Raw genomic sequence first — 53,782 nt, forward strand, 5'->3', positions numbered from 1 at the left:
ATATGACAATGTCGACGTGATGCCGTTTGTGGTTGACCATTCCCATATAAGGGTTTTGGTATGTGCCAGGGTTTGTCCGGAACTGGACGACCCACCCCGAGTTTCCCCGCCCGCTCGCCGCTATTTATTACGATATCGCTTATCGCCGGTTAGATGACTTGGCCGATTGGTATTTCTTGGGCAGCAACCCTTATCCAGATCGCCATGTTTGGGAGCCTATTCGCCCCTAAAGCGCATTAGGTTTGTCAACCATATAATCGCCCCCATAAAACAGGTTCGAACCGTGAACAAAATCTGGCATGGTGCCGCCATGCCAATCATCTCGCCGATTCTGCAAAATCCGCTTGTCGACGGCCGCCAGTCCGAGCGCGCCATGCTGGTGCGGCGCGGCGTGCAGCGGCTTTTGATGGAGATGGGCGCGCATGTGCTGCCGGAACTGTCGCTGGCCACCGGCCGCCGTGCCGACCTCGTCGCGCTGACGCGGCAGGGCGACATCTGGATCATCGAGATCAAATCCTCGATCGAGGATTTCAGGGTCGACCGAAAATGGCCCGACTACCGGCTGCATTCCGATCGCTTCTTCTTCGCCACCCATCCCGGTGTGCCGTCGGAGATCTTTCCCGAGGAGTGCGGCTTCATCCTCTCCGACGGCTATGGCGCCGAAATCCTGCGCGATGCGCCGGAGCACCGCATGGCGGCGGCAACGCGCAAGGCGCTGATGCTGCGGATCGCGCGAGCCGGCGCCTCGCGGCTGCTGGCGGCTGAGCTTGCCGGTGTGTCGGTGCCGGCGCTGGAGGGGGAGAGCGAGTAGTTCGCAGAACCCAAGAACTGCGGGACCAGCCCTACTCTTCGCTCTCGTCCACCCCACCCGCCGCCGGCGCCATCAACAACACGGCGGCGCCGAGGAGGGCGGCGATGAAGGAGCCGGCGAGGATGCCGACCTTGACCGCGTCCTGGAGTGCCGCGTCGCTGGCGAAGGCAAGCAGGCCGATGAACAGGCTCATGGTGAAGCCGATGCCGCACAGCAGCGAGATGCCGATCAAGTGCCACCAGCCGGCGTGGGCCGGCAAGTCGGCAAGGCCGAAGCGGATGGCAAGTGCAGAGGAGCCGAAGACGCCGACCAGCTTGCCGACGACGAGGCCGGCGGCGACACCGAGCGTCAACGGCTCGATCAGCGCACTGATGCTCAGGGCGGTGAGCGGAACGCCGGCATTGGCAAAGCCGAAGATCGGGATGACGACGAAGGGCACTATTTTGTGCAAGCCGTGCTCGAGCCGGTGCAGCGGCGAATGGTCGAGATCGTGGCCGATCCCGGCGGTGCGTTCGAGTGGAATGGTCAAGGCCAGCGCCACGCCGGCAAGTGTGGCATGGACGCCCGATTTCAGCACCAGCACCCACAGGATGGCGCCGAGCACGAGATAGGGCAGCAGCGTCATCACCCGCATGCGGTTGAGCACGACGAGCACGGCAATGACGGCGAAGGCGGCACCAAGATAAGCTGATGACAGGCCGCTGGTGTAGAAGATGGCGATGATGATGACGGCGCCGAGGTCATCGATGATGGCTAGTGCCGTGAGGAACACCTTCAGCGAGGCCGGCACCCGACTGCCGAGCAGCGACAGCACGCCAAGCGCGAAGGCGATGTCGGTGGCGGTCGGGATCGCCCAGCCGGACAGTGCGGCCGCGTTGTTGCGGTTGACCACGACGTAGACGAGCGCAGGAACCACCATGCCGCCGGCTGCAGCGATGCCGGGGAGCGCGCGCCTGGGCCAGGTGGAAAGCTGGCCGTCCAGCATCTCGCGCTTGATCTCAAGCCCGACGAGCAGGAAGAACACCGCCATCAGCCCGTCATTGACCCAGTGCGAGACGCTGAGCGGGCCGAGATAGGCGTGGAGAGCGGAGAAGTACGTTTCAGCCAGCGGCGAGTTGGCGACGATCAGGGCGAGTGCGGCCGCCGCCATCAGGACGATGCCGCCGGCCGCCTCGCTGTCGAGAAATTCGCGGAAGACGGAAACCGGCCGCTGCTTCAAGTCCTGCATGTCGCCTCCGTCATGCCGCCTGTTGGCCGGCGTCATTCGCGATGATGCTCAAACTGCAGCTGCCGGGCAAGCATCGAACTATGTCTCAGCGTCTCAGAGACTGTTTCGAAATTCGTTCTGGTGAGTCATTTGATGGTGGTTTCGAGAACCGTAGCGCAGCGGACATTGGTCCGTGAGCAACGGAAGCGCAGAAAACGCCATCAGATGTCCGCCAGAGCGGATTTCCAAACGGTCTCTCAGCGCGGCGCGCGCTTGGCCAGAATCCGCTGCAAGGTGCGGCGATGCATGTTGAGTCGGCGCGCGGTCTCGGAGACGTTGCGCTCGCACATTTCATAGACACGCTGGATATGTTCCCAGCGGACACGGTCGGCCGACATTGGGTTTTCCGGAGGTGCCGCCCGCTCGCCCGCCGTGCGGGTAAGCGCGGCAAAGATGTCGTCGGCATCGGCCGGCTTGGAGAGGTAATCGATAGCGCCGAGCTTCACCGCCGTCACCGCCGTGGCGATGTTGCCGTACCCGGTCAGGATGATGGTGCGGGAATCGTCGCGCTTCTCGCGGATAGCGGCAACCACGTCGAGGCCGTTGCCGTCGCCGAGCCGCATGTCGACCACGGCATAGGCGGGCGGGTTGGCGCGCGCCTTGCCGACCGCCTCCTCGACGCTCTCGGCCGTCTCGACCACGAAGCCCCTGGTTTCCATGGCGCGAGCCAGGCGCGTGAGGAACGGCTTGTCGTCATCGACGATGAGCAGCGAGGTGTCCTCGCCTTCAACCATTGCGCCAATGTTTTCGTCGCCTGTCATGGTCTCAAAATTCCTGCTGCCTTAATTCCACGCAGATATAGTTCCTGAGCCTCATTGTCCAATTTTTCGAGCCCTTGCAAGGCTCTCAGGCGGTGTCGAACATGCTGGCCGAGGTGATTTCCGGATTGAGGAACACACCGCGCGGCCACGATATCTGTACCACGGCGCCCTCGCCCAGGCCGCTCGAATTGCGGAAATCGAGCGTCGCGCCGGAACGTTCGAGCAGCGTCTTGGCGATGAACAGGCCCAACCCCAGGCCGCCGCCGGCTTCCGTGCCCTGGCGCGTCGACATATAGGGCTCGCCGATACGGTCGATGATCTCGGCCGGAAAGCCCGGCCCGTCATCGATGATCGAGAAGGCCACAGTGGTGTCGTCCCAGCTCCAGCTCACCGTGACGCTCTTGCGGGCGAAATCGACGGCGTTCTCGACCAGGTTGCCAAGGCCGTAGATGACGCCCGGATTGCGGCGCCCGACCGGTTCGGGCCCGATGCGCTCGCCAGGGCGAAGCTTGATCGAGATACCGAAGTCGCGGTGCGGGGCGGTGACCTCCTCGACCAGCGAGGTCAAAGGCAACCGGGAAAGGTGCGCCTCGCCCTCGGACGACAGGCTGGTCAGGCGCTTGAGGATCTCGCGGCAGCGCTCGCTCTGCGAGCGCAGCAGCCTGACGTCTTCGCCGTATTTCGGATCGTTGCCGAGCACCTTTTCCATCTCCTTGGAGACAAGCGCGATGGTGGCGAGCGGCGTGCCGAGCTCGTGCGCGGCCGCCGCCGCCAACCCGTCGAGCGCCGAAAGGTGCTGCTCGCGCTGCAGCACCAGTTCGGTGGCGGCAAGTGCGTTGGCCAGAAGCCGCGCTTCGGCGGCCACCCGGAAGGCGTAGATGGCGGTGAAGGCGATCGAGGACAGCACCGCCATCCATATGCCGGCGACGTAGATGAACGGCATCGCCAGCGGCGCGCCTTCATGCCAGGGCAGCGGCAGATGGACAAAGACCAGCAAGGTCGCCGCCGTCATCACCAGTCCGCCGAGAATCGCGGTCAGGCGCAAGGGCAGCGAGGTCGCCGAAATGACGACGGGCACGGTCATCAGCAGCGAGAACGGGTTGGTGAGGCCGCCGGTCATGTAAAGCAGGCCGGCAAGCTGCAAGCTGTCGAAGATGAGGATGCCGAAGGCCGCGAGCGGGGTGAGTCGATGCGCCGCCGGAAAGCGGAAGGCGAGAAACAGGTTCATCCAGGCCGAACAGGCGATCAGCGCGAAGCAGAGGCTGACCGGCAACGGGAATTTCAGGCCATAGGCAACGACGAGCACCGCCAGGCTCTGCCCGACGATGGCAAGCCAGCGCAGCCTGATCAGCGTGTTGAGGCGCAGTCTCTGGCTCTGCTGGAAATCGGGCGAACGCAAAACATTGATCATGGCCATGGATTACAGCCGCGGGACAGGAAGCGCTAGTAGCGCTGCATCAGGGCATTCGCGGGTTGGAGGCCTGTTGAACGCCGAGATTTCATGGTTCGTTTTCAGCGGACCGTCATAAGCATTCGGGATTGGCCGAAGCTTCTCAACTTCGTCATCCACGGGCGGAACGGGAGCGAAGCGGACGCGGAGACCCGAGGATCCATGCCGGGATCTTGGCCGGAGGGCACAGCGGAGCAGAATCTGCACCGCGGCAGCGCTCGAACGTCGCGGCATGGATCCTCGGGTCTGCGCTGCGTCGCTACGCTCCTTGCTCTGCCCGTGGATGACGAAGCGATGGGCGTTTTCACCAATCTCCAATATACGCCGCCCGCCGGCGAAGGCGGCCCATCAAAACTGCGCCAAGGCTAGGTCCCGCGCGGCTTGGCGCGGGCGGTGGCGGCCGCGAGCAGCGGATTTTCCGGCCAGACATGCTTGGGATAGCGGCCGCGCATGTCGGCGCGCACATCGGCCCAGGAGCCGCGCCAGAAGCCGGGCAGGTCGCGCGTCGTCTGGATCGGCCGGTGCGCCGGCGACAAGAGCTCGAGCGTTAGCGGCACCGTGCCATTGGCGATGGCAGGATGGCGGTCGAGGCCGAACAGCTCCTGCACGCGCACCGCCAGCACCGGCCATTCGCCGTCATAGCGGATCGGTACATGGCTGCCGGACGGGGCGTCGAAATGGGTTGGAGCCAGCGCTTCGATCCTGCGCTGCAAGTCATGCGGCACGAGAGTGGCCAGCCCGGCCGCGACGACGCCCGGATCGATGGCGGCAAAGGAGGCCGCGCCGGACAGAAACGGCAGCAGCCAGTCGTCGAGGCGCTCGATGAGGGGGGCATCCGACATATCAGGCCACGGCGCTCCGAGGCCGCGATGCAGCCAGGAGAGCCGCTGGCGCAGCGTCTGCGCTTCCTTGCCCCAGGTCAGCAGCGACAGCCCATGCTCGCGCAATGCGTCGAGGATGGCGCGATCGGCAGCAGCGCCGGTTGGCGGCGGCAGCATACGCTCGGAAAGGGTGATGGCGCCAAGGCGCACGGTCTCGCGCACACGCACGGCGCGCTTGTCGCGGTCGAAGCTGGTTTGCCTGCGCGTTTCGATCCTGTCGGCAAGGGCTGCGCGGACATCGTCCTCGCCAATTGCCGCCGCCGCCGTGATGCGCGCATTCTGCGCCTTGCCCTGCAGGTCGGCGACGACCAGAAACGGCTCGCCGGCCAGCGGGTCGGCGGCGTCGAGCATGGCGCCGGAACCGTTGGCCAGCACGAAACGGCCGCGCTCGCCGCGCGCCTTGGCGACGCGATCGGGCCAGGCGTGGATCAGAAGCGCGCCGGCGGAAACAGTCCCGCCGTTCTTCACGCCGCCGGCCTGTCTCGCCAGCCGCTCGGCAAGCTGGCGCGCGGCGGTGGCGCGCGGCGATCGCTCGGAGCGAAAGCGCATCAGCCGCCGCTCCAGATCGGCGCCGTCGCCGCCAAGTCCCCGTTCCGTCAGCAGCACGGCAAGCATGGCCGCCTCGTCGGCATGGCCGCTCCTGGCGGCCTCGGCGACCATATGCGCCAACCGCACCGGCAGAGCGAGCTTGCGCATCGCCGTGCCCGCCTCCGTCAGGCGGCCGGCCTCGTCGACGGCATCCAGCGCGCGCAGCAGCATCCTTGCCTCGTTGAGCGCCGGAGCGGGCGGCGGATCGAGGAAGGCGAGGCTCATGGGATCGGCGACGCCGAAGGCGGCACAGTCGAGCAACAGGCCGGACAGGTCGGCCTCGAGGATTTCCGGTGGCGTGAAGGTGGGGAGCGCCGCGGTCTGCTCGGCCCGCCACAGCCGCATGGCGACGCCCGGCTGCGTGCGCCCGGCACGGCCGGCGCGCTGGTCGGCGGACGCCTTGCTGACACGCACGGTCTCCAGCCGGGTGAGGCCGCTGGGCGGCTCGTAGCGTGGCAGCCGCGACAGGCCGGAATCGATGACGACGCGCACGCCGTCGATGGTGATGGAGGTTTCGGCGATAGAGGTGGCCAGCACCACCTTGCGGCGGCCGGCAGGCGCCGGCTTGATCGCAGCGTCCTGCGCCTTGCCGTCGAGCATGCCGTAGAGCGGCACGATATCGGTGTCGGCGCCAACCTTGCCGGCCAGCCGCTCGGCGGTGCGCTCGATCTCGCGTTGGCCGGGCAGGAAGGCGAGCACGCTGCCGCTCTCGTCGGCAAGCGCGGAGCGGATCGCCCTGGCCATGGCGTCTTCGATGGTGGTGCCGGCCGGACGCTCGTCGTAGCGGATGTCGACGGGGAAGGCGCGGCCCTCGCTCTCGATCACCGATGCGTCGGACAGCAATTTCGCAACACGGGCGCCGTCGAGTGTCGCCGACATCACCAGAACCCGCAGATCCGGCCGCAGCGCGCCTTGCACATCGAGCGCTAGCGCGAGGCCGAAATCGCCATCGAGCGAGCGCTCGTGGAATTCGTCGAAGATCACCGCCGAGACGCCGGGCAGTTCGGGATCGTCGAGGATCATACGCGCCAGCACGCCTTCGGTGACGACCAGTATCCTGGTCTTGGCCGAGGTTCGGTTCTCCATGCGCATGGCGTAGCCGACGGTGGCGCCGGGCTCCTCGCCGACGAGTTCGGCCATGCGGCGGGCGGCGGCGCGGGCCGCGAGCCGGCGCGGTTCGAGCAGAACGATCTTGCCGGCACCCAGCCACGGCGCATCGAGCAGCGCCAGCGGCACCAGCGTCGTCTTGCCGGCGCCGGGCGGCGCCACCAGCACGGCGCTGTTGCGTTCGGCCAGCGCTTCACTCAGCGCCGGCAGCACGGCGGATACGGGAAGCTCCGGCAAGGGTTTTGTCGTCATCGCGTCCGCATATCAGCGGTCGCGGTCGCCGTGCAACCGGGACAGGTCAAAGCCGGGTGCGGGAAAACGGGTTCCAGCGCACGGTGCCGAGCCGCGCTTCCTCGCGCACCATGGTCAGCAGGCCGGAGCCGCCGACGACCGCGAGGCCGACAAGCGACAGCCAGTCGGGGTATTCCTGGAAGAACAGCGCACCGAGGATCACCGCCCAGACGATCTGCGAATAATGCGTCGGCGCGATCCGGTTGGCGGGCGCATATTTGACAGCCAGCAGCTGCAGCAACTGCCCGCAAGCGGTGAGGGCGCCCGCCATCACCAGCCACACCAGTTGCTTGCCGTCCGGTACGGTGAATGAGGTGGTGGCGGCCCCAACGCCGTTGAACAACAGGCCGTAGCCGACCAGCACACCCAGCATGGTCGTGCGCTTTTCCTGCTGTGCCAGCGAGCGCATCAGGATGACGCTGGCGACGGCGAGGAAGGCAACGCCGAACGCGGCAAGATGGCCGAGATTGAGCTCGCGAAACCCCGGCCGCACCACCAGAATGACACCGGCAAAACCGGCGACCACCGCCAGCCAGCGCCACGGGCCGACCTTCTCCTTGAGGATGACGGTGGAGAGGATGGTGACGCAGAGCGGCGCCAGAAAGACCAGCGCATAGACCTCCGCCAGCGGAATGGTGGTGAAAGCGTAGACGCTGAGCACGCCGGAAGCGATGCCCGCCCAGGCACGCGCCTGCACCGCCAAAGGCCTTTTGGTGCGCCAGAAATCACGCCAGCGTTCCTCCGCCGGCCGTGTGAAGAAGAGAAAACAGCCGGCAAACAGCGTTATGAAAAATCCGATCTCGAAGACCGTGAACTGTCCGCCGAGGCTTTTGACAACCGCATCGCTGCCCGAATAGCTTGCATAGGCGATCAGGGCGAGCAGGATTCCGTTCGTCACGTTTTTTGATTTCCGGGGAGAGAGTAGCTTGAAAATACTGGCGCTCGGTGCGCATCCGGACGACATCGAGATCTTCATGTTCGGTACGATGGCCGCCTATGCCGCGCAAGGCGCAGAACTCATTTTTGCCATAGCCACCGATGGGGCCAAGGGCGGCAAGGGCGATCCCGGCGCGCTTGCCCGGGCGCGGCGCAAGGAGGCGAGCCAAGCGGCAGGCCTGCTTGGGGTCACGCCACGTTTTCTCGACTTCCCGGACGGCGCGCTGGTGGCCGATGCCGCACTGATCGCGGCGCTGAAAGCGCTGATCGGCGAGGTCGGACCGGACCTGGCTATCACCCATGCGCCGAACGACTATCACGGCGACCACCGTGCGCTGTCGGACGGCGTGCGCATCGCGGCTTCGTTCGCGGTGCCGGTGCTGCACGCCGACACGCTCGGCGGCACCGGTTTTTCGCCGACGCACTATGTCGATATTTCCGTGCACGCCGACATCAAGGCCAAGGCGATCCGCATGCATCAGTCGCAGGATCCGGAGCGCTTCGTCGACGGCGCGAGAACGCAAAACCTTTTTCGTTCAGGCCAGTGCAACGGCGCGCAGGGTTCATTGGCCGAGGCCTTCCGCTTCGAGCCTGTGTTTCCCTTCGCCGACATCCGCGCGCTGCTGCCGCCGGCGCCGGCGATCCGGCCGGTCACGGTGAGCACCAAACGGGTCGACTGAGAGCCGGGACGACCTTTAGGTCTGGTTGGACTCGGCCTGCACGGCTTCGACATCCGAGTCGCGATCCACGCTTTTCCCAACGTTTTCAAACACCGCCGTGAGCATGCTGCGGCGCAGCAACGAATTCGCTTGCCTTGTTTAGTAAAAATTGCATCACTAAACAAATTACTAAACATCTGCCGCGCTGCCGCGCCGCCATGTTTGGGCCCCTGAGGAGAGGGGTTGAGGGCTCTTGAAACCGTCATCCGGGCGCGTTTCGCAAATGGGAGGAAGGCATGAAATCGAGCTTTAAACTGGCGTTGGGACTGGCCTCGGCGATTACAGCGTCGACAGCCGTCTCGAGCGTCGCGCACGCTGAAGACCTGACGCTGTGCTGGGCCGCCTGGGACCCGGCCAACGCGCTTGTCGAACTGTCCAAGGATTTTACCAAGGAAACCGGCATCGGCATGAAATTCGAGTTCGTGCCATGGACCAACTATGCCGACCGTTTTCTCAACGAGCTGAACTCGCACGGCAAGCTGTGCGACCTGATCATCGGCGACAGCCAGTGGATCGGCGGCGCCGCCGAGAACGGCCACTACGTCAAGCTGAACGACTTCTTCGACAAGGAGAAGATCAGCATGGACGACTTCGTGCCGGCAACCGTCGTCGGCTATTCGGAATGGCCGAAGAACACGCCGAACTACTGGGCGCTGCCGGCCATGGGCGACGTCGTCGGCTGGACCTACCGCAAGGACTGGTTCTCCAAGCCGGAGCTGCAGAAGGAATTCAAGGAGAAATACGGCTGGGATCTCGGCCCGCCGGCGACGTTCGACCAGCTGAAGCAGATCGCCGAATTCTTCCAGAAGCGGCAGATCGACGGCAAGACCGTCTATGGCGCCTCGATCTACACCGAGCGTGGCTCGGAAGGCATCACCATGGGCGCCATGGATGTGCTCTACAGCTACGGTTTCCAGTACGAGAACCCGAAGAAGCCCTACGAAATGGAAGGCTTCGTCAATTCCGACAAGTCGGTGAAGGGTCTGGAGTTCTACAAGGCGCTCTATGATTGCTGCACCCCTCCGGGCGCCTCGAACAGCTACATGGGCGAAGGCGTCGATGCCTTCAAATCGGGCCAGGTGGCGATGCACATGAACTTCGCTTTCACATGGCCGGGCCTGCAGAAGGACGAGAATGTCGGTGGCGACAAGATCGGTTACTTCGTCAACCCCAAGGGGCCTGACGGCGACCAGTTCGCCCAGCTCGGCGGCCAGGGTATCTCGGTGGTGTCCTATTCCGACAAGCAGGAATCGGCGCTGAAATACATCAAGTGGTTCGCCAACAAGGATGTGCAGGCCAAGTGGTGGTCGCTCGGCGGCTACTCCTGCCTGAACGCCGTGGTGAAGGACCCGAAATTCCCGGCCAGCCAGCCCTATGCGCAGACCTTCCTCGACTCGATGGCCATCGTGAAGGACTTCTGGGCCGAGCCGAGCTACGCGCCGCTGCTGCAGGCGTCGCAGAAGCGCTTCCATGACTATGTCGTAGCCGGCCAGGGTTCGGCCAAGGATGCCCTCGACGGCCTGGTCAAGGACTGGACGCAGGTCTTCCAGGACGACGGCAAGATGTAACCGGCTCCTCCCGAGCCAGGCCCAAGCGTCCCGTGCCGCCCTTGGCACGGGACGCAGTTCAGATAAATTCCATGGCAGAGACGACCAAAGTGACCGAAGCAGGACTGACCATGCTCAATCGGACCGCGGAGAACGTTGCCCGGGCGACCCCGGAACCGTTGGCCCGCCAAGTCCGGGGCATCAGCGACAAGGGCCTCGCCTGGCTGTTCATTTCGCCGACGATCCTGTTGCTGCTCGCCATCAACATCTTCCCGCTGTTCTGGGCGATCTATCTGTCGTTCACCAACTACCGCGCCAACCGGCCGAACGAGGTGGTGAAGAACCTCGGCTTTGCCAACTACCGGCGCATCCTCGGCGACCAGGACATCTGGATCGCCATGCAGACGACGGCGCATTTCGTGTTCTGGACCATCCTGCTGCAGACGCTGATCGGCTTCACGCTGGCCTGGCTGATCGACAGGAAGTTCCGTGGCCACGCGTTCTGGACGACGCTCATCCTGGTTCCGATGATGCTGTCGCCGGCGGTGGTCGGTAATTTCTGGCGCTTCCTCTACGAGCCGCAGATCGGCCTGTTCGCCTATGCCATTTCCTTCGTCACCGGCATCCCGCCAACAAACATCCAGATGCTCTCCAACGTGTCGCTGGCGCCATGGTCGATCATCATCGTCGACACCTGGATGTGGACGCCTTACGTGATGCTGATCTGCCTCGCCGGGCTGCGCTCGATCCCAGAATACATCTATGAGGCGGCCGAGGTCGACCGCGCCTCCAACTGGCGGCAGTTCTGGTCGATCACGTTGCCGATGGCGCTGCCCTTCATCATGCTGGCGGTGCTGTTTCGCGGCATCGAGAACTTCAAGATGTTCGACATGGTCAATCTGCTCACCGGCGGCGGGCCGGGCTCGACCACCGAGGTCGCCTCGATCACGCTCAAGCGTCAGGCCTTCGAGAGCTGGCGCACAGGCTATTCCTCGGCCTTCGCCATCATCCTGTTCGTCGCGGTGTTCGGGCTTGCCAACATCTACGTCAAGGCGCTCAACAAGGTGAAGCAGAGATGAGCCTGACCACTGCCCACTCGGTCGTCGCACCTTCGGCAAATTCGAAGCGCATCGCCGGCGCGATCATCATCGCCTACGCGCTGATCTCGATCGTGCCGCTGCTGTGGATCTTCGCCACCAGCTTCAAGACGCCGCCGGACTCGATTGCCTATCCGCCGAAACTGCTGTTCCAGCCGAGCCTCGAGGGCTACTGCAACCTGTTCACGACGCGGACCCGGCAGACGCCGGAATACATCAACTCGCTGGGACCGGCGACCGGCTTTTGCGACGAGACCACGCGCAAGCGCAACATGGTGATCGCCGGTCCGTCCAACTTCCTGCCGCGCTTCGTCAATTCGCTGATTATCGCCTTTGGCTCGACCTTCTGCGCCGTCTTCCTTGGCACGCTGTCGGCCTATGGTTTCTCACGCTTCAAGGTGCCGCTCGCCGACGACCTCCTGTTCTTCATCCTGTCGACGCGCATGATGCCGCCGATCGCCGTCGCGATTCCCATCTACCTGATGTACCGCGAACTTGGCCTGTCCGACACCGCGCTCGGCATGATCCTGCTCTATACAGCGGTCAATGTTTCACTGGCCGTGTGGCTCTTGAAAGGCTTCATCGACGAGATCCCGCGCGAATATGAGGAAGCCGCGATGATCGACGGCTATACACGGCTGCAGGCCTTCTGGCGCACCGTGCTGCCGCAGGCGACGACCGGCATTGCCGCCACCGCCATCTTCTGCCTGATCTTCGCCTGGAACGAATATGCCTTCGCTGCCCTTTTGACCTCGGGCACGGCGCAGACCGCGCCGCCCTTCATCCCGACCATCATCGGCGAAGGCGGCCAGGACTGGCCGGCGGTCGCTGCCGGCACGACGATCTTCCTGGTGCCGATCCTGGTCTTCACCATCCTGCTTCGCAAGCAATTGCTGCGCGGCATCACCTTCGGCGCGGTGCGCAAATGAGCCTGACCAGCCCTCGGAAACGCAAATCGCGCTGGCCGGTCTGGGCCAGGCGCGGGCTGATGGAAAACATCGCCACGGTGCTGATCGCCCTCGGCTTCCTGATGCTGTTCCAGCCCTTCGCGCTGTCGCTCTACACCTATTCCTTCATCACCATGCTCGCCGGCACCGTGATGTTCATCATCGTCTCGAAGTTCCCGGAATAGCCATGGCCGAAATTCGCGTTCAGCACCTGAGAAAGGCCTTCGGCGATTTCGTCGCCGTGCAGGACTCCAACTTCATTGTCGAGGATGGCGAGTTCTTCGTCATGCTCGGACCGTCGGGTTGCGGCAAGACGACGACGCTGCGCATGATCGCCGGGCTCGAACTGCCGACCGGCGGCCAGATCCTGCTTGGCGGAGACGACGTCACCATGCTGCGGGCGCGCGAGCGCGACATCGCCTTCGTCTTCCAGCTGTTCGCGCTCTATCCGCACATGAACGTGCGCAAGAACATCGGCTTCCCGCTGCTGGCGCAAGGCATGCCGTCAGCCGAGATTCGCCAGCGCGTCGAAGAGACGGCCAAGCTTCTGCGCATCGACCATCTGCTCAACAAATCCGTCTCAGGCCTTGCCGGTGGCGACCGCCAGCGAGTGGCGCTCGGCCGCGCCATCGTGCGGCGGCCAAAGTGCTTCCTGATGGACGAGCCGCTGGGGACCCTTGATACCGAGTTTCGCGATTTGATGGTCCACGAGTTGCGCGAACTGCACAACCGCATCCACGCCACCACCGTCTATGTCACGCACGACCAGATGGAAGCGATGTCGATGGCCGACAAGATCGCGGTGATGAACCATGGCGTCATCGAACAATTCGGAACGCCACGTGAGATCTACGACCGGCCGGCGACCATGTTCGTCGCCGATTTCATCGGTTCGCCGCCGATGAATTTTTTGGGCTTCGGCGGCGGACTGGCAAAGGGCGCCAAGGAAATCACCGTCCAGGGTGCGAAGGTCGCGGTGCCGGAAGTGCGCGAGGATATCGCGCCGGCCGACATGGCGCTCGGCATCCGTCCGGAACACATCCGCTTCGACGACAACTCCAAGCTGCGTGGCGCAATCTACGGCACCGAATATCTCGGCACCACGCAGATCGTCGCGGTGGAGACGGCGGACGGCATCATCAAGGCCCGGGTGCCGGCCGAAATCCGGCTCTCGACCGGCGACCATGTCGGCCTGACGCTGAGCAGCGCGCGGCTGTCACTGTTCGAGAAAGGATCGGGCCGCGCGGTGAGAACCGCGATCCACGATGCCGCCTCGGAGCGGAGGGCACAGCATGGCTGACGTGCACATCAAGAATGTAAGCAAGAGTTTTGGCGACCATGTCGCTGTCAACGGTCTCGATCTCTCCATCGCCGATGGTGAGTTCGTCGTGCTGCTCGGGCCGACCGGCGCCGGCAAGACGACGACGCTGCGGCTGATCGCCGGGCTGGAGCGGCCGGATGCCGGCACGATCGAAATCGGCGGCCACAATGCCACGACGCTGTCGCCGGCCGAGCGCGACACCGCCTTCGTGTTCCAGCAATACTCGCTCTATCCGCATTTGTCGGTGTTCGACAACCTTGCCTTCCCGCTGCGCTCGCCGGCACGAAGGATGCCGGAAGAGCAGATTCGCCGCCGGGTCGAGGAAGTGGCGAAGATGGTGCGCATCCACCACAAGCTCGCCAACCGCTCGACCAAGCTGTCGGGCGGCGAAATGCAGCGCGTCGCCATCGGCCGAGCGCTGGTGCGCAAGCCTTCCATCTATCTGATGGACGAGCCGCTGTCGTCGCTCGATGCCAAGTTGCGGGCGGATCTCAGGCTCGAACTGAAACGCATCCAGGCCGAGCTCGGCGCCACCATGCTCTATGTCACGCATGACCAGATCGAGGCTATGACGATGGCCGACCGCATCGGCATCCTTGCCGATGGCGTGCTGGTGCAGATCGGCTCGCCCCGTACGATCTATTCGGAGCCGGCAAACCTGCATGTCGCGGCCAGGCTCGGCCAGCCGGCGATCAATCTTCTGCCAACCGGGCTGCTGCCCGATGGCGGCGCGCCGGCCGGCACCAAGACGATCGGTGCACGCACCGAACATCTGTCGATCGAGAAGGCCGCGAACGGTCACGCCGACGGCGTCGTCGACTGGGTCGAGCATCTTGGCGACCAGAACCACCTGCATGTGACGGTGGGAACCCGGAAACTGGTGACGCTGACCGATCCCGAAACGGATCTGGGGCAAGGCGACAGGGTGGTGATCCGCTACCGGTCGCCGCTCTATTTTGGTGCCGCCGGACAAAGGCTGATGTGAACGGTTTTCGGTGTTTCCCTGCCAAGGGGTCAACACCGGCTTCTGATTGATGACTGCAGACAAGTGACTGGACGAATTCGATGAAGCACTTTTTCAATCGCAGGGAAACGATCGTCACCGAGGCGCTGGACGGCCTCTTGCGGACCATTGGCGCAGGCGACCTCGCGCGGCTCGACGGCTATCCCGAGATCAAGGTCGTCCTGCGCGCCGACTGGGACAAGACCAACGTCAGCGTCGTCTCCGGCGGCGGCGCCGGGCACGAGCCGTCACATGCCGGCTTCGTCGGCAAGGGCATGCTGACGGCGGCGGTTTCGGGCGAGATCTTTGCGTCGCCAAGCGTCGAAGCGGTGCTGGCGGCCATTCGCGCCGTCACCGGCCCGGCCGGCTGCCTGCTGATCGTCAAGAACTATACCGGCGACCGCCTCAATTTCGGTCTGGCGGCCGAGAAGGCGCGCGCCGAAGGCTTTCGCGTCGAGATGGTGATCGTCGCCGACGATATCGCGCTCCCCGACATTGCCCAGCCGCGCGGCGTTGCCGGCACCTTGTTCGTGCACAAGATATCAGGCCATCTGTCGGAAGCCGGCCACGATTTGGCTGATATCGCGGCGGCCGCGCGAGCCGCGGCGAAGGACATCGTGTCGCTCGGCATGTCCCTGTCGTCCTGCTCGATCCCTGGGCTGCCGCACGAAGATAGATTTGGCGAAAACGATGGCGAGCTCGGCCTTGGCATTCATGGTGAGCCGGGCGTCGAGCGGATCGCCGTGCAAAGCGCCGACAGGCTGGTCGCGATCATGGCGGAGCGGCTTGCGGCACGGCTCGATCCTGCGGCCAGCCATGCCCTGCTGATCAACAATCTCGGTTCGGTGCCGCCGCTCGAAATGTCGCTTGTCGCCAATGCGGTGCTTGCTTCGCCGCTGGCCAAAGCCATCAAGCTGACGATCGGCCCAGGACCACTGATGACGGCGCTCAACATGAACGGCTTCTCGCTGTCATTGATCCGGCTCGACGCCGTGCGCCAAAAAGCCCTGCTGGCGCCGGTTGGTCCGCACGCCTGGATGCCGGCAAAGCCTGTTGTATCGCCCTCTGTCGTGCCCATCGCGAAACCAGCTGCTGAAGGCGCGGCGCGCAAACCCAGCCAGGATGCTCGTACCCGACGGCTTGTCGTCACCGTCTGCGAAAGGCTGATCGCGCTCGAAGGCACTTTGAACGGGCTGGACGCCAAGGCGGGAGACGGCGACACCGGTTCGACGGTGGCGACAGGCGCGCGCAGCGTGCTCGATCGGCTTGATACGCTGCCACTTGCCGATCCTGCGGCCACCCTTGGCGCGGTGGGCGACATTCTGAGCGCGTCCATGGGCGGCTCCAGCGGGGTGCTGCTGTCGATCTTCTTCACCGCGGCAGCGCAGGCCCTGGACGGCGGTGCCAGCGTGGCCAAGGCGCTGCTTGCCGGTCTCGAACGGATGACGTTCTATGGCGGCGCGGAGGTCGGCGACCGCACCATGATCGATGCCCTCGAGCCTGCCCTGAACGCGCTGGACGCCGGCGGCCTGGAGGAAGCGGCAACAGCGGCTCGACGCGGTGCCGAGGCCACGTCCGCCATGGACAGGGCGAAAGCCGGGCGGTCCGCCTATGTCGGCAGCAAGCTGCAGGGCGTGGTCGACCCCGGCGCCTATGCGGTGGCCGAGGCCTTTGCGGCCGCAGCCGCGCTGCTTGCAGTGGCCTGACGCATGCTTCAGTTGCCGAATGAAAATTCTTTCGCTACTGCCGACAAGGTGGGAACCAGGAACTTGGCTGACATGGCGGCGTTGAACCTTTCCAGGCTGATCGTGGCGGCCGCGGATACGATTGCCGCTCACGCCGAGGAGTTGACGGCGTTGGACCAGGCGATCGGCGACGGCGACCATGGGCTGAACATGAAGCGCGGCTTCGAGGCCGTACGCAGCGAGGCCGAGGCGTTTGCTGCCAAGCCGCTGCCCGAGGCACTCAAGGCGATTGGCACCAAGCTGGTGATGACGGTCGGCGGCGCTTCGGGTCCGCTGTTCGGCACCTTGTTCATGGCGCTCGGCAAGGAAATTTCCGCCGCGCCCGATCGCGCCAATCTGACCCTGGCTTTCGGCAAGGCCATCGAAGCCGTGGCGGCGCGGGGCAAATCGCAGGTCGGGCAGAAGACGATGCTCGACGTGCTGCAGCCTGTGCATGAGGCGCTGCTTCAGGGAAAGACGGCGGCGGAGATCGCCGATAGCGCCGACGCGGCCGCCGAAGCGACCGTGCCGATGAAGGCCCTGCGTGGCCGCGCCTCGTTCCTTGGCGACCGCTCGATCGGCCATATGGATGCCGGCGCGCGTTCGACCGCGCTTCTGGTGCGGACAGTGGCCGAAACCGTCGGGGAAAGCGCATGAGCAATGTCGGCATCGTCATCGTTTCGCATTCGCCGCTCGTCGCCGAGGGCACGGCCGACATGGTGCGGCAGATGGTGGGCGCCGAAGTGCCGCTTGCATGGTGCGGCGGAAACGGCCATGGCGGGCTCGGCACCAATGTCGAGGCGATCATGAACGCCATCGACAGGGCCTGGTCGGAAGCCGGCGTCGCCATCCTGGTCGATCTCGGCGGCGCCGAGACCAACAGCGAAATGGCGGTGGAGATGATCGGCGAGCCGCGTGCGCAGAAGATCATCGTCTGCAACGCGCCGATCGTCGAAGGCGCGGTGATGGCGGCGACCGAGGCGTCCGGCGGCGCCTCGCTGCGGGAAGTGGTGGCGACGGCGCACGAATTGTCGCCGTCGTGAACGAACGGGAACTTTAAAGACATGTCCGCAGCCGCCGAAGCGACCGTCCTGATCACCCACGAGGTGGGTCTGCATGCGCGTCCTTCGGTGAAGTTCACCAAGCTGGCCAAGACCTTCGCCGCCGAGGTGGAAATAGCGCTGGCCGCCAACGGGCCATGGTTCGACGCCAAGAGCATCGTGAAGGTGATGGCCACCAAGGCGCCGAAGGGCACGGTGCTGCACATCCGCGCCAGCGGCGATGGCGCCGATGATGCCGTCGACGCGCTGGTCGAACTGGTGCGGCGCGATTTCGACGAAGGCGCGGACCATGTCCGAACCGCTTAGGCTGCAAGGCATTTCGGCCTCGGCCGGTTATGCCGAGGGACCGCTGTTCGACCTCGACCAGATTGCAATTGCCTACGCCTGCAAGGAAAATGCTGCCGACGAGAAGGCTGCGCTCGAGACCGCAATCGACGTTGCGACGGGCCGTCTCGCCGCATTGATCAAAATCGCCGACGGTGACGCCGCCGACATCCTCGAATTTCAGATCGCCATGCTGGAGGACGACGCGTTGAGCGGCCCGGCTTTTGCTGCGATTGCCTCTGGACACCCCGCCGATGCGGCATGGCGACAGGCGCTGGATGTGGAAATCGCCGGCTACGAGACCTCGGATCAAGACTATTTCCGCGCCCGTGCGGCCGACATACGCGACATCAGGGACCAGGTGCTGCGGGCGCTGACCGAGGATGGCGGGGTTCAAGCACCATCCGGCGCCATCCTCTACGGCGAGGACATCGCGCCGACGCGTTTTCTCGAAACCGACTGGAGTGGCGGTGGCGGCATCGCGCTGAAGGCGGGCAGCACGGCGAGCCATGTCGCCATGCTGGCGCGCTCGCGCGGCGTACCGATGGTGGTCGGACTTGGGGTTGTGGATCTTGGGCCGGCCGGCCTTGGCGCTTCGGCAACCAAATTTGCCGGCATAGCACTGCTCGATGCCGAACATGGCGGCATCGTGCTGTCGCCTTCCAAGGCCGAGATCGACGCCTTTCGCCAATCGTCGTCGTTGTTCTCGGCGCGCCGCGACCGGGCCGGGATTTTTCTGGCGCGGCCGGCGGTGACCAGGACCGGGATAGCGGTGGGGGTGCAGGTCAACATCGCCGACCCGTCCGACGTCGACGGCATCGACATCGCCACCTGCGACGGTGTCGGCCTGATGCGCACCGAATTCCTGTTCGGAAAGACGTTGCCCGATGAGGAAACGCAGTATCGCGCCTATCGAAAGGTGCTGGAATGGGCCGGCGACAAGCCGGTGACGATCCGCACCGTCGATGCCGGCGGCGACAAGCCAGTGCCCGGCTTCACCGTCGAGGAAGGCAATCCGTTCCTCGGCCTGCGCGGCATCAGGCTGTCGCTGGCGCGGCCGGAAGTGTTTCGTGTACAAATCCGGGCACTGCTGCGCGCCGCCGTGCACGGCAGTCTGAAAGTGATGTTCCCGATGATCGCCATTGTGGAGGAATACAGACAGGCAGCGGCGATGTTCGCCGAAGAGCAGGCAAGGCTTGCCTCGGGCGGCATCGCGCAACAGATGCCGCCGCTCGGCATCATGGTCGAAGTGCCGTCGGTGGCGATCGCGCCCGAGGCCTTTACCGAGGTCGCCTTCTTCTCGATCGGCTCCAACGACCTGACCCAATATGTCATGGCGGCGGCCCGCGACAACGCTCTGGTGGCGCACCTCAATTCGGTCCGTCATCCAGCCGTGCTGCGGCTGATCGCTGCGGTGACCGCGTTTGGCCTGCGCGAAGAAATCCCGGTCAGCCTGTGCGGCGACGCCGGCGGTGACCCCGCTGCGATCCCGTCGCTGCTCGAGGCCGGCCTGCGCGATCTGTCCGTCGCTCCGGCGCAACTCGCCATGGCCAAGGCGGCGATCGCGGACGTTTCTATCCAGGCGCGGCCGGCATGATCGACAAGATACCTGAAGCCGGTTCCGAAGAGGCGATCCGCGCCTATAAGACGATCCTGTCGCATGTCATCGACCAGCGACCGTCCGGCATGCGCCAGCGGCTTGCCGATGCGCTTGGCAAGCACCGCAGTTTCGTCACGCAGATTTCCAGCCCGGCCTATTCGATCCCGATTCCGTCAAAGCATTTGCCTTCGATCTTTTCCGTCTGCCATTTCAGCCCGGCCGAGCGTGATCAGTTTCTTGCTGCCTACCATCAGGCACATCCGGGAAAAATGTCTGTCGCGGCAGGCATGCGCAAGACACGGCATGTTTCACTCATCGTGCCCGATTTCGGCGACGACAAGCAGAACGCTGCACTCGATCGGGCAGTGAATGATTTTATCCAGAAGATCACCAGCATCACCGGCAAGGGTGGTTGATCCGTCAGAGCGGTTCAACAAGGCCCATTTCGGGAGGAGACGGCCGTGAAGAAATTTATGAATTCGCTGGACACGGTGCTGACCGAAAGCCTCGACGGCTTCGTTGCCGCCCATGCCGACATCCTGGTGCTTGGCGAGGAACATAAATTCGTCCGCCGCAAGACCTTGCGGCCGGGCAAAGTAGCGCTGATCTCCGGCGGCGGCTCCGGCCACGAGCCGCTGCATGGCGGCTTTGTCGGTCACGGCATGCTCGACGCCGCCTGCCCCGGCCAGGTGTTCACCTCGCCGACGCCGGACCAGATGCTGGCGGCGGCGGAGGCCGTCGACACCGGCGCCGGCTGCCTGTTCATCGTCAAGAATTATGAAGGCGATGTGATGAACTTCGAGATGGCGGCTGAAATGTCGGAAGGCGTCGTGCAAATCGTCACCAATGACGATGTCGCCGTCGAGAATTCGTCCTACACGACCGGCCGGCGCGGCGTCGCCGGCACGCTGGTGGTCGAAAAGATCGTCGGCGCGGCGGCCGAGCATGGCCTGGCGCTGGCGCCGCTGAAGGCGTTGGGCGAACGCGTCAACGCTGCTACCCGCTCGATGGGCGTGGCGCTGACCAGTTGCACCGTGCCGGCCGCCGGCAAGCCGACTTTCGACATCGGCGACGGCGAGATGGAGTTCGGCGTCGGCATCCACGGCGAGCCCGGACGGCGACGCGACACATTGAAAAGCGCCGATGCCATTGCCGAGGAAATCTGTGCCGCGATCCTTGGCGATCTCGGCGACGGAGCCAAGGGCCCGGCGCTGCTGTTCGTCAACGGTTTTGGCGGCACGCCGCTGATGGAGCTCTACCTCATGTACAATAGCGCGCGGCGGATTTTCGAGAAGCATGGCGTGACGGTGACCCGTTCGCTGGTCGGCTCCTATGTCACCTCCCTGGACATGGCCGGCTGCTCGATCACGTTGACCATGCTCGACGCGGAAACGACCGCGTTCTGGGATGCGCCGGTGCATACGGCGGCGCTGCGCTGGGGCATGTAGACTTCCTGCCAGCCGGCGACTGGAACGCGCCCGCCGCCGGCTTCCAGCAGGTATCGTCCCAGAAATAGTCTTCTTCGCGATGCGGGGGCACACGGGCCGTCCGCGCCAGACCGTTGCTTTTCTTCCCCCAAGTAAGGTAAAGACTCCTCGGGCCTTCGGGAGATAGCGTATGCGTTACAATTGGGAGCGGGCTCCGACGAGCTTCGAACGTCACAGAAAAGCCCTGGCGACAGCCATTTTGATCTTCGGTGGCATCGGCCTCATGCTTGTGGCTTTGCCGATCTAGAGCAATCGACTTTGTCAGCGCGGTTGGCCGGTCACCGCAATGAAGCGGCGGTCGCGGCCCTCGAAGCCCTGGCTGAAGCGCTGCACCAGCACCACAATGACGGCCGGCTTGCCGGCCGGGGTGAATTCGTAGGATTCCGAGAGGCTGTAGGAGGTCGGGCAATTCCTCGACCCCGGCACGGTCTTGTCCTCGTGCAAGACCTTGAACGGCTTGCCGTCCTGCCCTTGCAGCGTCAGCCGGAAGCCGAGCGCCTTGCCCGATATGTCGCCTTGCTGTGTGGCGTCGAAACTCGCTGAACAGTCTGTGGTGCTGCTGGCCAGGATCTGGTCGAGCTGGATGGTCGAAATGTCGAGTTGGTCATAGAGCGGCGAAAGCCATTTCTGCGACACCTGCTCGAGGCGGGAAATGTCGTTGTAGGCAACCATCTCATCGGGAAAGGTGAACTTGTCGGAAGCCGTCTGCTCGCCGCGCGATGCGATGGCATGTTTGGCAAGGATGGGCGCCGCCTTAGCGGCGGCCTGTGCCCTTGCCTGTTCGAGGGTCAGCGTCGCCTCCTCGGACTCGTCGACGACGAGGATCGGCTTGCCGCCGACGAAGGCGTCGGTACGGGTGTCTATGATGTCGATCTGCGAATAGCCGGAGTTCGAAGCGCCGGCGTCGAGCGTTCCATATTGCTCGAAGGCGAAATAGTTGCCGTCGGGCGAAAAGCCGATGATGCGCCGTGCCGAGGCATCGCCAGCCCAGGCGACGGACGCGGCCGTCAATGACAGCGCCGCCAGCACGGCCGCTCCAATCCGATATCGCAATTTCATCGCAGCTTGCCCCCAAGCGCCAGATCGATGCCGGCCGCACAATGGCGCACATTTGCGGCCAAGGTTAGAGCGCGCTATCTGGTGGGAAGAAAAACATTCCTGGGGAGGTGTCGGATGACTTCACGCTATCACGAGGTCTATGACGGCTGGAAACGCGATCCGGAAAAGTTCTGGGCGGAGGCGGCCGCCGCCATCGACTGGTATTCGCCCTATGACAAGGTGTTCGATGCCACGGCCGGCGTCTACGGCCGCTGGTTTACCGGCGCCACCTGCAACACCTGCTACAATGCCGTCGACCGTCACGTCGCGGGCGGACGTGCCGAGCAGATCGCGCTGATCCATGACAGCGCCATCACCGGAACGATCAAGAAGTTCACCTATGCCGAGCTCAAGCGCGAGGTGGTCGCGCTGACCTCGGTGCTGAAGAATCGCGGCATCGGCAAGGGCGACCGCGTCATCATCTACATGCCGATGGTGCCGGAGGCCGCCTTCGCCATGCTGGCCTGCGCCCGCATTGGCGCCGTGCATTCGGTCGTCTTCGGCGGCTTTGCCTCGCATGAGCTTGCCACCCGCATCGACGACGCCAAGCCGAAGCTGATCATTTCGGCCTCTTGCGGGCTGGAGCCGGGCCGCGTCGTTGCCTACAAGCCACTGCTCGACCGAGCGATCGAGATTTCCCGCCACAAGCCTGACGGCTGCCTGATCCTGCAGCGCGACCAATTGCGCTGCGATTTGAAGGAGCATTTCGACATCGATTATGCCGATGCCGTCGCCCGCGAACGGGCAGCCGGCGCCAATGTCGACTGCGTTCCGGTGCTTGCCACCGACCCGCTCTACATCATCTACACATCGGGCACGACCGGTCAGCCCAAGGGCATCGTGCGCGACAATGGCGGCCACATGGTCGCGCTGAAATGGACGATGGAAAACGAGTTCGGCGTCAAGCCGGGCGAGGTATTCTGGGCAGCCTCGGACGTCGGCTGGGTGGTCGGCCATTCCTACATCGTCTATGGGCCGCTGTTGCATGGCTGCACCAGCGTGCTGTTCGAAGGCAAGCCGATCGGCACGCCCGATGCCGGCACCTACTGGCGGGTGATAGCAGAGCATGGCGTCGTCGCGCTGTTCACCGCGCCGACCGCGTTTCGGGCCATCAAGGGACAGGATCCGAAGGGCGAGTTCATTCCGAAATACGACCTGTCGAAATTCCGCACGCTGTTCCTGGCCGGCGAGCGCGCCGACCCCGAAACCATCAAATGGGCGGAGCAGAAGCTCAATGTGCCGGTGGTCGACCATTGGTGGCAGACCGAAACCGGCTCGCCGATGACGATCAATCCCGCCGGCCTCGGCCTGTTGCCGGTGAAATATGGCTCGCCCGGCGTGCCTATGCCCGGCTACGACATTCGCGTGCTTGACGATGCCGGCCACGAAGTGCCGCGCGGCACGCTGGGCAATGTGGTGGTCAAGCTGCCGCTGCCGGCCGGCTGCCTGCCGACGTTGTGGCACGCCGATCAACGGTTCCGCCAAGCCTATCTCGACGAGTTCCCCGGCTTCTACAAGACGGCGGATGCCGGCATGGTCGACGAGGATGGCTATCTCTACGTCATGGCCCGTACAGACGACATCATCAATGTCGCCGGCCACCGGTTGTCGACCGGAGCCATGGAGGAAGTGCTTTCCGCCCATCCCGATGTTGCCGAATGCGCCGTCATCGGCATCGCCGATACCATGAAGGGTCAGGTACCGCTTGGCTTCGTGGTGCTCAATGCCGGCGTTTCGCGCGAAACCGGTGCCATCGAAAGCGAAGTGGTCGGCCTGGTGCGCGAACGCATCGGCCCGGTCGCCGCCTTCAAGACGGTGGTGACGATCAAGCGGCTGCCCAAGACACGTTCGGGCAAGATCCTGCGCGGCACCATGCAGAAGATCGCCGACAAGGAAGAATGGACGATGCCGGCAACCATCGACGATCCGCTGATCCTCGATGAGATAACCGTCGCCTTGAGGGAGCGAGGGATCGTGGTTTAGGAAAATCGGCGAGGGAGGCGCGCAATCTTTTGTTGTGCAATGCAGCAATCCACCTTACACCCCTGATCGGGGGGCCATCCGGCGAGGCGGTATGGCTCAGCAGAAGAAAATCACATTTGGCGGCGTCGACATCCTGCGGTTCCTCGCCGCCGTCATGGTCATGGTCTATCACTACGGCTTCTGGGTGTGGGCGTTTCCGGACGGCGTTTCGGCACGCGCCACGGGCGGCATTCCCGCGCAACCGGCGATAGGCGCCTGGGTCGAATCCGGCTGGGTCGGCGTTCAGATCTTCTTCGTCATCAGCGGCTTCGTCATCGCCTTCAGCGCCGAGAGATCGACGCCGCTGCGGTTTTTCGAAGCAAGGGTGAAACGACTGGCGCCGGCGGTCTGGATCTGCGCACCCGTCACCGCGGTCGTGCTTCTGATCGTCGGCCTGAGCTGGCCGACCGATGCCGTCGACAGGCTGGTTCGCACCGGCCTGTTCGTTCCCTACGCACCCTGGGTGGACAGCGTCTACTGGACGCTCGGCATCGAGATCGCCTTCTATGCCATCGTCTGGACCTTGCTGCGGCTTGGCCGCTTCCATCAGATGGAATTGGTGGCCATCGCCATCGGCCTGGTCAGCACGCTTTTCTGGTGCCTCTATTACCCGCTCGGCTGGGCCGACCTTGCCGAGACACGCACGCTCGACCTTTTGCTGGTGCATCACGGCGTTTTCTTCGCGACCGGCGTCATGTTGTGGCTGATACGTTTCAAGGCGGTGACGACGGCTCGCCTTGCCTTCTGCGCCCTGTTCCTGGGCGGCGGCGTGCTGCAGATCGCCAGTTCGATCGACGTTCACATCCTGAAGGTTGGGCAAGAGATGCCGTTCGCGCCGCCGATTCTCATTTTCCTCACCGGGGTCGGACTGATGGCGTGGTCGCTTCGGCTCGACCTCTCCTGGAGCGGCTGGCGCCGGATCGGCCTGATGACCTATCCGCTCTACCTCCTGCATGACGTTGTCGGCGCGGCCCTGCTCGGCGTCCTGGTCCGCGCGGGTCTGCCGCATCTCTTCTCGATGGTGATCGTCGGCGCGACAATGATCGCGGCAAGCTGGCTGGTGGCGACCGAGGCCGAACCACGCATCCGGCTGCTGCTCGACCACACCGTTTTCCGCTATCGGCTCAAGGCGGCGTAGTCGCGACTGATCATCCGCAGGTCTCCGAGGCCCGGCTCGGCAATGCGGCCTTCCAGAGCGGACGGCCAACTGCCACGGGAATCGCCAGACCCGCGAAGCAGGTTGGTTCATGTGCTTCTGGAGGCTGACCTGCTCCTAATGCATCACCCAAAGCGCGCGGCGTCGACCGGCCCTGTTTCAACGCAATGTGCTTTCGAAAGGGCCTACTTGGACAAAGTCAGACCGTTGCCTTTGCCTTGCTGCGCACTTCCGACTTTTCCAGATAGTAGCTCGAGTATTTATCGAAGAACTTCTCGGAGCCGCCGAACGATCCGTATTTGGCCAGCTTCTTCAGATCGACCTTGTTCAGCACCGCCCCGATGATCTTGTTGGCGACATAGGGTTCGGACTCCAGCATCGACCTCACCATCGCGCGGGGCGTGCGCCCCCATTCGGTGACGAGCACAAACCCGTCGACCAGCGGCGCGAATGCCTTGGCATCGACCACCGGTCCGAGCGGCGGCAGATCGACGACGATGTATTCGAAGGTCTCCTTGGCGTTCTCGATGAAGCGCCGCATCCCGGCCGAGGAGAGAAGTTCGCTGGTGTGCGAGAAGTGACCGCGCAGCACGGCCGGGATGATTGCCAGCTTCGTCTGCCGGTCGATCTTGCCGACGGACTGCCAGGCCTGGCCGTTGACCACGGCTTCCATCAAGCCTTGCTCAGCTTCCATGCCGAGACCACGGCTGAGGCCAGGGTTGCGCAGGTCGCCGTCGATCAGCAGCGTCTTGGCGCCGTTGGCGGCAAGCAATCCGGCGAGATTTGCCGCGACCGTCGACTTGCCCTCGCCGGGAAGCACCGAGACGATGCCGATGACGCGGCTGCCTTGCCCTTCCATCACGACGTCGAAGGCGATCTTGGCGCTGCGCAGCGTTTCGGAGAACATCGACGCAGGCGAATCGATGCTCACCCGCATGCGCGCCCGCCTTTCGGCGGACGACAGCGATCTGGCGGTCTTGTCATCCACCTGGGTATCGCCCGGCGTGTCTTCCTTGCTCAGCTTGCCGCCGATCGTCGGCAGATAGCCGAGGAATTTCAGCCCGACACGGTCGCGCACCTCCTCGCCGGTCCTGAAGAAACGTTCGTTGAATTCATTCAGGCCGCCGAAGCCGGCGCCCATCAGCGTGCCAAGCACCAGCGAAAGTCCAATCACGATGATCGTGCGTGGGCTTGACGCGGTGAGCGGCATCGAGGCGTCCGAGATGATGCGGATCTTGCCGACCGGGAAGGATTGCTGCTGCGCGGCTTCCTCGTAGCGGCCGAGGAATGTCTGATAAAGCGTGGTGAGCGCCGTCGCCTGCTGATCGAGTTCCCGCAGCTTGACTTGCGTCTGGTTGTCGACGGAACTCTTGCCTTGCGCAGCCGCGACATTGGCCCTGAGCGCGGTCTCGCGCGCCAGCGCCACTTCATATTCGTTGCGATAGCTTTCGGTCAGCTGCTTCAGTTCGCCGAAGATCTGCGTCGATATGTCGGCCTTCTCCTTGGCAAGCGCCAACGCCTGCGGATGCTGGGCGCCGAAATTCGCCTCGACGTCCTGCAGCCGCTTGGAGACAGTGAGGTAGCGGGTCTTGAGCGCCGCGATGACCGAGCTGCTCGGCTGGTCGCTTGATATGGCGGCATCCTTGAAAGCGTTGTCGGAGCCGCTTTCGACAATCGCCTTGTACTGCTGGTAGCGGGCACTGGCGCGTGCGGTGTCGGCCTGCGCGACGATGAGCTGGGCGTTGAGATCGGACAGTTGCTTGTCGCTCATCAACTGGCCATCGCTGTTGGCGGCCAGGCCATGTTCGGCCCTGAATTTCTCGACCGCGAGCGATGCCGCCTGCGAGCTCTCGCGCAATTCCGTCAACCGGCCCTGCAGCCAGACCGCCGCCCGCTCGGTGGCGTCGAAGCTGGCATCGAGCTGATCGGCAAGATAGGCATCGGCATAGGCTTTGGTGATCGCATGGGCCAGAGCCGGATCCGTCGACTGATAGCCGAGGGCGATGACGTAGCTTCGCCCCGTGCGCTCCGCCCGCACCTCGTTCTGCAGCTTGAGGATCGCGTAGTCGCGACGGGACGTGGCGATCAGCGCATCGCGGGCGGCGGGGTCGAGCTTGCTGATGTCACCGACGCCCGGCATGACAGGGCTTGGGCGAACATACTGGATCAGGCCCCGGATCAGACCGACGCCCCTTGCCAGAGCCGACACGGGCGGATTCAGGAAGGCATCGTTCTGGTCGAGCTTCAGCTTGTCGACGACCACGGCGGCAAGCCGCGTCGAGGTCAGGATCTCGATCTGGCTCAGGATGGCGGAATCGGTCTGCATGGTTGTCGACGCCGCCGAGATGTCGTCGACGATCTTGTTCAAGCCCTCATCGATCAGCACGCTTGAGACCGACTGATATTGGGGCGGCGTGGTCTGCAGATAGAGCAGGCCCAGAAAGAGACCGATGACGGCGCACACGGCAACCACCTTGGCTTGCCGTGCGGCCATGCCAAGCAGCCGCTCGATGTCGATGAAGTCTTCGCCGTCTCCTGCGTCCGAATTCGGCAATGGCATCCTCTTGTCGAGAGGAAAGTTGGCATAATTCATCTTCGGTCCAATTCCAGAGCCTGTTCCATCCCGATGATCGGGATGGAGATCCATCTCAGCGTTTGAGCATGATCTTTTCCGAAAACCGGTGGTCATTTTTCGGGATCATGCCGGGGCTTGCACAGCCGCGAAGATCGGGAGCATTGCGCAATAAAACGCAAACTTCGTGCCAGGCGGCGCGGGAGCTATCGCCCCGCGTCGCCAGCCATCTGTAAATGCTCCCGAAACATGGGCATTATGCGGCTTCTTCCTGGCGTTCATGCGACCGGACGAACTCCTGAAGCATCTCGAAAATCGGGCCCTTCATGTCGTCGCGCGCCAGCGCGAAGGCGATGTTGGCCTGGATGAACCCTTCCTTCGAACCGCAGTCGAACATGCGGCCCTTGAAAGGCTGGGCGAAGAACGCCTGGTCCCGCGACAGCCGGACCATGGCGTCCGTCAACTGGATTTCGTTGCCGGCGCCGCGCTGCTGATTGCCCAGAAGCGCGAAAATCTCGGGCTGCAGGATGTAGCGGCCGTTGATGTAGAAGTTCGACGGCGCGTTGGCCGGCGCCGGCTTTTCGACCATCGCCGTCACCTCGAAGCCGCCGCCGATATCGGCGCCACGGCCGACGATGCCGTATTTGTTGGTCTCGGTCGGATCGCAGCGCTCGACGGCGATGACGTTGCCGCCGGTTTCAGCATAGAGATCGACGATCTCGGCCAGGCATCCGCGGCCACCGAACGACACCATGTCCGGCAACAGCAAGGCGAAGGGCTCGTTGCCGATCACTTCGCGCGCGCACCAGACGGCATGGCCGAGGCCTTGCGGCGATTGCTGGCGGATGAAGCTGGTGGCGCCGGCCACGGGCAGAAGGCTTTCCAGCGATTGCAATTGCGCCTTCTTGCCGGTCTGTTCGAGTGTTCCGATCAATTCCGGATGGAGGTCGAAATAGTCCTCGATCACCGCCTTGTTGCGGCCGGTGACGAACACAATGTGCTCGATGCCCGCCTCGAAGGCCTCGTCCACCGCATATTGCACGACAGGCCTGTCGACGACGGGGAGCATTTCCTTCGGCATCGACTTGGTCGCCGGCAGGAACCTTGTTCCAAGTCCTGCCACCGGTATCACGGCCTTCCTGATTTTCTTCATCGCAAATTCCTTCTGAGGAGATCGACTTCAGTCCATTCACAAGCCACGAAAAACCCCTTCATGTGCCTGCATCTTCACCTCCCCACCCCAACGGCAAACTGCGCCGCTACTCTTCGCAACCGCACGGCGATCGGCATGCCCATATGCCTGACCGCCGCTGGGTCGCTGAGCGCAGTCCGGATCGCCTTGAGCGGGGACCGCGCCTTGATGTGCTGAACCATAGACAGGAACGATGCGGCCTTGCGCAGGCTGCGGCTGCGCCGGGCGAACGCGACTTGCGCGGCCTCGTCCATCGAATGGGTTTGAGCGAACACGGCATCTGCGTTGCGCATCGCTTCGACGTGGTGACGCTCGAGCACGCGGGAGATGGAGCCGCTGCGGATATGATAGGCATATCCGATCGTCGGCTCGACCACGCATTTGCCGCCCTTGGCCAAGGCGTTGGCGAGCAGGATGTAATCTTCGCCGATGCTCAGTTTTTCATCATAGCGAAGCTCGTTTTCGTCCAGGAACGCGCGCTGGAAGATCGGCTTAAGATAGCCGAGATTGAACTTCGATTCGAAAACGACGTTGCCGGCGATGTAGCTGGCCAGCGAGATTTCGCTCAAATCCTCCAGATAGCGTGTTGGAAACATCGCGTCCTCGACGACACCGTCCTCGCGAATGACCTGCAAATTGTCGACGGCGATCTCGGCGCCCGCCTTTTCGGCGCGGGCGATCATGGCCGCGATGCGGTCGGGAAAAACGGCGTCGTCGGAATCGAGAACCGCGATCCATCTGCCGCGGGCGACGTCGAGGCCGGCATTCCTGGCGCCGCCGGGACCGCGATTGCTGGCCAGGGCGACGACGCGAACGATATCTTGCGGATAGGCCCGCGCCACGTCGAGCGTCGCGTCGCGCGACTTGTCGTCGACGACGATGATTTCGACGCTGACGTTTTTCTGCGCGATGGCGCTGGCGATCGCCCGGTCGAGGGTCGCCTCGGCGTTGTAGGCGGCGATGACAAAGCTGACGTCAGGCTGCATGCTTGCCCCCTTCCTGCGGCGAAGGCTGGCCGTAGAGGCGGATTTCGCGGATGCCGACAAGGCCGCTGACGACACCGACATGCATAATGCCGCGCAGCACGCTGCGGTTCCTTCGAACCGGGCTGATGACGACCGGAAGCGCAGAGGCGAAGCAATAGATGGCCTTTGCCGACGCCAGGCCGACCTGCTTGACCAGGCCGATGCCGCGCGCGTTGCGTCCCAGAAGATGCCCGTGCGTCTGTCCGACGCGGAAGCGGCGGCGGCCGAGCCAGTCGAACGCCGCCCTCGAGCGCGGCACCACCTCGTCGACCCAGGCGTCGGGCGAAAAGGCGATGCGGCCGCCCGCTTTGTGCATCTGGTCGAAGAATTCGGTGTCCTCACCGCCGGTCTGGCCGCGTGCCAAGCTGAAGCGGCGGCCACGCAGGCTGTCCGATCCCATGCGGAGCAGAACGTTGCAGGTGTAGCCGGTCTGGATCTCGCCGCGAACCCAGACGGGCAAGGTCGAATGGAAATCGCCGCGCCGCATCCAGTCCGGCGCATCCGGACGATAGCGCGCCCGGACCGGGCCGAGCACGGTGGCTGCACCGCTCGCTTGCGCCGTCGCGACCAGTTCGGCGAGCCAGCGCGGCGTGGCCGTCTCGTCATCATCTATGAAAGCGACGAAATCCGCCGTGCTGGCGTCGAGGCAAGCGTTGCGGGCGATCGAAATGTTGCGCGCCGGGCAATACTGATAGCGGACCGGCACGGTCAATTCCCGCGACAGCGCCGTCACCAGGTCGCGGGCGGTCGGCGTGTCGTCGTTGTCGGCGACGATGATGCTGATATCGAACCCGGCCGGCATCTGCATGGCGTCGAGCGAGCGCAGCGTGTCGGCCAGTTCCGGCCGCCGGAACGTGCAGACGCCGATGTCGATGCTGAGCTTCTTGGCCATCACGCCACCCCGCGCCGCGACCCGAGGCCAAGAAGCTGCAGCCAGAAGCCGATCGACCATCCAAGGTGCATGACCATCGCCGAGACGCCGGCCAGCGCGATGTCGGCATTGCGCTGGCGGATGGCCGTCCACAGGCCGTAACCCTGGCACACCGAGGCCCACAGCAGCAGCGGCACCGCCGCCAGCCAGTGCACGAATGAGAGCGCCGCCAGCAGCACGACCGGAAACACCAGGAGCGGCACCATCTGCCGGACCTTCGGGATGACGCGGTGCTTAAGCACATTCTTGGCGCGGCCGCGACCATAGCCGAGATACTGGAAATAGAGGCCGCTGAGCGAGGTGCGCGGGTAGTAGATCATATGCGTCTTGCCGCTCATCCAGATCTTGTAGCCGGCCTGTCTCAGCCTGTAGTCGAGCTCGGCATCCTCGTTGTGGCTGAACGTCTCGTCATAGCCGCCGACAGAACCGAACGCCGATATCCTAATCAGCGCGTGATGGCCGTGATCGACCCACTCTCCGGCGGAACGGTGCCGGTGCTTGGAGCCGCCGGTGCCGAGCTTGGAATTCTGTGCCGCCGCGGCGGCCTTCTGCACGGTGCTGCTGCCGCTGGTCAGCATCGAAACGACAACCGAATCCGCTCCGGTGGCCAATGCCTCCTCAACCAGCCGGTCGCAATAGTCGTCGGGATAGCCGCCATGCGCATCGATGCGGATGAGATAGTCGGCACCTTCGCCGAAGGTGCCGACGGCGAGATTTATCGCCGCGCTCTGGATGCGCCGTTCGTTGTGAAGCAGGATAACGCGCGGATCCTTGCTTGCGATGTCCTTGACGATAGCCAGCGTGCCGTCGGTGCTGCCGCCGTCGGCGACGATGATCCTGGCGCCAAGCCTTGCCGCGGCGGGGCGCAGTTGATCGAGCAGCACACCGATATGGGCCGCTTCGTTCAGGCACGGAATAACGATCAGGCTGGATGAAGTTTTCTTAGTCTGCGTCATCAGCCTCTGTCCATGTTCAGCCATCCTATGCCAACGCCTCGGCTGCAAACGAACCCGATACGGCGGTCAAGCCGCGCAGCCGCTCGACAAGCGCCCGGCAATCGCTGCGGTCGTAGCTCCAGGTCCGCGGGTTGCGGGCAAGAACATGCGCCTTCAACCCGGCGAAACGATGCTCATCCATCTTGCCAAGCGTCGCTTCGAGCGCCTCGGGCGAAGCCTTCGGCAAGAGAATGCCGATATCCTGTTTGCTGAGGAACCGCCCGGTTTCGGTGTCGCCCATCGAGATCGGCACCGCGCCGAAGCGGCAGCCTTCGTAGAGGCGGTTGGGCAGGAGCCATTCGGAGTTCTGTCCCGCTTCGAAGAAATCGATCGCCCAGGAAAAATGGACGTCGCCATAGATCGACGCCATGTCCTCCGGGTTGCGATAGGGCCCGCCAAACGAGAGCCACGGCTCTGATTCGACGAAGGCATGGAAATCCGGGAATTCGGATAGAGCCGGACGGCCCCGCAGCACGATCTCGAAGCGTCCCTCCATCCGGCGGGAGAAATCGGCCAGCAGTTCGAGCGAGCGGCGGCAGCGCAACGCGCCGAACCAACCGATCCGCCACGGCGGTCCGACGGGACTCGCAACCTCGTCAGGGCTGCCGTGCGTCTCAGGGCTGCCGGGCAGAATCGCGCCTGCCTCGAAATACTTGTTCTCGACCAGTTCGATCGGCGCCGCGACCTGGCCGAACGGCTTGAAGTAATTGGCGATGAAGGCAGGCGAACTGGTCACCAGCAGCTTCACGTCCCTGGCCAGGAAGCGTTCGACGGCGCGCAACGCCTTGCCCAGGACATCTTTGCGAAGCACAAGGCGATGAATGTCGAGGCACTCGTATACGATCGGAACCGATGCACCAAAGGCGGATCTGGCGCGGCGGGCAAGCGCAAGCATTTCCAGGTTGCGCGCAATGATGAGATCGGGCCTGGGCGTGTCGCCAAGCCTGGAGCCGATCGAAACCGCCGCCTTGGCGATCGCCGCGAGCCGCTGGCCGAATCGCCCGTCACGCGTCGCGCCAAGGTCGATCGGCCGCAATCCCTCGATATCCGCAATCGGATTTGTGGTGCGACGGAAGCCGGCCAACGTGACCTCGGCCCCACCTGCCCTGAGCATTGTGATCCTCCGGCGCACGGCCGGATCGGAGACGTCGTGCACAAGGTACAAGACATGCAGCATGAAAACTCGACCGCTGTTGGCCCACCCAAGGAGAACCTAGTACAGCTCTTGCTGCATCGCAACATTTTTGGCGCGACGATCCACCTTTTCTGTTGCACTGCAAAATTATTGCCGTAGTTTGTCGTTGGTGGCGGTGGTGGATTTTTTCGGGGTCGGAAATCCGCACAAAAGTCAGGAATCCTGAATTTGGAAGCCAATGCATTCGATCCGCCGGAAGGCTCCCTGCGCAAATCCGTTGGGCGCGGCGCGGTTGTCACGGCCATGGCGCAATCGGTGCGCGTCGCGACACAGATCATATCCGTCATCGTGCTGTCGCGGCTTTTGTCGCCGCAGGATTTCGGCGTCGTGGCGATGTGCGCGCCGGTGCTGGCCTTCATCGCGCTGTTCCAGGATTTCGGCCTGACCCAGGCGACAATCCAGAAGAGCGGCATCCGGCATGAGGAAGTGAACTACCTCTTCTGGATCAATGTGGCCGTCAGCGCGATTCTGGCCTGCGTGCTCGCAGGTGCCGCCCCTCTGGTCGCCGCTTTCTACGGCGAGCCGCGCGTGGCCGGCCTGGTGGCGGCGTTCGGGCTGCAGATCATGGCCTATGGGCTGGGCGCGCAGCACCTGGCGCTTTTGACGCGCCGCATGCAGTTCGGCCGGCTGGCCGTCATCGACGTCGCCAGCGCCGTCGTGGGGCTCGCCGTATCGATCGCCTGGACTTTCATCGACCGCTCCTATTGGGCACTGTTTGCCGGTACGCTGACCGGTGCCGTGCTGCCGACGCTCTGCTACTGGGCAAGCTCGCGCTGGCGTCCCGGCCTGCCGCGCAAGGTCGCCGGAATCAGCGAATTGATCCATTTCGGCGCCGGCATCACCGGCTTCAACTTCGCCAATTTCTTTGCCCGCAACCTCGACAATGTGCTGATCGGCAAATACTGGGGCGAAGCCCAGCTCGGCCTTTATGACCGCGCCTACAAGCTGCTTTTGTTTCCGCTGAGCCAGATCACCAATCCGTTGTCGAAGGTGATGGTTCCGGCGCTGTCCAGGCTGAAGGACGAGCCGGATCGCTACCGCAGTGCCTATCTGCGCGTCATGCCGCTGATCCTGCTGGTGGCGCTTCCCGGCGTCGCCTTCGCCACCGCGATGTCGGACGTGCTGATCCCCTTCGTGCTCGGCGAGCAATGGCGCGCGAGCGCCGACATTTTCCTGGCGCTCGGCTTTGCCGGGCTGCTGCAGCCGCTCAACAATCCGGCGGGATGGCTTTTCGTCAGCCAGGGCCGCTCCGGCGATTTCATGCGCTGGGGCATCATAACGGCCGTGACGTCGGTGCTGGCCTTCGCGCTCGGCCTGCCCTATGGCGCGCTGGGCGTGGCGATTGCCTATGCGATCAGCGAGTATCTGAGGACGCCGTTCCTGTGGCTCTATGTCGGCAAGAGCGGTCCGCTGCAGGCGCACCACGTGCTGCGTGCGGCAATGCCGTTCGTGCTTGGCGCCCATCTGGCGCTGGCCGCCATCTGGTTCATGAAGCCGGTGCTGCCGCAGCAGCATGTCATTGGCTTGGCCAGCGGCGCCGTTCTCGCCTATCTGATCACCATCGTCGTCGCCTTGGCATTCGCATCCGGCCGCGAAGCCCTGCGCGAGGCCTTGAAGATGCTGCCGGCAAGGCTGCCCGCAGCAGCACCACGCGAGGCGCAATAGTTTGCGCGACCTCGACAGGTGCGGACATTCACTCCAGGACCAGGTCTGACCCTATGCACTACCGATCGATTTCCGACATGAACGACGCCATCGTCAGGGGCCTGCACCGGCTGCCGCGTGACATCGACCTGGTCGTCGGCGTTCCCAGAAGCGGTGTGCTCGCGGCGACGCTGGTGAGCCTGGCGGCAAACATTCCGATGACCGATCTGGACAGCTTCCTGGCCGGGCGGATCTACACGTCGGGCATCACCAAGCGCCGGGCGGCACTCGACCGCAAGGTCTCCGAAATGCGCAAGGTGCTGGTGATCGACGACAGCGTCGCCGGCGGCAACGCCATGCGCGATGCACGCTCGCGCATCGAGACGGCTGGCATCAAGGCCGATTTCACCTTTGCCGCGGTGTTCGGCCTGCAGCCGCAACATCAGGAAACCGATGTCGTCTTCGAGGTCGTGCCGCATCCGCGCATGTTCCAGTGGAACTTCATGCATCACAAATTCCTGGCGCAATGCTGCGTCGACATCGACGGCGTGCTGTGCCTCGATCCGACCGAAGCCGAAAACGACGATGGCCCGGCCTATGAGAAATTCCTCAGCGAGGCGCGGCCTCTGCATGTTGCGACCCACAAGATCGGCTGGCTGGTCACCAGCCGGCTGGAGAAATATCGCGCGCTGACCGAGGCATGGCTCGCCAAACACGAGATCAAATACGACCAGCTGATCATGCTCGATCTGCCGAGCAAGGCGGAGCGGCAGCGGCTTGGCGCGCATGGCAGTTTCAAGGCCGATTTCTACCGCAAATCCGATGCCATCCTGTTCATCGAAAGCGAGCACGAGCAGGCGCTGAGGATCACCGAACTGTCCGGCAAGCCGGTGCTGTGCGTCGAAACGCATATGGTGAGTTTTCCCGACGCGCTGTCGCTGCCGGCACTTGGCCAGGCGGCCCGCAACCTGCCGGCAAGGCTGCGCCAGATCAACTCGCAAGAGGGCCGCAAAAGCGCCGCCAAGACTCTTGCCCGCGCCCTGCTCGGTGCGCGCGGTTACGAGACGCTGAAGAGCCGGGTCAAACGCCCGGCCTGATCCGCACGACGCCACCAGGCTTGCCGCGAGTTGGTTCCTACGCGGCTGGCGCCGCGAGTCTGGGTTAAGCGGCTTGCCGCGCGCGCTGCTGTATCGCCCTGTCCACGATCGAGAAGAAGGTGATGAACTGGCGATCGGGTTCCAGCTCGGGCCGCCCGGCGAAGCTGCGCGCGAGGCCCGAGACCCGGTCATATTCCTGGTTGTCGTTCCACAGCCGCCTGACGGCCGCGACCCAGTCGGCGAGCGGTGCATCGTAGTCGAGCACCACGCCACCTGAGCCGATCGCCTCGGGCAGGCCGCCACGCCGCGAGCCGACAACCGGGATTCCGCTGCAATGGGCTTCCGACGCGACGCGGCCCCATGCCTCTTCCCATTTGCTGGGAGCAAGCAGGATCTTGGTGCGGCCGTAGACCGTCTTCATGTCGCTGGTGCGGCTCTCCAACACGACATTGCCCAAAGGCGCGATCGTCTGTTCGATCCGCGCCCGATGATCGTCTTCCAGCTTCCAGCTTTCGACGAACAGGAACGGTATCTCGGGGCAGGCGCCGGCGATGCGCACCGCAAGCTCGAAACCCTTTTCCTCATAGGGATTGATCAGCGTGACAAACTGCCCCGTCGTCGGCGTGCTGTAATGCGCCGGATTGATGGTCGGCGGGATCACCGTCGCGTTGATGTCGAACTCGTTCTTGTAGGTGCGCGCGGTGAACTCGGAATTCGCGATGTATAGTGCAGAACGCAGTTCGCGCAGGTTGCCGCCCAGTTCATGGAATTCGACATTGCGGAGATAGACGACCAAAGGCACGCCCTCCGCCTGCAGCGCCTTGCCGATCGGAACCGATTTGTGACACTGGACCACGGCCACGTCCGGCTTCAGCCTGTCGACGGCAAAGGCCGCCGCTTCCCAGGGAAACCAGGCCCGCACCACCGGATAGCCGGGATAGCTGTCGATGACCGCCGGTTGCCGCAACAGCTTCATTTTGGCGCGCGCCTTCAAGCCGAAGACACCATCGCCGAACAGGGCGGCGAGCACAGCGGCTTCATGGCCATGTTCGATCAACTGTTCGGCCAGATGGTGCGTGCTCGACTGAACGCCTCCGCTGAACTCGGGTGGATAGCCGCTGCCACCTGCAAAAAGGACTTTCATGGATCGGGCTCCTTGTCGCATATCGTATTTCGTTCCGAGGCAACCGGCGGCGCCTCGCTTTCGACGTCAGGCAAGCTTCGGCGGCTCCAGATTCGCGAACGGATTGGTACAGGATTGCCAGCCGGTAAACCGGATCGGGTCATTGGGCGAACTGCGCCATGCGTAGTCCGTCAGCATATGGAATTCGGCGATGACCCAGCGATCGAATTGGATCAGATCTTCCCGCTTCTCCTGGGGCAGCAGGCGGCGGACGGCGCCCAATTTGAGCTCCTCGACCAGGGTGACGGCGTCGCCAAGCTTGTCACTGGGAAATATCCACGGATTCCGGTTGCGGAACTCCAGCACGAACTGCTGCAGATGCTCGATGCGGATGTTGAGCCTGCCGAGGTATTTTTCGAGGGTGACGCGCACCAGGTCCTCATCGGAAAACGAGCTCACGGCGGCAAAGGCAACGCCCGTCGACACCACCCCACCGGCCACGATGGCCAAGGCCGAGCGTCTGGAAACTTCGATCATCAGATGCCCTCCTCTCACGCCATGCGGCTCGCCGCCCTCAGGGAGAGGGCCGCGGCGGTCAGGCTCGGGTTGGCGCAGGAACAGCTCGGATAGGTGCTGGTGCCGACGACAACCAGGTTTCTCAACTGGTGATGGATCATGTCGCTGTCGATCACAGAATCGGCCGGACCGGTTCCCATCCTCAGCGTGCCCTGGACGTGCGATTCGGTTGGCCGGATGCCGCGATCGAAGAGCTTTTCGACCGGCAGCGGAGCCAGAAGGTCAGGCAATTTCTCCAGCGCGCGGGCCATGCCCTTGACCGCGTAGTCCGATGGCGCCTTGAAGCTGACGAAGGCGTTGTCGTCTTCGTCGAGGGTGACGAAATTTTCGTGGTCGAGCAGGTTTTCGGTGACCACGACGAGCGGCAGCGCCTGGCGCAGCCGCCCCTTTTCGGCACGCATTCCGTGCTGCCAACGGTTCTCGAAATAGACGAGTGCCGCCGCATGCTCCGATCTGTGCGGGCCGTCATAGAGGCCGAAGTTCAGGCCGGTGGTGATGGTGCTGCCGTCGAAATTGTCGACACCGTCGAGATAGACCTCGAAGTTCCAGCCGTAGGATTCGTGCAGGCCGCGGCCGACGAATTCGCCGCCCAGGCCGGACCGCAGCATGATCGCGGCGCTCTGGATGGCATTGGCACCGAGAATGAAAAGGTCGCCGCTGACCTGGTATTCCTTGCCGTCATGCATGAACGTGACCGAGCGGACCGTGCCGCCGACATGATCGAGCCGCCGCACCTCCGCACCGAGGCAAACCGAAATGTCGGGATGCTCGAAGACATGCATCAAGCCGTTGTTGACGGTGAATTTGGCGTCGACCGGACACAGCCAGCAGCGCAGGTTGGCACAGCACGAGGTGCGCTGCGCGGTCGGCACACGCGCCCGCGCCGTCGGCATGACGAAATGCTGGCCGGGCTGCGCCGCCTTCATCATCCGGTCCGGCGTCGACATGCGATGCGGCGGTTGCGGGAACGGCTTCGAGCGCGGCAGCATCGCCGCCATGTCGGGATCGCCGGAGATCGACATGATGTCTTCAGCGTCACAGTAGAACGGCTCGACGTCGTCATAGCTGATCGGCCAGTCATTGCCGATGCCGTAGGTGCTTTTCAGCCTGAAGTCATTGGGATGGAACCTTGGCGTCTGCGCGAACCAGCAGTTCGTTCCACCCCCCAGTCCAATTGTGTAATTCCACGGCTTGTCGGAATTGGTCTTGTAGGTCGTCTCGTCGTCGATGTCGGTGTTGGCATTCTGCTGGAGCTGCCATTCATGGGTGTTGTGCCGGCCCCATTCGAGCACCAGGACGCGTGCCTTTCGGCGCTTGGCGAACTCATGCAGGAAGAAGGCCGAGCCGAAGCCGGAACCGATCGCGACGAGATCGAAATGATCGCTGGTGATTTGCTCGGGCTTTACGTCCAGCACCATCAGCCACAACTCCTTGCCGCGCCGGGCGCACCCGGCGGATTCCGCTTCCGGCTGTTCGCTCCCGGCCTCATGCCGCCATTCTGCCGATCGAGTGATATTCGATGCCGTGGCGGGCGATGACCTTTGGGTCATAGAGGTTGCGGCCATCGAAGATGATCGGCGTGGTCAGCGCATCCTTCATCGCGTCGAAGGACGGCGCGCGGAAACTCTTCCATTCGGTGGCGATCAGCAGCGCATCGGCGCCGCGCAGCGCGGCTTCCTTGGTGCCGCACAACAACAGGTCGTCGCGCAGCCCGTAGATGTGCTGGCATTCCTGCATCGCCTCGGGGTCATAGGCCTGCACTTTGGCGCCGGCGTTCCACAGCGCCTCCATCAGCGTGCGGGCGGGCGCCTCGCGCATGTCGTCAGTGTTGGGCTTGAAGGCCAGCCCCCACAGCGCAAAGGTCTTGCCCTTGAGATTGCCCTTGAAATAGCGGTTCACCTTGTCGAACAGGACGGATTTCTGTTCGTTGTTGCGCTCCTCGACGGCGCGCAGCAGCTTGGCGTCGAACTTGACGCCTTCGGCGGTCTTGATCAGCGCGCGCACATCCTTGGGGAAGCACGAGCCGCCATAGCCAAGCCCCGGATAGATGAAGTGGTAGCCGATGCGCGGATCGCTGCCGATGCCCTTGCGGACCTCCTCGATGTCGGCGCCGAGCTGTTCGGCCAGGTTGGCCATCTCGTTCATGAAGCTGATCTTGGTCGCCAGCATGCAATTGGCGGCGTATTTGGTGAATTCGGCGCTGCGCACGTCCATCACGATCATCTTCTCGTGGTTGCGGTTGAAGGGAGCGTAGAGCTCGCGCATCACCGCTTCGGTGCCCTCGCTGTCGGTGCCGACGATGATGCGGTCGGGCTTCATGCAATCGGCAACCGCGGAACCCTCCTTGAGGAATTCCGGATTCGAAGCGACGTCGAAGGACAGGTCCTCACGCCCTCTTTTCTTCAGCGTCTCGGCGACCCTGGCCTTCACCTTTTCGCAGGTGCCGACCGGCACGGTCGACTTGCCGACGATGATCTTGGGGGTGTCCATCTCACGACCGATGGTCTCGGCGACCGCCAGCACATATTTGAGATCGGCCGAACCGTCCTCGCCCGGCGGCGTGCCGACCGCGATCATCTGGATTTCGCCGTGCCTGACCGCGGCCGCTGCGTCGGTGGTGAACTTGATGCGGCCAGCGGCATGGTTCTCCTTGACGAGGCTTTCGAGCCCCGGCTCGAAAATCGGAACGAACCCCTGGTTGAGCCGCTCGACCTTGTTGGCGTCGATGTCGACGCACACCACCTGGTGCCCGACTTCGGCAAGCACCGCTGCCTGCACGAGACCGACATAGCCAATTCCAAAGACCGTCAAATTCATTCGATTTCATTCCCATGCAAGGCAGCGGGCCGCTCTCGGCCCGGCCAGTTCAAATCGACTTTCCCAACTACTTTATGCTGCATGCCAGCGATTCTGGAAACTGACAGGGCTCGCCCAAGGCCGTGAACGCAACGCGATCGATCTGCAGCGTGAGCTTGCGGCCTGGATCGGCGAACGCTCCCATCCAACCGGTCATCTTGTCGCTGCCCCAAAGGCTGAAGAATATCTTCTGGGCATGCGTCGGCAATTTCGCCGGATCGGTGATGGTGTTGACCAGCTGGCCGTTGACATACCAGCGCAAGCTATCTTTCTGCCAGACGAAGGCATAGTCGTTGAAGGCCTTGTTGGTGCCGCCCGCCACGTCGACCAGCTTCTCATTGTTGCCCTTGCCGGCGATGTAGGCGTTGACCTGCACCTTGGAGGTGTCCTTGGTCAGGACCTCGAAGTCGATCTCATCCCAGGGCTGCTTGTCGGACGGTCCGATATAGGAGAAGAAAGCCGCATTGAGACCGGAGCCGGTGTCGGTCCTTATCCGCGCCTCATAGGTGCCGTAACCGAACCGCTGCTTGGTCTGGATCTCGCCGCAGGCGTAGTCGCGGTCCTTCAGCTTCTGCTTTTCGAAGCCGAGCGACAGCACGCCGTCGGACAGCGCGACCAGGCCTTTCGACCAGGTGCAGTTTTGATGACTGCCGTTCGACCAACCGTCGGAAACATACCAGCGTGCACGATCGAAGCTGGTGAAATCATCGACGAATGATGGCGACGTCGGAATGTCCTGCGCGTGGGCGGGAGCCGTCACCAAGCTCCCAAGAGCGACGAGCAGCAACGCGCTGATCGCACTCAGCCGCTTGAGGCCGGCTTGTCTGGCCTGGCTTGTGAACGGCGTTCCGCCGGTTGCGATGGTGGACATAGTCTTCGGATTCGAATTCATACCAAACTCACCTTTGTGCTGTGCATCCCCAACCCAAAGTCGACGTTCGAACCACTTCCTGAACGGGCCAACCTTGACCTCCTGCTTGACCCTCCCCTGACCTTGTCCTGCCTCGCATCAAATCTGTTGCAGCAATTGCGAACCTTCACTTTCAACCTCTGCCAGCGCCCGCCGGCCTGGTGTACTCGGCGGCAGCAGTGGCCGAATCGGACGCCGCATTCTCGTCGAAGACCGTATCCAGCGAATGACGGAGTTCTTTCATCATGCCGTTCTGGCGCGACAGCTCCGCGATGCGGCGTTCGCAATTCAGGATCGACGTCGTCAGTGCGCTGACTTCGGACGACCGACGGTCGGAGGTGGAGCCGTTCTCCATCGCTTCGACCAGGAAAGCGGCGTTGGTCGCCTTCGTCCGATAGCGATTCTCCAACCCGGCTCTCTCGGCCTCGATCTCGACCGCGATCTGCTCAAACAGCTTTGCCAGGCGATCAAGGCGTGAACCATCGGTCTGGCGGTCGCGGGCCGGATCCCTGGATCTGAAACCGAATATCGAAGCCATGAACTTAGATTCCTGTCATCGCCGGCCAACGGGCCGGGCTTCTGGCCGATCCCCGCAGCCGGGGCTCAAAAAACTCATACTGCTCTGTCCTGCTCCTCTGAGGGAGAGACATCAGACCAATCCGATCGGGGGCCAGTTCGGCTGGTCGTCCAATTTGCTGCACCGCAACATAGACTGCCATCGTCTGGGCCGCGAGGCAACCACCCAGTTCGTAAACTCATAAATCCGAGCGAAATGGTTTGCGCGATGAGCTTGTCGCCGGCGGGTCAACCCGGGCGAAACGGACAGTTTCACCGCTCCTTGCCGCTGCTTGTGCCTGCCATCAAAAAACGCAATGGCGGCACGTGTTTGTGCCTGGACACGAGGCCGACGCGGCGAAACAGCGCCTCGAGCTTGTCGGACGCCACGCCCTGGACGATGGGGACGAGGTTGGATTGGCTGGCAAATGCGTAGGCCGCTGCCGATGCCAGCCCGTGCTCGGCCTTGACGTCGAGGAAATTGCGCAGCCGGTATTTGTCGCGCACGTGCCGCTCGTGCCGTCTCAGCACCGCTTTCGAGCCTTCCGGCAGACTGTCGATCGCCAGCAGTGCCAGATCGGCATCGGCCAGACGCTTCAGGTCCTGCGTCTTGTGGCGGCCGCTGAGCGAATCGGCGCGGACGATGGCGCCGTAGCCACACGAGCGGATGACCTTGAAGCGCGCCCCGCAGGCGACAGCGCGGGCGTAGAGTTCATAGTCCTCGCCGAGCCGCAGGCTCTCGTCATAGCGCAATCCATGGCGATCGAGGAAGGCGCGGCTGATCACCGGCTTGAGGAAGCCCAGTTCGCCCCTTTGCACGCGGCGCCTGGAAATATTGCCTTCTACGAAGCGCTCGAGATCGAGGAATTCCGGATCCGCGGCAAATTGCGGGGCGACGATTTTCGTCGCGTCGCCGGTTGCATCATCCCTGATGAGCATGATGTTGTCCGCCGCGAAATCCCAGTCGGCGACGGCAAACAGGTTGCGAAACCGGCCTTCGAGGAAAAAATCGTCGGCGTCGAGAATGCTGATGAACGGCGATCTCGAACTGGCGATCGCCGCGTTGCGGGCGTAGGAGGGGCCGCGATTGACATCGAGGCGCATCACCGCAAGCCGGCCGTTGCCGTCGTCGGCGGATCGCGCGACCGCCGCGGTGTCGTCGGTGGAGGCGTCGTCGACGACGACGACCTCCGCCACTTCCGGTTCGCGCAACGCGGACGCGATGGCGACGGTGATTGTCGCCGCCGCGTTCTTGGCCGCGATGATCACGCAGACCTGGGATTTCGTCATGGACATGGATTAGCCTCCCGTACAGGTGATATCGATTTGTGTTCGCCCCGTACCCGTTCGATGCCCGATTGCCACCAGCGCCAGATCTGTGTTCATTCAACGACCGCCCGGCCGTTCAAAGATGCGGCGGCTGATGTCAGCGGACGCCGCCCAACCAGCTTCCGCCAGATAGCGGACCGGCGCGCGACCGCACAGTTCCCACAGCACCGTTCGCCGCTGCGGCCACCGAAGCGACGACAGCCACGGCGCCATGACCATGTTGAGCAGGTCCTCATTGCCGATGCGCGACAGGATGCGCGTAGCACGCTCCGACAGCAGCGTGCCGGCACCGCCGAGCAGTACATCGGCTGCCCGTATACCAAGCAGCAGCGTATCGTCCAGCCCCTGCGCTACCGCGGCATCGAGCACAAGCCGTTGGTGAGCCTCGTCGAGGCGGCCGGCGCTGGCGCGCACGTCACAAACATAACCCGCGCAGGGTTCGCGGTTGAACAGCGCCTTGGCGACGCTGATGCAGGACAAAAGCAGCGTGTCGGCGGGCGAGGTGAACGGCACCGTCGAGCCGGCGATTTCGACCTGTCGCTTTCGCCGCAGAAACCCGTCCGCGTCGCGCGGGCTCGGCGAGCCGGGCTGCTGGAGGCGGTAGTGGAGATCGACCGTGGACGGCCTCGGTCCGTCGCCGCGCGTCATATGCTGTTCGCCAAGGAAGCGAACCCACCAGACGGAGCGCGACTTGCCGGCGACCTCGTAGCCGATCGAGCGCAGCGCATCCCGCGCCTTGAAATACCCGACCGGTGAAACCAGAATGTCGACATCGCCCGAGGGCTTCATGAAATGGTCGTCATAGAGAAGCTGCTGCTGGAACGGACCCTTCAGAAAGACGAAATCGATCCGGCTTTCGCGCAGCACGTCATGGATCGCCATCGAATCCATGATGCAGGACGCGTTCATCGAAACCGTCCTCCTGCGGTAGCTGTCCAGCCAATGGAAAAGCCCAGGCGGTCTGTCACTGACAGGCGCGCGCGACAGGGCCTTGAGGACAAACGTCGCGACCTTGTTCAGCCTGGCGATGTCGGCAACATTAGCACCGCCAGGGCTGGGCATCGATACGTCGCCAGTAGTGGCTCCTGCCCCGGCGAAATACAACCGCAGGCAGGCCCGCACATAGGCAACCTCGTCGGCACAATCGGCGGCGCGCAGTCGTTCATAGGAACCATCCGGCAAGGCCATTTAGCGCACAGTCTCCCCAAAAAGCGATTTGCGCGGCGCGTATGCTGCAAGTGCGAAGCAAGCATCACCAAAAACCTTGATGGCGTAAAGCCTTTCCTTTTGCATCGCAGAAATTTGCAACCTGAGCGTTTACCGACACTTCTGAAAAGTCGGTCAAAACCGCTGTTGAAATACCGCCCCTACCAAGGCGTTTTCAGCTGGCCTCACCATGGATTTGCCGGCTGAGTTCACCCTATTAGGGATGCCTAAAATAAAGGCACTTGGCAAATGTTTTATTCAAGCAAAATCAAATGCTTAAAGAATCGGCATCGACATGGTCGCCAAACATAGGGAATCGGTCTAGAAGACGTCATATTTTAGGCATGACCCACACATAAGGTGCTCGCGCAACCCGTAATTGATTAATGCCTGGTAAATCAGGCTTGACTCATAAATGCTGCCATGCAGCTATTGCGCTGCAGCATGCAAGTGCTGACGGCACTCGACAAGCCGTTTCCAGTCCTTATTGGAGAGTGAAATGGAACAGAATGTTGAAAAGCAAGAATACGAGACGCCAAGCGTGACGGTGCATGGTTCGATCGAAACCATCACCCAGGGCGGCGGCGGCAGCACGGCGATCGACGCGTCTTTCCCCGCGCATACGCCGATCGGCGACCTGACGTTTTCCTGAAGCCTATCGCAATTACTCCAGAGTGATGACGTTGGGTCTCTGGGTTTAAAAAATAAGAGAGTCGGGGGCACTGCCTCCGACTCCCCTTTCATTGCCTGGAACTGCGAAGCGTAGTGTAAGCGAGGTTTTGGGATGAACTGGAAGCAATCCGGCCAGGAGTTGGCCGACCAGGATTTGGCCGACCGATATTCAGCCGACCACGCTCGTGTGAGTGCGACCAAGGATGCCGTGGCTTGCGAGTTCGGCGATGGCCTGGCGCTCCTCAATCTGAAATCCAACATCTATTACAGCCTGAACGGCGTCGGCGCCTTCATCTGGGATTTGATCCAGGAGCCCAGGTCGATCGCGGAGATCCGCAGCGCCGTGCTTGCGCGCTACAACGTCGATCCAGAGCGCTGCCAGGCCGACGTCGAGGCACTGCTGAAGGGCCTGGCCGATAACGGGCTTGCGAGGCTTGATCATGAGGAACTTGTCTAAGCAGGTTCCGCACAAGGCCATGGTTTTGCGGCAGGAACCCGCGACCGAAAGGAGCCCCAGACAGAGAAAGCGCCGGCAAGGCCGGCGAAGCCTGTTTGGGATTCTCTCCCTGAGTGGCTCGGAAATGATCTTCCTCGGCCGCTGCCTGCTGGTGGTCGCGGCGGTTCGGCTGGGGCTGACACTGTTGCCCTACAACCGTGTTCGCAGCCTGGTGACGCGGCTTGATGCGCGACAGTGCGCCAGCATGGGCGAACTGCGGCGCGTCGCCTGGGGGGTTGCCGCGGCGGCCCGTTTCGTTCCCAACGCCACGTGCCTGACCCAGGCGCTTTCGGGTCAATACATGCTTGCTCGACAGGGCAATGCCTCGAAGATACGCATCGGCATCGAACGCGGCTCGGGCGAGCAACTGAAGGCGCATGCCTGGCTGGTCAGCGACAATCATATCGTGCTTGGCGGATCGATCGACGGTTTCGCCCATCTGGTCGACCACGGCAGCCGATGAGCGGCGTGGCCGGAATCCTGCTTCGACAGGGGCACGCGGTAGCGGTCGCGGCGGCCGATATCCAGCAGATGCTGGCGCGCATGCGCCATCGTGGCCCAGATGGAAATTCGTGGTGGCTGGACACCGGCATCGCGCTTGGCCACGCCTGGCTCAACACCACCGATGACGCCGGCCCCGGTCCGCTGACGATGGCCGACGGCAAGCTCGCCATCACCGCCGATTGCCGGCTGGACAACCGCGACGAGCTGCTGGCCAGGCTTGGCATCCGCGACAGATCGGTCGCCGATGCGACCCTGCTGATGCGGGCCTATCTGCGTTGGGGCGAAGCCTGCCCCGTGCATCTGCAAGGCGATTTCGCCTTCGCCATCTGGGATGCCGAGCGGCAGCTGCTGTTTTGCGCGCGCGACCATTTCGGGGTCAAGCCGTTCTACTACCATGCGGCGGATCGGCGTTTTGCCTTTGCCTCCGAGATCGGGCCGATCTTGGGCGTCGAGGGGGTTGGCGGACATGTCAGCGAGCACCAGATCTCGGGGTTTTTGGCCGGGCTTCCCGATGATCCGCAGGCGACACCCTACAGCGACATCTTCAGCTTGCCGGCGCGCCACAGCCTAACCGTCACCGGCCAACAAGTGGTGCTGCGCCGCTACTGGCAGATCGAGCCGTCGCAACGACCGATAGGGTCGGATGTGCCTGAGGAATTCGCCCATCTGTTCTCGCAATCGGTGCGCAATCGCATGCGCGGAACCTCGGCGGTTGGCGCGATGCTGAGCGGCGGCCTCGATTCCTCCTCGATCGCCTGTGTCGCCGGCCTGCAGAACGCCGCCGAGCGCAAGCCGAGGCTGCCCACCTTCTCGCTAATTTTCGAAAAGGGCTCGTCGATGGACGAGCGCCCCTTCATCGATGCCGTGCTGGATCAGCAGAAGGTCGACGGAACGCTGATTCCAGTCGGCAACTATGCGCCATTCGCCGAGTTCGAGCGGGTGCTCGAAGAACAGGAAGGGACGTTCCTGGCGCCGGGCCTGACGCTGACTCGCGGCATCTACCGGACTGCCGGCGCCAAGGGCGTCAAGGTGCTGCTGGACGGCCATGGCGGCGACGAGGTCGTTTCGCAAGGTCATGGCCATCTGCATGAGCTTGCCAATGCCGGCAGATGGATGGATTTGTGGCGTGAGATCCGCAGCGCCTCCGACACCTATGGCGACAGCACGCTGGGCCTGTATTTCCAGTTCCTGACCCTCTACGGACCGGCCTGGCGGATCGCGAAGCTAAGACATTTGGCAAACCGCACCCTGAACAGGATGCGCAGACCGGCGCAGGCGCCGCGCGGCCGCGGCTGGCGCGACCTGATCAATCCCGATCTGGCCAGGCGCACCGAGCTTGTCGACCGATTTCACCGAGCCGGATATATGCCGCCCGGCGTCCAGGCCAGCGACGCCTTGAGCCATCGCTGGATCCTGTCGAATGGCTATGTCCCGCATGCTTTCGAGGTTCTCGACAAGGCCGCGGCCAATTTCGGCGTCGAGCCGCGCTATCCGTTCTGGGACAAGCCGCTGGTCGAGTTCTGCCTCGGCCTGCCCGGTGAGGAAAAGCTCAGCCACGGCTTTGGTCGCTATGTGCTGCGTCGCGCCATGGAAGGCGTGCTGCCGACAGCGGTTCAGTGGCGGCGCGACAAGATCGACTTCACCGCCAATCTCGTCAACGGCATGCTGCGCAACCACCGCGACCTCCTGGAACAGCTGCTGATCTCGGATGCGAGCCGCATCGCGCCCTACGTCAATCTCCCCCAGGTGAGTGCTGCCTATGCGCGGCTGCTGCGCCAGCCCGATCGGGCCGCGCCTTTGGATGTCCAGTATGTCTGGCGATCGGCATCGCTGTCGCTCTGGCTGCGGCAGCTCCAGCACAGCGGGAGACCCGCATGATGCCGCGCAACGAGCCGCTTGCCGCATACAGTGATCATCCCCGCCCGGATGGCCGGACCGCGAGAGAGCGCCGCTTCTACCGCGCCTATGGCCTGACCATCGCGTCCGAGGTGACGTTGCCCGAACTGGAGCCGGCGGCGCCTGGGGCGGCGGACGTCGTGATCGCCGTCGGCCCGATCGACCTGCCAAAACCCAGCTTGGAAGCCGCGACCGAGTTTCGCTTCGAGGCGGACCGGCAATATCTCGCATGGCATGCCGTCGGCGTATTCCTGATCAGCGATGGCTGCCGCGTCGACGTCGAGCCGGCGCCCGGCGTCGACGACATGCTGATCGCGTTTCCGCTGCTGGGTCCGGTGATGGCGCTGCTGCTGCACCGGCGCGGCCTGCTCGTCCTGCACGCCAGTGCCATTGCGGTTGCCGGTACGAGCGCCATCTTCATGGGCGACAAGGGCGCCGGCAAGTCGACGACGGCAAGCGCGATGATCCGGGCCGGACATGAACTGCTTACCGATGACGTGGTGGCGCTGGACCTCGCCAATCCGGGTCAGCCGATGATCGTTCCGGGTTTTCCGCAGATCAAGCTGGCAGCCGACGCCGCGGCGGCGATCTCGCTCGGAGAAGCCGAGGTGCGACCGCAAGTGCATCTGGCAATCGACAAGATGCAGCATCGCCTGAATGGTGCCTTTTCCGCCAACAGGGTGCCTGCGACCAGGATCTATATCCTCGAGCGCGGCGAAAAGGCCGCCATCACGCCGTTGCCCGGCATCGCCGCCCTGCCGGCCATCATCAAATTCTCCTATGTGACGCGGTTCGGCCGCGCGGCCCTGCCCAGCGATCTTGCAGAAGTGCATCTTCGCCAATGCGCGCGGCTGGCTGACCATGTCGGCGTTCGCCGCCTCGAAGTCCCGACGGGCCTCGACAGGATCGGTGAGGCCGTGGACCTGATCGAAAGGGATCTGGCGGCCGGGGATCTGACACCAGGTCGTTGGCGGCCGTGAGCGCAATTATGTCGAAGTCCTCAATCCTTCGCCTGTCGCTGTTTCGAGACGTTGCCGCATTCGGCGCCGCCATTGCCCAGATCGGCGGCCGGCGAACCTGGACGGCGCTGCTCTTCCTGATCCTCGGCAGCCTGACCGAAGGTATCTCCATCCTGCTGCTGGTGCCGCTGCTGCATCTGGTCGGACGCCCCGACCAGGATTTTGCGGTCAAGCTGCCGAACAATGATTTCGTACGCTGGCTGGTGCCGGACGGAACGCTGCAACTGACGACCGTGCTTTGCCTGCTGGTCGGGCTTGTTGCCGTGCAGGCGGCGTTCAACCGCTTCAAGTCGGTCTACATGGCCAAACTGCTGTTCGATTTCATCAACCGCGTGCGCATGAATCTGTTCGAGAGCATCGGCAAGGCACGCTGGGGCGTCTTCACGCGCATGCGCAGTTCCGATCTCGACCATGCCCTGACCGGCGATATCGACCGCGTCCAGGGGGCTGCCTTCTCGCTGTTGATGCTGGTGCAGATCGCCGTGCTGCTGGCCGGCTATCTGCTGGTTTCAGTGTTCATCTCGCCGGTGATGACGCTGTTTGCGGTCATTATCGGCATCGTGATGTTCGTGGCCCTGCAGCCGTTTCGATCGCGGGCCACCGCCTTTGGCCGGGTTCTGACCGCCAATCGCCAGGATCAGTACCGGACGGTTTCGGAATTCCTCGGCGGCATCAAGGTGGCCAAGAGCCTGAATGTCGAGGCGACCTATTTCGCACAGTTGCAAGCGACGCTCGAGAAGATGAAGGCCGACAATGTCGACTATGTGCGCAACAGCACGATCGGCACCGCGGTGTTCCAGGTGGCGAGCGTCGTTGGCTTGAGCCTGTTCATCTATGTGGCGCTGGTCCGCTTCAACCTGTCGCTGGCCGAGATCGTCGTCCTGCTGCTGGTTTTCATGCGCATCGCGCCGCGCTTCATGGACATGCAGACGCAGGCCCAGCAGGTCTTGATCAATCTGCCCGCCTATACGGCGATGCGCGGCATGCAGGCGCGTTTCGACGCCGAACGCGAGCCGGGCGATGCAGAAGCCGGTGAAGGCGGCAAGCTGTCGCTGGCAACCGGCCTCAACATCAGGGACGTCTGCTTCGGCTATGGCGACGACCCCGCCAAGATGGTCGTCAGGGACATCACCTTCGGCCTGCCGGCCGGCAAGGTCACCGCGCTGATCGGCCCCTCCGGCTCGGGCAAGAGCACGATCGCCGACATGCTGCTCGGCCTGCTCGAGCCGACCGCCGGCACGATGCTCGTCGATGGCGTCGAGATCGATGCCGGCAACCGCCGCCGCTGGCGCGATCAGGTGGCCTATGTGCCGCAGGACGTGTTCCTGCTGCATGACACGATTGCGGCGAACCTGCGCCTTGCCGCGCCGCAAGCCAGCGATGACGATCTGTGGGCCGCGCTGCGCTCGGCGCACGCCGGCGAATTCGTCGAACGGCTCGACATCAGGCTCGAGACGGTGGTTGGCGACCGCGGTGTGCGGCTTTCGGGCGGCGAACGCCAGCGCATTGCGCTTGCGCGCGCGCTGCTGCGCAAGCCGTCCCTGCTCATCCTGGACGAGGCCACCAGCGCGCTCGACTGGCAGAACCAGTCGCTGATCGCCCAGTCGATTGACGGATTGCGCGGCACCATGACGATCCTGACCATCGCGCACCGGCCGTCAATGATCGCCTTCGCCGACTGGGTGGTGGCGATGGAAAACGGCCGGGTCGTCGAAGTCGGGCAATATCAGCGGCTGAAGGAAAAAGCCGGCAGCCGATTGTCGCGGATGCTTTTGGGCGAACAGTCCGAGAGCCAGCCCGCTAACGTTGCGTGAGGGCCGGCAGGCTTCTGGTTAGTGCAGGCTTCGCCTGGCGCTGCCCAGCTTCTCGCCTTCGGCCACCTCGGGCGCACTCAGCTTTCTCTCCGCGTCGCGAGCCATGTCGGCCGGCGTCGGCGGGCTTCTGGCGATCATGGCATAGACGAGCACGAAGTAGCCCGCCTGAATGATAATTGCGCAGATGATGACGCGGATCAGCGTCGTACCGATCGAAGCGCCGCCTAGCCAGGACCAGGCAACGACGATTGAAAGAGCGAAAATCATCCCGACGATGAATTTTGGAAATGCCATACCCAACAGCCCATAAACCGGCTCGGGTCTATATAACGATTGCCCCACCCGAGCGCCGTCCCTTGTCATGCGGGCTTGTTAAGGTCGCCCGCTCTCGGCCGGTTGCTTCCGGCCTTTTCTACCTGTCGCCACTCTGACAGGTATAATTTTCAATTCTATTAAGGCGAGCAGTAGGCGGCAAGGGCAACTCCGGATATTTTTGATTGAGCTTTTGCGATCGATTCGGCCATGCTGCAATGCACGCAAAGGGATTTGAAGCGACCTCGAATGGTCGCCATTCTTGAGTAAAAGAAACGATATTAAGTAGTATTTTACGGGATTTGCCTTGAGTATCGAGCTCTGCTAAAGCACTATTGTGCTCCGTGCCTTACCCCATAGGACAGCCCGCCTAAGAACCGCCCCAAAAAGGCCCTTATTTTTCGGGGTTTGCCCATTTATTGTCACAAATGTGCTAAATATCCCGAAATTTGTGCATGGCTAGCTTATTATTTAGTCAATTCATGACGCGACTATTTCAACCGGTTGGTAAATTGTGTGTTGCGCTGCAACATTTTTTTGGTATCTTGCGGCGAACCATTCGTTCACGCATGGAGTTTACGGCATGAGGGACGTTGCCAAGTCGGCCACAGCGGGCTTTTCGCAGGTCGACATCGATTTTCCGCCGCCGATCGGCGGCCTGCTCAAACGCAGCTTCGATATCACCGGATCACTGATTGGCTTGATCGCTCTCAGCCCGCTGTTTGTTATGATCGCTCTGCTCGTCAAACTTTCCGACGGCGGATCGATTTTCTACGGCCACAGGCGAATCGGACGCGGGGGACGGATTTTTCCGTGCCTGAAGTTCCGCACCATGGTTCCCGATGGCGACAAGGTGCTGGCCGCTTATCTCGCAACCAACCCGGACGCCAACGCGGAATGGGTGGCGACCCGCAAGCTGAAGAACGATCCGCGCGTCACCCGCGTCGGAGCGGTCTTGAGGAAACTCAGCCTCGATGAGCTGCCGCAGATCATCAACATCCTGCAGGGCGACATGAGCCTTGTCGGGCCGCGTCCGGTCGTGCGCGACGAGCTCGAGATCTATGGCACCTCCGCCGTCTACTATCTGAAATCCCGCCCGGGCCTGACCGGCCTGTGGCAGGTGAGCGGTCGCAACGACGTCTCCTATGACAGCCGCGTCGCCTTCGATCGCCACTATGTCGAGAACTGGTCGCTGTTCGAGGACGTTCGCATCATCATCAAGACAGTCCCCGCTGTCTGGATGTCACGCGGCTCTTACTGACCGCCGCGATGCCAGGCTTTCGCGGCAAGCATCATCGGGCGATGGGGCTAAAGCGGATCGGAACGTTCAGTTGAAAACAGATATGTTTGAAGCCCTTCGCAGCGGCCCGGTTTCCGGCCGGCTGCGGCGGGCGCGTTTGATGGCCACATGCGTTGCCATGTCGCTGGTCATCCCCCACATCGCCGCGGCCGACGAATACCGTCTCGGATCGCAGGACAAGCTCACCATCCGCGTTGCCGAATGGCAGACGGTCGAAGGCACATTCCGTGACTGGTCGGCGGTGAATGGCGAGTACACGGTTGGCTCTTCCGGCACGTTGTCGGTGCCGTTCGCCGGCGAGCTTCCGGCATCCGGCAAGACCACGTCCGAAATCGCAGCGGCGATCGGCCAGGCATTGCAGCGCAAGCTCGCTCTGTCGGACAAGCCCGAAGCCTCTGTCGAAATGGCGCAGTACCGGCCATTTTACATTTCGGGCGAAGTCCAGAACCCCGGCCAATTTCCCTATGTGCCCGAGCTGACGGTGCTGAAGGCCATCAGTGTCGCCGGTGGCATCAGGCGAAACGCCGACTATGGCCCGCAGCTCGGCAAGGACCTGGTCACCGCCAAGGGCAATTTCGATATCTCTGACGACCAGCGCATTCGGCTGCTCGTCAAGCGCGCCCGCATCGACGCCGATATGGCCGGCAAGGCGAGTTTCGAGGTGCCGAAGGAGGCCGAGGGCGATCCGCGGTTGCCAGCCATCGTCGCAGACGAGATGACGATCCTGACGTCCGACCAGAAGGCGCTGAAGCTGAAGCTTGAGGCGCTCAGCGATCTGAAGGGGGTTCTGCAGTCCGAAATCGAGTCGCTGCAGAAGAAGATCGTCAACCAGCAGCAGCAGGTCGACCTGGCCCAGCAGCAGCTCACCAGCATCGGCCCGCTGGCCCAGAAAGGCCTGATCGCTAACGCCCGGCTGCTCGATTCGCGGCAGTCCGTCGCCGACCTGCAGGGCAAGATCCTGGACTACGAAACGGCCATCCTCACCGCCAAGCAGGCGATCAGCAAGGCGACGCAGGACGCCATCGATGCCCAGAACACCTTGAGTTCAAATCTCGCCACCGACCGGCAGCAGACCGAAGCCGACCTCAACGAGGCCGCGCTCAAGGTGAATATGCAGAAAGGCCTGATGGCCCAGGCCAGCGATCCCTCGATGAGAGTCGCCAGCGACACCGACCAGCAATCCAGCCTGCTCTACGCATTGGTGCGGGTCGTCGACGGCAAGAGCAGCGAAATCTCGGCGAAGGAAGATACGCCGGTGCTGCCTGGCGACGTGATCAAGGTCAAGCTGGCGCCGCTGACCAGCCAGTAGACCCCTAGAGTATCCGTGTTGGTCAAGGAAGGGATTGGGTCCAAATTCGACCGTCC

General features: G+C 63.3%; 48 protein-coding genes. 27 read left to right on the forward strand and 21 right to left on the reverse strand.

Annotated features, from left to right (window positions below; genetic code table 11):
* Positions 1 to 310 precede the first annotated feature (310 nt).
* Entirely contained in the window at positions 311 to 811 is a 501-nt protein-coding gene (locus tag AC07FD_RS09085) for an MmcB family DNA repair protein (RefSeq protein ID WP_478349600.1), read from the forward strand.
* A gap of 31 nt (positions 812 to 842) precedes the next feature.
* On the opposite strand, the gene nhaA is transcribed toward AC07FD_RS09085, so the two are convergent.
* From nhaA to AC07FD_RS09110, 5 genes are all read right to left on the reverse strand, one after another.
* Positions 843 to 2,039, reverse strand: coding sequence for a Na+/H+ antiporter NhaA (nhaA, locus tag AC07FD_RS09090; protein WP_478349564.1), 1,197 nt, complete (start codon positions 2,037 to 2,039; stop codon positions 843 to 845).
* 236 nt (positions 2,040 to 2,275) lie between these two features.
* On the reverse strand, positions 2,276 to 2,839 hold the full coding sequence (locus tag AC07FD_RS09095) for an ActR/PrrA/RegA family redox response regulator transcription factor (RefSeq protein WP_478349565.1): 564 nt from the start codon (positions 2,837 to 2,839) through the stop codon (positions 2,276 to 2,278).
* An 85-nt stretch (positions 2,840 to 2,924) separates the two neighbouring features.
* Positions 2,925 to 4,256: an ActS/PrrB/RegB family redox-sensitive histidine kinase gene (locus tag AC07FD_RS09100; RefSeq protein WP_478349566.1), complete on the reverse strand. Its 1,332-nt coding sequence runs from the start codon at positions 4,254 to 4,256 to the stop codon at positions 2,925 to 2,927.
* Positions 4,257 to 4,654: 398 nt separating this feature from the next.
* The gene (hrpB, locus tag AC07FD_RS09105) at positions 4,655 to 7,117 is read right to left on the reverse strand and encodes an ATP-dependent helicase HrpB (protein WP_478349567.1); all 2,463 of its coding nucleotides are present in this window, start codon (positions 7,115 to 7,117) and stop codon (positions 4,655 to 4,657) included.
* Positions 7,118 to 7,163: 46 nt separating this feature from the next.
* Complete coding sequence (locus tag AC07FD_RS09110) at positions 7,164 to 8,054, reverse strand: DMT family transporter (protein WP_478349568.1); 891 nt, start codon at positions 8,052 to 8,054, stop codon at positions 7,164 to 7,166.
* A 28-nt stretch (positions 8,055 to 8,082) separates the two neighbouring features.
* Here AC07FD_RS09110 and AC07FD_RS09115 point away from each other — a divergent pair, with 28 nt between their 5' ends.
* From AC07FD_RS09115 to dhaK, 14 genes are all read left to right on the forward strand, one after another.
* A complete protein-coding gene (locus AC07FD_RS09115; RefSeq protein WP_478349569.1) occupies positions 8,083 to 8,772 on the forward strand; it encodes a PIG-L deacetylase family protein in 690 nt (229 codons plus the stop codon).
* Between the two features lie 275 nt (positions 8,773 to 9,047).
* Entirely contained in the window at positions 9,048 to 10,379 is a 1,332-nt protein-coding gene (locus tag AC07FD_RS09120) for an ABC transporter substrate-binding protein (protein WP_478349570.1), read from the forward strand.
* 110 nt (positions 10,380 to 10,489) lie between these two features.
* Positions 10,490 to 11,437 carry a carbohydrate ABC transporter permease gene (locus AC07FD_RS09125; RefSeq protein WP_478349601.1) on the forward strand — a complete coding sequence of 316 codons (948 nt, stop codon included), beginning with the start codon at positions 10,490 to 10,492 and terminating at the stop codon, positions 11,435 to 11,437.
* The gene (locus AC07FD_RS09130) at positions 11,434 to 12,384 is read left to right on the forward strand and encodes a carbohydrate ABC transporter permease (protein WP_095082780.1); all 951 of its coding nucleotides are present in this window, start codon (positions 11,434 to 11,436) and stop codon (positions 12,382 to 12,384) included. The genes AC07FD_RS09125 and AC07FD_RS09130 overlap by 4 nt, the downstream gene beginning before the upstream one ends.
* Complete coding sequence (locus tag AC07FD_RS09135; RefSeq protein ID WP_478349571.1) at positions 12,381 to 12,587, forward strand: hypothetical protein; 207 nt, start codon at positions 12,381 to 12,383, stop codon at positions 12,585 to 12,587. The genes AC07FD_RS09130 and AC07FD_RS09135 overlap by 4 nt, the downstream gene beginning before the upstream one ends.
* A 2-nt stretch (positions 12,588 to 12,589) precedes the next feature.
* A complete protein-coding gene (locus AC07FD_RS09140) occupies positions 12,590 to 13,702 on the forward strand; it encodes an ABC transporter ATP-binding protein (RefSeq protein ID WP_478349572.1) in 1,113 nt (370 codons plus the stop codon).
* Positions 13,695 to 14,708, forward strand: a complete 1,014-nt coding sequence (locus tag AC07FD_RS09145) for an ABC transporter ATP-binding protein (protein ID WP_478349573.1) — start codon at positions 13,695 to 13,697, stop codon at positions 14,706 to 14,708. Before AC07FD_RS09140 ends, AC07FD_RS09145 begins: the two co-directional genes overlap by 8 nt.
* Positions 14,709 to 14,788: 80 nt before the next feature.
* Positions 14,789 to 16,432, forward strand: coding sequence for a dihydroxyacetone kinase subunit DhaK (locus AC07FD_RS09150; protein ID WP_478349574.1), 1,644 nt, complete (start codon positions 14,789 to 14,791; stop codon positions 16,430 to 16,432).
* Between the two features lie 72 nt (positions 16,433 to 16,504).
* Positions 16,505 to 17,107 (forward strand): dihydroxyacetone kinase subunit DhaL, encoded by a 603-nt coding sequence (dhaL, locus tag AC07FD_RS09155; RefSeq protein ID WP_478349575.1) that lies wholly within the window; start codon positions 16,505 to 16,507, stop codon positions 17,105 to 17,107.
* Positions 17,104 to 17,493, forward strand: coding sequence for a dihydroxyacetone kinase phosphoryl donor subunit DhaM (gene dhaM, locus AC07FD_RS09160; protein ID WP_478349576.1), 390 nt, complete (start codon positions 17,104 to 17,106; stop codon positions 17,491 to 17,493). The genes dhaL and dhaM overlap by 4 nt, the downstream gene beginning before the upstream one ends.
* 21 nt (positions 17,494 to 17,514) lie before the next feature.
* Complete coding sequence (locus tag AC07FD_RS09165; protein WP_095082797.1) at positions 17,515 to 17,817, forward strand: HPr family phosphocarrier protein; 303 nt, start codon at positions 17,515 to 17,517, stop codon at positions 17,815 to 17,817.
* Positions 17,801 to 19,432 (forward strand): phosphoenolpyruvate--protein phosphotransferase, encoded by a 1,632-nt coding sequence (ptsP, locus tag AC07FD_RS09170; protein WP_478349577.1) that lies wholly within the window; start codon positions 17,801 to 17,803, stop codon positions 19,430 to 19,432. The genes AC07FD_RS09165 and ptsP overlap by 17 nt, the downstream gene beginning before the upstream one ends.
* A complete protein-coding gene (locus AC07FD_RS09175; RefSeq protein ID WP_457150028.1) occupies positions 19,429 to 19,851 on the forward strand; it encodes a hypothetical protein in 423 nt (140 codons plus the stop codon). The genes ptsP and AC07FD_RS09175 overlap by 4 nt, the downstream gene beginning before the upstream one ends.
* A 45-nt stretch (positions 19,852 to 19,896) precedes the next feature.
* Positions 19,897 to 20,883, forward strand: a complete 987-nt coding sequence (gene dhaK / locus AC07FD_RS09180; protein ID WP_477393592.1) for a dihydroxyacetone kinase subunit DhaK — start codon at positions 19,897 to 19,899, stop codon at positions 20,881 to 20,883.
* A 300-nt stretch (positions 20,884 to 21,183) separates the two neighbouring features.
* Here the strand turns inward: dhaK and AC07FD_RS09185 are convergent, their stop codons facing one another.
* The gene (locus AC07FD_RS09185) at positions 21,184 to 21,981 is read right to left on the reverse strand and encodes a DUF2259 domain-containing protein (RefSeq protein WP_478349578.1); all 798 of its coding nucleotides are present in this window, start codon (positions 21,979 to 21,981) and stop codon (positions 21,184 to 21,186) included.
* Positions 21,982 to 22,095: 114 nt separating this feature from the next.
* On the opposite strand from AC07FD_RS09185, the gene AC07FD_RS09190 reads away from it, so the two are divergent.
* The gene (locus AC07FD_RS09190) at positions 22,096 to 24,003 is read left to right on the forward strand and encodes a propionyl-CoA synthetase (protein ID WP_478349579.1); all 1,908 of its coding nucleotides are present in this window, start codon (positions 22,096 to 22,098) and stop codon (positions 24,001 to 24,003) included.
* A 91-nt stretch (positions 24,004 to 24,094) separates the two neighbouring features.
* The gene (locus tag AC07FD_RS09195) at positions 24,095 to 25,180 is read left to right on the forward strand and encodes an acyltransferase family protein (protein ID WP_478349580.1); all 1,086 of its coding nucleotides are present in this window, start codon (positions 24,095 to 24,097) and stop codon (positions 25,178 to 25,180) included.
* Positions 25,181 to 25,397: 217 nt separating this feature from the next.
* Here the strand turns inward: AC07FD_RS09195 and AC07FD_RS09200 are convergent, their stop codons facing one another.
* The 6 genes from AC07FD_RS09200 to AC07FD_RS09225 form a co-directional block, all read right to left on the reverse strand.
* Entirely contained in the window at positions 25,398 to 27,791 is a 2,394-nt protein-coding gene (locus AC07FD_RS09200; RefSeq protein ID WP_478349581.1) for a polysaccharide biosynthesis tyrosine autokinase, read from the reverse strand.
* Between the two features lie 235 nt (positions 27,792 to 28,026).
* Complete coding sequence (locus AC07FD_RS09205; RefSeq protein WP_379023099.1) at positions 28,027 to 28,923, reverse strand: UTP--glucose-1-phosphate uridylyltransferase; 897 nt, start codon at positions 28,921 to 28,923, stop codon at positions 28,027 to 28,029.
* A 74-nt stretch (positions 28,924 to 28,997) separates the two neighbouring features.
* On the reverse strand, positions 28,998 to 29,948 hold the full coding sequence (locus tag AC07FD_RS09210) for a glycosyltransferase family 2 protein (protein WP_478349582.1): 951 nt from the start codon (positions 29,946 to 29,948) through the stop codon (positions 28,998 to 29,000).
* Positions 29,938 to 30,879 (reverse strand): glycosyltransferase family 2 protein, encoded by a 942-nt coding sequence (locus tag AC07FD_RS09215; RefSeq protein ID WP_478349583.1) that lies wholly within the window; start codon positions 30,877 to 30,879, stop codon positions 29,938 to 29,940. Before AC07FD_RS09215 ends, AC07FD_RS09210 begins: the two co-directional genes overlap by 11 nt.
* On the reverse strand, positions 30,879 to 31,874 hold the full coding sequence (locus AC07FD_RS09220) for a glycosyltransferase family 2 protein (protein ID WP_477393605.1): 996 nt from the start codon (positions 31,872 to 31,874) through the stop codon (positions 30,879 to 30,881). Before AC07FD_RS09220 ends, AC07FD_RS09215 begins: the two co-directional genes overlap by 1 nt.
* 25 nt (positions 31,875 to 31,899) lie before the next feature.
* Entirely contained in the window at positions 31,900 to 33,090 is a 1,191-nt protein-coding gene (locus AC07FD_RS09225) for a glycosyltransferase (RefSeq protein ID WP_478349584.1), read from the reverse strand.
* A 186-nt stretch (positions 33,091 to 33,276) separates the two neighbouring features.
* Here AC07FD_RS09225 and AC07FD_RS09230 point away from each other — a divergent pair, with 186 nt between their 5' ends.
* Both AC07FD_RS09230 and AC07FD_RS09235 read left to right on the forward strand, forming a co-directional pair.
* On the forward strand, positions 33,277 to 34,773 hold the full coding sequence (locus AC07FD_RS09230; RefSeq protein WP_478349585.1) for a lipopolysaccharide biosynthesis protein: 1,497 nt from the start codon (positions 33,277 to 33,279) through the stop codon (positions 34,771 to 34,773).
* Positions 34,774 to 34,826: 53 nt separating this feature from the next.
* Positions 34,827 to 35,849, forward strand: coding sequence for a phosphoribosyltransferase (locus AC07FD_RS09235; RefSeq protein WP_477412910.1), 1,023 nt, complete (start codon positions 34,827 to 34,829; stop codon positions 35,847 to 35,849).
* A 64-nt stretch (positions 35,850 to 35,913) separates the two neighbouring features.
* On the opposite strand, the gene AC07FD_RS09240 is transcribed toward AC07FD_RS09235, so the two are convergent.
* From AC07FD_RS09240 to AC07FD_RS09275, 8 genes are all read right to left on the reverse strand, one after another.
* Positions 35,914 to 36,993, reverse strand: coding sequence for a glycosyltransferase (locus AC07FD_RS09240; protein ID WP_478349586.1), 1,080 nt, complete (start codon positions 36,991 to 36,993; stop codon positions 35,914 to 35,916).
* Positions 36,994 to 37,059: 66 nt separating this feature from the next.
* The gene (locus tag AC07FD_RS09245) at positions 37,060 to 37,509 is read right to left on the reverse strand and encodes a hypothetical protein (protein ID WP_478349587.1); all 450 of its coding nucleotides are present in this window, start codon (positions 37,507 to 37,509) and stop codon (positions 37,060 to 37,062) included.
* 14 nt (positions 37,510 to 37,523) lie between these two features.
* Complete coding sequence (locus AC07FD_RS09250) at positions 37,524 to 38,966, reverse strand: GMC oxidoreductase (RefSeq protein WP_478349588.1); 1,443 nt, start codon at positions 38,964 to 38,966, stop codon at positions 37,524 to 37,526.
* 67 nt (positions 38,967 to 39,033) lie between these two features.
* Positions 39,034 to 40,365 (reverse strand): UDP-glucose dehydrogenase family protein, encoded by a 1,332-nt coding sequence (locus tag AC07FD_RS09255; protein WP_095082841.1) that lies wholly within the window; start codon positions 40,363 to 40,365, stop codon positions 39,034 to 39,036.
* A 67-nt stretch (positions 40,366 to 40,432) separates the two neighbouring features.
* Positions 40,433 to 41,296 carry an endo-1,3-1,4-beta-glycanase ExoK gene (exoK, locus tag AC07FD_RS09260; RefSeq protein WP_478349589.1) on the reverse strand — a complete coding sequence of 288 codons (864 nt, stop codon included), beginning with the start codon at positions 41,294 to 41,296 and terminating at the stop codon, positions 40,433 to 40,435.
* Between the two features lie 151 nt (positions 41,297 to 41,447).
* The gene (locus AC07FD_RS09265; protein ID WP_095082848.1) at positions 41,448 to 41,852 is read right to left on the reverse strand and encodes a hypothetical protein; all 405 of its coding nucleotides are present in this window, start codon (positions 41,850 to 41,852) and stop codon (positions 41,448 to 41,450) included.
* Positions 41,853 to 42,142: 290 nt separating this feature from the next.
* Positions 42,143 to 43,165, reverse strand: a complete 1,023-nt coding sequence (locus AC07FD_RS09270; RefSeq protein WP_478349590.1) for a glycosyltransferase family 2 protein — start codon at positions 43,163 to 43,165, stop codon at positions 42,143 to 42,145.
* 90 nt (positions 43,166 to 43,255) lie between these two features.
* Positions 43,256 to 44,386, reverse strand: coding sequence for a nucleotidyltransferase family protein (locus tag AC07FD_RS09275; RefSeq protein ID WP_478349591.1), 1,131 nt, complete (start codon positions 44,384 to 44,386; stop codon positions 43,256 to 43,258).
* A 517-nt stretch (positions 44,387 to 44,903) separates the two neighbouring features.
* Between AC07FD_RS09275 and AC07FD_RS09280 the strand changes: the two genes are divergently transcribed.
* The 6 genes from AC07FD_RS09280 to AC07FD_RS09305 all read left to right on the forward strand — a co-directional run bounded on the left by AC07FD_RS09280 (position 44,904) and on the right by AC07FD_RS09305 (position 50,805).
* Positions 44,904 to 45,056 carry a lasso peptide gene (locus AC07FD_RS09280; protein ID WP_478349592.1) on the forward strand — a complete coding sequence of 51 codons (153 nt, stop codon included), beginning with the start codon at positions 44,904 to 44,906 and terminating at the stop codon, positions 45,054 to 45,056.
* 132 nt (positions 45,057 to 45,188) lie between these two features.
* The gene (locus AC07FD_RS09285) at positions 45,189 to 45,533 is read left to right on the forward strand and encodes a PqqD family protein (RefSeq protein ID WP_478349593.1); all 345 of its coding nucleotides are present in this window, start codon (positions 45,189 to 45,191) and stop codon (positions 45,531 to 45,533) included.
* A gap of 124 nt (positions 45,534 to 45,657) precedes the next feature.
* A complete protein-coding gene (locus tag AC07FD_RS09290) occupies positions 45,658 to 46,035 on the forward strand; it encodes a lasso peptide biosynthesis B2 protein (protein WP_478349594.1) in 378 nt (125 codons plus the stop codon).
* Positions 46,032 to 47,954 carry a lasso peptide isopeptide bond-forming cyclase gene (locus AC07FD_RS09295; protein WP_478349595.1) on the forward strand — a complete coding sequence of 641 codons (1,923 nt, stop codon included), beginning with the start codon at positions 46,032 to 46,034 and terminating at the stop codon, positions 47,952 to 47,954. The genes AC07FD_RS09290 and AC07FD_RS09295 overlap by 4 nt, the downstream gene beginning before the upstream one ends.
* Positions 47,951 to 48,952, forward strand: a complete 1,002-nt coding sequence (locus AC07FD_RS09300; RefSeq protein WP_478349596.1) for a phosphoenolpyruvate carboxykinase (ATP) — start codon at positions 47,951 to 47,953, stop codon at positions 48,950 to 48,952. The genes AC07FD_RS09295 and AC07FD_RS09300 overlap by 4 nt, the downstream gene beginning before the upstream one ends.
* An 8-nt stretch (positions 48,953 to 48,960) precedes the next feature.
* Entirely contained in the window at positions 48,961 to 50,805 is a 1,845-nt protein-coding gene (locus tag AC07FD_RS09305; protein WP_478349597.1) for an ABC transporter ATP-binding protein, read from the forward strand.
* An 18-nt stretch (positions 50,806 to 50,823) separates the two neighbouring features.
* Here the strand turns inward: AC07FD_RS09305 and AC07FD_RS09310 are convergent, their stop codons facing one another.
* Positions 50,824 to 51,099 carry an exopolysaccharide production repressor exox gene (locus AC07FD_RS09310; RefSeq protein ID WP_478349598.1) on the reverse strand — a complete coding sequence of 92 codons (276 nt, stop codon included), beginning with the start codon at positions 51,097 to 51,099 and terminating at the stop codon, positions 50,824 to 50,826.
* A 601-nt stretch (positions 51,100 to 51,700) separates the two neighbouring features.
* On the opposite strand from AC07FD_RS09310, the gene AC07FD_RS09315 reads away from it, so the two are divergent.
* Both AC07FD_RS09315 and AC07FD_RS09320 read left to right on the forward strand, forming a co-directional pair.
* The gene (locus AC07FD_RS09315; RefSeq protein WP_184873244.1) at positions 51,701 to 52,378 is read left to right on the forward strand and encodes a sugar transferase; all 678 of its coding nucleotides are present in this window, start codon (positions 51,701 to 51,703) and stop codon (positions 52,376 to 52,378) included.
* Positions 52,379 to 52,460: 82 nt separating this feature from the next.
* A complete protein-coding gene (locus AC07FD_RS09320; RefSeq protein WP_478349599.1) occupies positions 52,461 to 53,726 on the forward strand; it encodes a polysaccharide biosynthesis/export family protein in 1,266 nt (421 codons plus the stop codon).
* Positions 53,727 to 53,782: the final 56 nt, after the last annotated feature.

Source organism: Mesorhizobium waitakense, assembly GCF_056431085.1.

Excerpts from the sequence above, each read along its gene's own strand:
- AC07FD_RS09085 (WP_478349600.1), top strand. The coding sequence starts at position 311 with ATGCCAATCATCTCGCCGATTCTGCAAAATCCGCTTGTCGACGGCCGC.
- nhaA (WP_478349564.1), bottom strand. The coding sequence starts at position 2,039 with ATGCAGGACTTGAAGCAGCGGCCGGTTTCCGTCTTCCGCGAATTTCTC.
- AC07FD_RS09095 (WP_478349565.1), bottom strand. The coding sequence starts at position 2,839 with ATGACAGGCGACGAAAACATTGGCGCAATGGTTGAAGGCGAGGACACC.
- AC07FD_RS09100 (WP_478349566.1), bottom strand. The coding sequence starts at position 4,256 with ATGGCCATGATCAATGTTTTGCGTTCGCCCGATTTCCAGCAGAGCCAG.
- hrpB (WP_478349567.1), bottom strand. The coding sequence starts at position 7,117 with ATGACGACAAAACCCTTGCCGGAGCTTCCCGTATCCGCCGTGCTGCCG.
- AC07FD_RS09120 (WP_478349570.1), top strand. The coding sequence starts at position 9,048 with ATGAAATCGAGCTTTAAACTGGCGTTGGGACTGGCCTCGGCGATTACA.
- AC07FD_RS09125 (WP_478349601.1), top strand. The coding sequence starts at position 10,490 with ATGCTCAATCGGACCGCGGAGAACGTTGCCCGGGCGACCCCGGAACCG.
- AC07FD_RS09130 (WP_095082780.1), top strand. The coding sequence starts at position 11,434 with ATGAGCCTGACCACTGCCCACTCGGTCGTCGCACCTTCGGCAAATTCG.
- AC07FD_RS09135 (WP_478349571.1), top strand. The coding sequence starts at position 12,381 with ATGAGCCTGACCAGCCCTCGGAAACGCAAATCGCGCTGGCCGGTCTGG.
- AC07FD_RS09140 (WP_478349572.1), top strand. The coding sequence starts at position 12,590 with ATGGCCGAAATTCGCGTTCAGCACCTGAGAAAGGCCTTCGGCGATTTC.
- AC07FD_RS09145 (WP_478349573.1), top strand. The coding sequence starts at position 13,695 with ATGGCTGACGTGCACATCAAGAATGTAAGCAAGAGTTTTGGCGACCAT.
- AC07FD_RS09150 (WP_478349574.1), top strand. The coding sequence starts at position 14,789 with ATGAAGCACTTTTTCAATCGCAGGGAAACGATCGTCACCGAGGCGCTG.
- dhaL (WP_478349575.1), top strand. The coding sequence starts at position 16,505 with ATGGCGGCGTTGAACCTTTCCAGGCTGATCGTGGCGGCCGCGGATACG.
- dhaM (WP_478349576.1), top strand. The coding sequence starts at position 17,104 with ATGAGCAATGTCGGCATCGTCATCGTTTCGCATTCGCCGCTCGTCGCC.
- AC07FD_RS09165 (WP_095082797.1), top strand. The coding sequence starts at position 17,515 with ATGTCCGCAGCCGCCGAAGCGACCGTCCTGATCACCCACGAGGTGGGT.
- ptsP (WP_478349577.1), top strand. The coding sequence starts at position 17,801 with ATGTCCGAACCGCTTAGGCTGCAAGGCATTTCGGCCTCGGCCGGTTAT.
- AC07FD_RS09175 (WP_457150028.1), top strand. The coding sequence starts at position 19,429 with ATGATCGACAAGATACCTGAAGCCGGTTCCGAAGAGGCGATCCGCGCC.
- AC07FD_RS09185 (WP_478349578.1), bottom strand. The coding sequence starts at position 21,981 with ATGAAATTGCGATATCGGATTGGAGCGGCCGTGCTGGCGGCGCTGTCA.
- AC07FD_RS09190 (WP_478349579.1), top strand. The coding sequence starts at position 22,096 with ATGACTTCACGCTATCACGAGGTCTATGACGGCTGGAAACGCGATCCG.
- AC07FD_RS09195 (WP_478349580.1), top strand. The coding sequence starts at position 24,095 with ATGGCTCAGCAGAAGAAAATCACATTTGGCGGCGTCGACATCCTGCGG.
- AC07FD_RS09200 (WP_478349581.1), bottom strand. The coding sequence starts at position 27,791 with ATGAATTATGCCAACTTTCCTCTCGACAAGAGGATGCCATTGCCGAAT.
- AC07FD_RS09205 (WP_379023099.1), bottom strand. The coding sequence starts at position 28,923 with ATGAAGAAAATCAGGAAGGCCGTGATACCGGTGGCAGGACTTGGAACA.
- AC07FD_RS09210 (WP_478349582.1), bottom strand. The coding sequence starts at position 29,948 with ATGCAGCCTGACGTCAGCTTTGTCATCGCCGCCTACAACGCCGAGGCG.
- AC07FD_RS09215 (WP_478349583.1), bottom strand. The coding sequence starts at position 30,879 with ATGGCCAAGAAGCTCAGCATCGACATCGGCGTCTGCACGTTCCGGCGG.
- AC07FD_RS09220 (WP_477393605.1), bottom strand. The coding sequence starts at position 31,874 with ATGACGCAGACTAAGAAAACTTCATCCAGCCTGATCGTTATTCCGTGC.
- AC07FD_RS09225 (WP_478349584.1), bottom strand. The coding sequence starts at position 33,090 with ATGCTGCATGTCTTGTACCTTGTGCACGACGTCTCCGATCCGGCCGTG.
- AC07FD_RS09235 (WP_477412910.1), top strand. The coding sequence starts at position 34,827 with ATGCACTACCGATCGATTTCCGACATGAACGACGCCATCGTCAGGGGC.
- AC07FD_RS09240 (WP_478349586.1), bottom strand. The coding sequence starts at position 36,993 with ATGAAAGTCCTTTTTGCAGGTGGCAGCGGCTATCCACCCGAGTTCAGC.
- AC07FD_RS09245 (WP_478349587.1), bottom strand. The coding sequence starts at position 37,509 with ATGATCGAAGTTTCCAGACGCTCGGCCTTGGCCATCGTGGCCGGTGGG.
- AC07FD_RS09250 (WP_478349588.1), bottom strand. The coding sequence starts at position 38,966 with ATGGTGCTGGACGTAAAGCCCGAGCAAATCACCAGCGATCATTTCGAT.
- AC07FD_RS09255 (WP_095082841.1), bottom strand. The coding sequence starts at position 40,365 with ATGAATTTGACGGTCTTTGGAATTGGCTATGTCGGTCTCGTGCAGGCA.
- exoK (WP_478349589.1), bottom strand. The coding sequence starts at position 41,296 with ATGAATTCGAATCCGAAGACTATGTCCACCATCGCAACCGGCGGAACG.
- AC07FD_RS09265 (WP_095082848.1), bottom strand. The coding sequence starts at position 41,852 with ATGGCTTCGATATTCGGTTTCAGATCCAGGGATCCGGCCCGCGACCGC.
- AC07FD_RS09270 (WP_478349590.1), bottom strand. The coding sequence starts at position 43,165 with ATGTCCATGACGAAATCCCAGGTCTGCGTGATCATCGCGGCCAAGAAC.
- AC07FD_RS09275 (WP_478349591.1), bottom strand. The coding sequence starts at position 44,386 with ATGGCCTTGCCGGATGGTTCCTATGAACGACTGCGCGCCGCCGATTGT.
- AC07FD_RS09280 (WP_478349592.1), top strand. The coding sequence starts at position 44,904 with ATGGAACAGAATGTTGAAAAGCAAGAATACGAGACGCCAAGCGTGACG.
- AC07FD_RS09285 (WP_478349593.1), top strand. The coding sequence starts at position 45,189 with ATGAACTGGAAGCAATCCGGCCAGGAGTTGGCCGACCAGGATTTGGCC.
- AC07FD_RS09290 (WP_478349594.1), top strand. The coding sequence starts at position 45,658 with ATGATCTTCCTCGGCCGCTGCCTGCTGGTGGTCGCGGCGGTTCGGCTG.
- AC07FD_RS09295 (WP_478349595.1), top strand. The coding sequence starts at position 46,032 with ATGAGCGGCGTGGCCGGAATCCTGCTTCGACAGGGGCACGCGGTAGCG.
- AC07FD_RS09300 (WP_478349596.1), top strand. The coding sequence starts at position 47,951 with ATGATGCCGCGCAACGAGCCGCTTGCCGCATACAGTGATCATCCCCGC.
- AC07FD_RS09305 (WP_478349597.1), top strand. The coding sequence starts at position 48,961 with ATGTCGAAGTCCTCAATCCTTCGCCTGTCGCTGTTTCGAGACGTTGCC.
- AC07FD_RS09310 (WP_478349598.1), bottom strand. The coding sequence starts at position 51,099 with ATGGCATTTCCAAAATTCATCGTCGGGATGATTTTCGCTCTTTCAATC.
- AC07FD_RS09315 (WP_184873244.1), top strand. The coding sequence starts at position 51,701 with ATGAGGGACGTTGCCAAGTCGGCCACAGCGGGCTTTTCGCAGGTCGAC.
- AC07FD_RS09320 (WP_478349599.1), top strand. The coding sequence starts at position 52,461 with ATGTTTGAAGCCCTTCGCAGCGGCCCGGTTTCCGGCCGGCTGCGGCGG.